Annotated in this window: 62 protein-coding genes, 1 tRNA gene and 1 pseudogene (1 of these 64 only partly in view); 21 read left to right on the plus strand and 43 right to left on the minus strand. The window is 62.7% G+C overall.

Translation table 11 applies throughout. The features are described 5' to 3' along the window. Positions 1-289, plus strand: a 289-nt coding sequence (locus V1261_RS07665) for an integrase core domain-containing protein (protein WP_329771099.1), incomplete at its 5' end; no start/stop codon positions are given. 244 nt (positions 290-533) lie between these two features. Here the strand turns inward: V1261_RS07665 and lon are convergent. The 36 genes from lon to V1261_RS07840 form a co-directional block, all read right to left on the minus strand. Beyond that, positions 534-3,005, minus strand: a complete 2,472-nt coding sequence (gene lon / locus V1261_RS07670) for an endopeptidase La (protein ID WP_329771101.1) — start codon at positions 3,003-3,005, stop codon at positions 534-536. A 135-nt stretch (positions 3,006-3,140) separates the two neighbouring features. Then, complete coding sequence (gene clpX, locus V1261_RS07675) at positions 3,141-4,418, minus strand: ATP-dependent Clp protease ATP-binding subunit ClpX (RefSeq protein WP_329771102.1); 1,278 nt, start codon at positions 4,416-4,418, stop codon at positions 3,141-3,143. A gap of 90 nt (positions 4,419-4,508) precedes the next feature. Continuing rightward, complete coding sequence (clpP, locus tag V1261_RS07680; RefSeq protein WP_329771103.1) at positions 4,509-5,141, minus strand: ATP-dependent Clp endopeptidase proteolytic subunit ClpP; 633 nt, start codon at positions 5,139-5,141, stop codon at positions 4,509-4,511. Between the two features lie 164 nt (positions 5,142-5,305). Beyond that, positions 5,306-6,619 carry a trigger factor gene (gene tig / locus V1261_RS07685; protein ID WP_329771104.1) on the minus strand — a complete coding sequence of 438 codons (1,314 nt, stop codon included), beginning with the start codon at positions 6,617-6,619 and terminating at the stop codon, positions 5,306-5,308. Between the two features lie 211 nt (positions 6,620-6,830). Beyond that, complete coding sequence (lysC, locus tag V1261_RS12000) at positions 6,831-7,043, minus strand: Rz1-like lysis system protein LysC (protein WP_442877951.1); 213 nt, start codon at positions 7,041-7,043, stop codon at positions 6,831-6,833. Beyond that, on the minus strand, positions 6,973-7,350 hold the full coding sequence (locus V1261_RS07690; protein ID WP_329771105.1) for a hypothetical protein: 378 nt from the start codon (positions 7,348-7,350) through the stop codon (positions 6,973-6,975). The genes lysC and V1261_RS07690 overlap by 71 nt, the downstream gene beginning before the upstream one ends. Further along, positions 7,347-7,838, minus strand: a complete 492-nt coding sequence (locus tag V1261_RS07695; RefSeq protein ID WP_329771107.1) for a glycoside hydrolase family 108 protein — start codon at positions 7,836-7,838, stop codon at positions 7,347-7,349. Before V1261_RS07695 ends, V1261_RS07690 begins: the two co-directional genes overlap by 4 nt. Next, positions 7,835-8,095, minus strand: coding sequence for a hypothetical protein (locus V1261_RS07700; protein WP_329771109.1), 261 nt, complete (start codon positions 8,093-8,095; stop codon positions 7,835-7,837). Before V1261_RS07700 ends, V1261_RS07695 begins: the two co-directional genes overlap by 4 nt. A 3-nt stretch (positions 8,096-8,098) precedes the next feature. After that, positions 8,099-8,461, minus strand: coding sequence for a hypothetical protein (locus tag V1261_RS07705; protein ID WP_329771110.1), 363 nt, complete (start codon positions 8,459-8,461; stop codon positions 8,099-8,101). A gap of 80 nt (positions 8,462-8,541) precedes the next feature. Beyond that, the gene (locus tag V1261_RS07710) at positions 8,542-11,187 is read right to left on the minus strand and encodes a glycosyl hydrolase family 28-related protein (protein WP_329771111.1); all 2,646 of its coding nucleotides are present in this window, start codon (positions 11,185-11,187) and stop codon (positions 8,542-8,544) included. A gap of 60 nt (positions 11,188-11,247) precedes the next feature. Continuing rightward, entirely contained in the window at positions 11,248-18,759 is a 7,512-nt protein-coding gene (locus V1261_RS07715; RefSeq protein ID WP_329771113.1) for an ADP-ribosyltransferase-containing protein, read from the minus strand. Further along, positions 18,756-20,771, minus strand: coding sequence for a glycosyl hydrolase 108 family protein (locus V1261_RS07720; RefSeq protein WP_329771114.1), 2,016 nt, complete (start codon positions 20,769-20,771; stop codon positions 18,756-18,758). Before V1261_RS07720 ends, V1261_RS07715 begins: the two co-directional genes overlap by 4 nt. 79 nt (positions 20,772-20,850) lie before the next feature. Beyond that, positions 20,851-21,456: a virion core protein, T7 gp14 family gene (locus V1261_RS07725; protein WP_329771115.1), complete on the minus strand. Its 606-nt coding sequence runs from the start codon at positions 21,454-21,456 to the stop codon at positions 20,851-20,853. Between the two features lie 57 nt (positions 21,457-21,513). Further along, positions 21,514-23,565, minus strand: a complete 2,052-nt coding sequence (locus V1261_RS07730; RefSeq protein ID WP_329771116.1) for a phage tail protein — start codon at positions 23,563-23,565, stop codon at positions 21,514-21,516. A gap of 2 nt (positions 23,566-23,567) precedes the next feature. Beyond that, positions 23,568-24,176 (minus strand): phage connector family protein, encoded by a 609-nt coding sequence (locus V1261_RS07735; RefSeq protein ID WP_329771117.1) that lies wholly within the window; start codon positions 24,174-24,176, stop codon positions 23,568-23,570. 68 nt (positions 24,177-24,244) lie between these two features. Next, positions 24,245-24,421 carry a hypothetical protein gene (locus V1261_RS07740; RefSeq protein WP_329771118.1) on the minus strand — a complete coding sequence of 59 codons (177 nt, stop codon included), beginning with the start codon at positions 24,419-24,421 and terminating at the stop codon, positions 24,245-24,247. Between the two features lie 12 nt (positions 24,422-24,433). Next, positions 24,434-24,847 carry a Bbp16 family capsid cement protein gene (locus V1261_RS07745; RefSeq protein ID WP_329771120.1) on the minus strand — a complete coding sequence of 138 codons (414 nt, stop codon included), beginning with the start codon at positions 24,845-24,847 and terminating at the stop codon, positions 24,434-24,436. A gap of 48 nt (positions 24,848-24,895) precedes the next feature. Continuing rightward, the gene (locus V1261_RS07750) at positions 24,896-25,882 is read right to left on the minus strand and encodes a major capsid protein (protein WP_329771122.1); all 987 of its coding nucleotides are present in this window, start codon (positions 25,880-25,882) and stop codon (positions 24,896-24,898) included. 16 nt (positions 25,883-25,898) lie between these two features. Beyond that, a complete protein-coding gene (locus V1261_RS07755; RefSeq protein WP_329771123.1) occupies positions 25,899-26,510 on the minus strand; it encodes a protease in 612 nt (203 codons plus the stop codon). Beyond that, positions 26,503-26,838, minus strand: coding sequence for a Bbp19 family protein (locus tag V1261_RS07760; protein ID WP_329771125.1), 336 nt, complete (start codon positions 26,836-26,838; stop codon positions 26,503-26,505). Before V1261_RS07760 ends, V1261_RS07755 begins: the two co-directional genes overlap by 8 nt. Before the next feature lie 41 nt (positions 26,839-26,879). After that, a complete protein-coding gene (locus V1261_RS07765) occupies positions 26,880-28,559 on the minus strand; it encodes a portal protein (protein ID WP_329771126.1) in 1,680 nt (559 codons plus the stop codon). A gap of 2 nt (positions 28,560-28,561) precedes the next feature. Next, positions 28,562-28,879, minus strand: a complete 318-nt coding sequence (locus tag V1261_RS07770; RefSeq protein ID WP_329771127.1) for a hypothetical protein — start codon at positions 28,877-28,879, stop codon at positions 28,562-28,564. Positions 28,880-28,881: 2 nt separating this feature from the next. After that, entirely contained in the window at positions 28,882-29,334 is a 453-nt protein-coding gene (locus V1261_RS07775; RefSeq protein WP_329771129.1) for a hypothetical protein, read from the minus strand. Then, positions 29,331-29,786 (minus strand): GNAT family N-acetyltransferase, encoded by a 456-nt coding sequence (locus V1261_RS07780; RefSeq protein WP_329771130.1) that lies wholly within the window; start codon positions 29,784-29,786, stop codon positions 29,331-29,333. The genes V1261_RS07775 and V1261_RS07780 overlap by 4 nt, the downstream gene beginning before the upstream one ends. A 44-nt stretch (positions 29,787-29,830) precedes the next feature. Further along, positions 29,831-31,156: a terminase large subunit domain-containing protein gene (locus V1261_RS07785; protein ID WP_329771131.1), complete on the minus strand. Its 1,326-nt coding sequence runs from the start codon at positions 31,154-31,156 to the stop codon at positions 29,831-29,833. Next, positions 31,143-31,619, minus strand: coding sequence for a terminase small subunit-like protein (locus tag V1261_RS07790; protein ID WP_329771132.1), 477 nt, complete (start codon positions 31,617-31,619; stop codon positions 31,143-31,145). Before V1261_RS07790 ends, V1261_RS07785 begins: the two co-directional genes overlap by 14 nt. 8 nt (positions 31,620-31,627) lie before the next feature. Next, entirely contained in the window at positions 31,628-31,888 is a 261-nt protein-coding gene (locus tag V1261_RS07795; protein ID WP_329771134.1) for a hypothetical protein, read from the minus strand. A 13-nt stretch (positions 31,889-31,901) separates the two neighbouring features. Further along, positions 31,902-32,090, minus strand: a complete 189-nt coding sequence (locus V1261_RS07800; RefSeq protein ID WP_329771136.1) for a hypothetical protein — start codon at positions 32,088-32,090, stop codon at positions 31,902-31,904. Beyond that, positions 32,087-32,236, minus strand: coding sequence for a hypothetical protein (locus V1261_RS07805; RefSeq protein WP_329771137.1), 150 nt, complete (start codon positions 32,234-32,236; stop codon positions 32,087-32,089). Before V1261_RS07805 ends, V1261_RS07800 begins: the two co-directional genes overlap by 4 nt. Next, positions 32,230-32,583: a RusA family crossover junction endodeoxyribonuclease gene (locus V1261_RS07810; protein ID WP_329771139.1), complete on the minus strand. Its 354-nt coding sequence runs from the start codon at positions 32,581-32,583 to the stop codon at positions 32,230-32,232. The genes V1261_RS07805 and V1261_RS07810 overlap by 7 nt, the downstream gene beginning before the upstream one ends. A gap of 284 nt (positions 32,584-32,867) precedes the next feature. Next, positions 32,868-33,533, minus strand: a complete 666-nt coding sequence (locus tag V1261_RS07815; protein ID WP_329771140.1) for a DUF6475 domain-containing protein — start codon at positions 33,531-33,533, stop codon at positions 32,868-32,870. Beyond that, positions 33,530-34,396, minus strand: coding sequence for a helix-turn-helix domain-containing protein (locus tag V1261_RS07820; RefSeq protein ID WP_329771142.1), 867 nt, complete (start codon positions 34,394-34,396; stop codon positions 33,530-33,532). Before V1261_RS07820 ends, V1261_RS07815 begins: the two co-directional genes overlap by 4 nt. 19 nt (positions 34,397-34,415) lie before the next feature. Further along, positions 34,416-34,820, minus strand: coding sequence for a hypothetical protein (locus tag V1261_RS07825; RefSeq protein WP_329771144.1), 405 nt, complete (start codon positions 34,818-34,820; stop codon positions 34,416-34,418). Then, complete coding sequence (locus V1261_RS07830; RefSeq protein WP_329771146.1) at positions 34,817-35,020, minus strand: hypothetical protein; 204 nt, start codon at positions 35,018-35,020, stop codon at positions 34,817-34,819. Before V1261_RS07830 ends, V1261_RS07825 begins: the two co-directional genes overlap by 4 nt. A 3-nt stretch (positions 35,021-35,023) precedes the next feature. Further along, on the minus strand, positions 35,024-35,359 hold the full coding sequence (locus V1261_RS07835) for a hypothetical protein (RefSeq protein ID WP_329771147.1): 336 nt from the start codon (positions 35,357-35,359) through the stop codon (positions 35,024-35,026). Between the two features lie 165 nt (positions 35,360-35,524). Continuing rightward, complete coding sequence (locus tag V1261_RS07840) at positions 35,525-36,289, minus strand: hypothetical protein (RefSeq protein WP_329771148.1); 765 nt, start codon at positions 36,287-36,289, stop codon at positions 35,525-35,527. An 86-nt stretch (positions 36,290-36,375) separates the two neighbouring features. On the opposite strand from V1261_RS07840, the gene V1261_RS07845 reads away from it, so the two are divergent. Beyond that, positions 36,376-36,582, plus strand: coding sequence for a hypothetical protein (locus V1261_RS07845; protein WP_329771149.1), 207 nt, complete (start codon positions 36,376-36,378; stop codon positions 36,580-36,582). 155 nt (positions 36,583-36,737) lie between these two features. Here V1261_RS07845 and V1261_RS07850 read toward each other — a convergent pair whose 3' ends face one another. After that, positions 36,738-37,004 (minus strand): transcriptional regulator, encoded by a 267-nt coding sequence (locus V1261_RS07850; protein ID WP_329771151.1) that lies wholly within the window; start codon positions 37,002-37,004, stop codon positions 36,738-36,740. Between the two features lie 77 nt (positions 37,005-37,081). Between V1261_RS07850 and V1261_RS07855 the strand changes: the two genes are divergently transcribed. The 16 genes and pseudogenes from V1261_RS07855 (at position 37,082) to V1261_RS07925 (ending at position 45,664) form a co-directional block, all read left to right on the plus strand. Beyond that, the gene (locus V1261_RS07855; RefSeq protein ID WP_329771152.1) at positions 37,082-37,453 is read left to right on the plus strand and encodes a hypothetical protein; all 372 of its coding nucleotides are present in this window, start codon (positions 37,082-37,084) and stop codon (positions 37,451-37,453) included. A gap of 424 nt (positions 37,454-37,877) precedes the next feature. Next, positions 37,878-38,438: a helix-turn-helix domain-containing protein gene (locus V1261_RS07860; RefSeq protein ID WP_329771153.1), complete on the plus strand. Its 561-nt coding sequence runs from the start codon at positions 37,878-37,880 to the stop codon at positions 38,436-38,438. Continuing rightward, positions 38,419-38,904, plus strand: coding sequence for a hypothetical protein (locus V1261_RS07865; RefSeq protein WP_329771155.1), 486 nt, complete (start codon positions 38,419-38,421; stop codon positions 38,902-38,904). The genes V1261_RS07860 and V1261_RS07865 overlap by 20 nt, the downstream gene beginning before the upstream one ends. Positions 38,905-39,057: 153 nt before the next feature. Beyond that, on the plus strand, positions 39,058-39,489 hold the full coding sequence (locus tag V1261_RS07870; protein WP_329771156.1) for a hypothetical protein: 432 nt from the start codon (positions 39,058-39,060) through the stop codon (positions 39,487-39,489). Then, complete coding sequence (locus tag V1261_RS07875; RefSeq protein ID WP_329771158.1) at positions 39,486-39,674, plus strand: hypothetical protein; 189 nt, start codon at positions 39,486-39,488, stop codon at positions 39,672-39,674. Before V1261_RS07870 ends, V1261_RS07875 begins: the two co-directional genes overlap by 4 nt. Beyond that, positions 39,671-39,934: pseudogene (locus V1261_RS12005) on the plus strand (DUF7666 domain-containing protein); the annotation flags it as partial. The gene V1261_RS07875 and the pseudogene V1261_RS12005, both read left to right, overlap by 4 nt. 15 nt (positions 39,935-39,949) lie before the next feature. Then, complete coding sequence (locus V1261_RS07880; protein ID WP_329771159.1) at positions 39,950-40,603, plus strand: hypothetical protein; 654 nt, start codon at positions 39,950-39,952, stop codon at positions 40,601-40,603. Then, positions 40,600-40,893, plus strand: coding sequence for a hypothetical protein (locus V1261_RS07885; protein ID WP_329771161.1), 294 nt, complete (start codon positions 40,600-40,602; stop codon positions 40,891-40,893). The genes V1261_RS07880 and V1261_RS07885 overlap by 4 nt, the downstream gene beginning before the upstream one ends. 65 nt (positions 40,894-40,958) lie before the next feature. Further along, positions 40,959-41,906 carry a phage recombination protein Bet gene (gene bet, locus V1261_RS07890; RefSeq protein ID WP_329771162.1) on the plus strand — a complete coding sequence of 316 codons (948 nt, stop codon included), beginning with the start codon at positions 40,959-40,961 and terminating at the stop codon, positions 41,904-41,906. A 4-nt stretch (positions 41,907-41,910) separates the two neighbouring features. Beyond that, positions 41,911-43,641 (plus strand): YqaJ viral recombinase family protein, encoded by a 1,731-nt coding sequence (locus V1261_RS07895; protein WP_329771164.1) that lies wholly within the window; start codon positions 41,911-41,913, stop codon positions 43,639-43,641. Beyond that, positions 43,638-43,826, plus strand: coding sequence for a hypothetical protein (locus V1261_RS07900; RefSeq protein WP_329771166.1), 189 nt, complete (start codon positions 43,638-43,640; stop codon positions 43,824-43,826). Before V1261_RS07895 ends, V1261_RS07900 begins: the two co-directional genes overlap by 4 nt. Next, positions 43,823-44,269, plus strand: a complete 447-nt coding sequence (locus tag V1261_RS07905; RefSeq protein WP_329771168.1) for an ead/Ea22-like family protein — start codon at positions 43,823-43,825, stop codon at positions 44,267-44,269. The genes V1261_RS07900 and V1261_RS07905 overlap by 4 nt, the downstream gene beginning before the upstream one ends. Continuing rightward, positions 44,266-44,616, plus strand: a complete 351-nt coding sequence (locus V1261_RS07910; RefSeq protein WP_329771169.1) for a hypothetical protein — start codon at positions 44,266-44,268, stop codon at positions 44,614-44,616. Before V1261_RS07905 ends, V1261_RS07910 begins: the two co-directional genes overlap by 4 nt. After that, on the plus strand, positions 44,609-44,938 hold the full coding sequence (locus tag V1261_RS07915) for a hypothetical protein (RefSeq protein WP_329771170.1): 330 nt from the start codon (positions 44,609-44,611) through the stop codon (positions 44,936-44,938). Before V1261_RS07910 ends, V1261_RS07915 begins: the two co-directional genes overlap by 8 nt. Before the next feature lie 25 nt (positions 44,939-44,963). Then, positions 44,964-45,176: a DNA cytosine methyltransferase gene (locus V1261_RS07920; protein WP_329771171.1), complete on the plus strand. Its 213-nt coding sequence runs from the start codon at positions 44,964-44,966 to the stop codon at positions 45,174-45,176. Beyond that, entirely contained in the window at positions 45,173-45,664 is a 492-nt protein-coding gene (locus V1261_RS07925) for a hypothetical protein (protein ID WP_329771173.1), read from the plus strand. Before V1261_RS07920 ends, V1261_RS07925 begins: the two co-directional genes overlap by 4 nt. A gap of 162 nt (positions 45,665-45,826) precedes the next feature. Here the strand turns inward: V1261_RS07925 and V1261_RS07930 are convergent, their stop codons facing one another. Further along, entirely contained in the window at positions 45,827-46,840 is a 1,014-nt protein-coding gene (locus tag V1261_RS07930; RefSeq protein WP_329771175.1) for a tyrosine-type recombinase/integrase, read from the minus strand. A 197-nt stretch (positions 46,841-47,037) separates the two neighbouring features. Beyond that, positions 47,038-47,124 (minus strand) — tRNA-Leu (locus tag V1261_RS07935). 119 nt (positions 47,125-47,243) lie between these two features. Here V1261_RS07935 and hpnC point away from each other — a divergent pair. From hpnC to hpnE, 3 genes are read left to right on the plus strand one after another with little or no spacing between them, the layout of a single operon-like run. Further along, entirely contained in the window at positions 47,244-48,122 is an 879-nt protein-coding gene (gene hpnC / locus V1261_RS07940) for a squalene synthase HpnC (RefSeq protein WP_329771176.1), read from the plus strand. 39 nt (positions 48,123-48,161) lie between these two features. After that, on the plus strand, positions 48,162-49,025 hold the full coding sequence (gene hpnD / locus V1261_RS07945; protein WP_329771177.1) for a presqualene diphosphate synthase HpnD: 864 nt from the start codon (positions 48,162-48,164) through the stop codon (positions 49,023-49,025). A 5-nt stretch (positions 49,026-49,030) separates the two neighbouring features. Then, on the plus strand, positions 49,031-50,368 hold the full coding sequence (hpnE, locus tag V1261_RS07950) for a hydroxysqualene dehydroxylase HpnE (protein ID WP_329771178.1): 1,338 nt from the start codon (positions 49,031-49,033) through the stop codon (positions 50,366-50,368). On the opposite strand, the gene der is transcribed toward hpnE, so the two are convergent. The 4 genes in view from der to hisS are tightly spaced (at most 39 nt apart) and all read right to left on the minus strand, a layout consistent with a single transcriptional unit that may run on beyond the window. Then, on the minus strand, positions 50,350-51,693 hold the full coding sequence (gene der, locus V1261_RS07955; RefSeq protein ID WP_329771180.1) for a ribosome biogenesis GTPase Der: 1,344 nt from the start codon (positions 51,691-51,693) through the stop codon (positions 50,350-50,352). The genes hpnE and der overlap by 19 nt on opposite strands. 34 nt (positions 51,694-51,727) lie before the next feature. After that, positions 51,728-52,876 (minus strand): outer membrane protein assembly factor BamB, encoded by a 1,149-nt coding sequence (bamB, locus tag V1261_RS07960; RefSeq protein WP_329771182.1) that lies wholly within the window; start codon positions 52,874-52,876, stop codon positions 51,728-51,730. A gap of 36 nt (positions 52,877-52,912) precedes the next feature. Further along, positions 52,913-53,659, minus strand: coding sequence for a YfgM family protein (locus V1261_RS07965; protein WP_329771183.1), 747 nt, complete (start codon positions 53,657-53,659; stop codon positions 52,913-52,915). Between the two features lie 39 nt (positions 53,660-53,698). Then, positions 53,699-54,438, minus strand: the 3' portion of a protein-coding gene (gene hisS, locus V1261_RS07970; protein WP_329771184.1) for a histidine--tRNA ligase. Its footprint extends 550 nt past the window's final position; 740 of the gene's 1,290 nt are visible here — the last part of the coding sequence; its start codon lies off the right edge, out of view; it ends in the stop codon at positions 53,699-53,701.

The following is a 54,438-nucleotide window of genomic DNA, read 5'->3' on the forward strand; positions in this document are numbered from 1 at the left end:
CTATCAGGAGCTGCACCAGCGACATGGAGTCACGTGCTCGATGACAGATGGCTATGATTGCTATCAGAATGCGCTGGCCGAGCGGGTCAACGGCATTCTAAAGACAGAGCTTCTGCTGCATCGTCCGGCTGACTTGGCTCAGGCACGGCGCATGGTGGCTGAATCTGTGCAGATCTATAACCACGAGCGGGTTCATACTTCGCTGAAAATGCAAACGCCCGATGCGATGCATCGGGCATCATTGGCCGCAACTGCAGGAGCAGCCTGCCAATTTGTGGTGTCAACCTAATTCAGGACGGGTCACTGCACAGTGGCATTGCAAGTCAATCCATCACCCACGGCCCCACCCAGCTCCCCGCCGCTCCACCATGCCGTGCAGCAAGTTCCTGTACCGCGAGCGATTCGATTTCCGAATCACCTGCAATTCCGCACCCAACGGCTGACAGGCAGTGTTGAATCATTGACGGCACCAACCATAACGGGACTCCGATGGAGTCCCGTTATGGTTCAGGGCTTGCGCGCCTGGCCTTGGCTTAGTGCTTGGTCGCCTGGCGCTTGCTGCGCACCGGCTTCTTCGCCTTGGCCACCGGCACATCCGGCAGCTCCTCGTCGGCATCCGGGCCTTCTGCCGGCTCGGCACCAGGCAGCGGCTCCGGCTGGCGCTCCAGCGCAATCGCCAGCACCTGGTCGATCCACTTGACCGGCGTGATCTCCAGGCCTTGCTTCACGTTGTCCGGAATTTCCTGCAGGTCCTTCATGTTCTCTTCAGGGATGATGACCTGGCGGATACCGCCACGCAGGGCCGCCAGCAGCTTTTCCTTCAAGCCGCCGATGATGGTGACCTCGCCACGCAGCGTGATCTCGCCGGTCATGGCCACATCGCTGCGCACCGGGATGCCGGTCAGCGCCGAAATCAGCGCAGTCGTCATCGCCGCACCGGCGCTCGGACCGTCCTTGGGCGTAGCGCCATCGGGCACGTGGATGTGGATGTCCTTCTTCTCGAAGGCCTCGTCGGCAATGCCAAGCTGGCCGGCACGGCTGCGCACCACGGTACGCGCCGCTTCCACCGATTCCTTCATCACGTCGCCAAGCGAACCGGTACGCTGGATCACGCCCTTGCCCGGCATGATGGCGGTCTCGATCGTCAGCAGTTCGCCACCGACCTCGGTCCAGGCCAGGCCCACCACTTCACCCACCTTGTTGGCTTCGGACGCGCGACCAAAGCGGTGACGGCGCACGCCCAGGTAGTCGTTCAGCTTCTCGCCATCGACCGTGACCTTGCCCTCGACCTGCTTGAGCTGCACCTGCATCACCACCTTGCGGCAGATCTTGGCCAGTTCGCGTTCCAGGCCGCGCACGCCGGCTTCACGCGTGTAGTAGCGCACGATGTCGCGGATGGCCTCGTCAGCCACTTCCAGCTCACTGTCCTTGACGCCGTTGTTCTCCATCTGCTTGGGCAGCAGGTAGCGGCGCGCGATATTGACCTTCTCGTCCTCGGTATAGCCGGACAGGCGGATCACTTCCATGCGGTCCAGCAGCGCAGCCGGGATCTTCATGGAGTTGGAAGTCGCCACGAACATCACGTCGCTCAGGTCAAAATCCAGCTCGACATAGTGGTCGTTGAAGGTGTGGTTCTGCTCCGGATCCAGCACTTCCAGCAGCGCGCTCGACGGATCACCACGGAAATCCGCGCCGAGCTTGTCGATTTCGTCCAGCAGGAACAGCGGGTTGCGCGTGCCGGCCTTGGTCAGGTTCTGCAGGATCTTGCCCGGCAGCGCGCCGATATAGGTACGGCGGTGGCCACGGATCTCGGCCTCGTCGCGCATGCCGCCCAGCGCCATGCGCACATACTTGCGGCCGGTCGCCTTGGCAATCGATTGTCCGAGCGAGGTCTTGCCCACGCCCGGCGGGCCCACCAGGCACAGGATCGGTGCCTTGATCTTGTCCACGCGCTGCTGCACCGCCAGGTATTCGACGATGCGTTCCTTGACGCGCTCCAGGCCGTAGTGGTCTTCGTCCAGGATGCGCTGCGCCTCGGCCAGGCTGGTCTTGATGCGGGTCTTCTTGCTCCAGGGCAGGTTGACCAGCACATCCAGGTAGTTGCGCGCCACGCCGGCCTCGGCCGACATCGGCGACACCAGCTTGAGCTTGCGCAGTTCGGATTCGGCCTTGGTCAGCGCAGCCTTGGGCATGCGTGCGGCACGGATCTTCTTTTCCAGCTCTTCCAGGTCGGCGCCCTCTTCGCCATCGCCCAGTTCCTTCTGGATCGCCTTGACCTGTTCGTTCAGGTAAAAGTCGCGCTGGCTCTTTTCCATCTGGCGCTTGACGCGGCCGCGGATGCGCTTGTCCATGTTCAGGATATCGAGCTCGTGCTCGATGCGCGCAAACAGGAACTCCAGGCGCTGCTGCACCGGGCCCTGATCCAGCACCTGCTGCTTGTTTTCCAGGCTCAGCGGCAAATGGGCGGCAATCGTATCGGCCAGGCGGCCCACTTCGTCGATGCCGGTGATGGAGGTCAGGATCTCCTGCGGCACCTTCTTGTTGAGCTTCACGAACTGGTCAAAGGACTGCATCAGCGCGCGACGCAGCGCCTCCTGTTCACGGCCAGCCTCCTCGGTGGCCGGCTTTTGCGTTTCATCGGCAGCCACCGGCAGCACCTTGGCGGTGAAATACTCGTCGCCTTCGGTCACGGATTCGATGCGTGCGCGCTGGCGGCCTTCCACCAGCACCTTGACGGTGCCGTCGGGCAGCTTCAGCAACTGCAGGATGGAGGCCACGCAGCCGGTCTCGAACATGTCCTCGATGGTCGGTTCATCGTCGGCGGCCGACTTCTGGGCCACCAGCATCACGGTGCGATCCGCTTCCATCGCGGTTTCCAGCGCCGCAATGCTCTTGGGGCGGCCCACGAACAGCGGGATCACCATATGCGGAAACACCACCACATCGCGCAGCGGCAGCATGGGCAGCTCAACGCTTTCGGGGGGCAGATAGGCAAAATCGGTCATGTAGGCGTACTCTCGTATTCTAGGTTCAGCTACCAGTTATGGGCGCTGTGCACGGATATTCAAGCATGGAATCCATGCAGCCTGCGTCTGGCGCAAAAAAAGCCCGCCGGCTGGCGGGCATCTGGCCTGAAAGCCTCAGGAGGCCTTCTTCTCGGCCTTGCGGTACACCAGCATCGGAGGCTTGCCTTCGGCCACCACCGAGTCGTCCACCACCACCTTCTCGACGTTGTCGAGGTCGGGCAGTTCGAACATGGTGTCCAGCAGCGCCTGCTCCATGATGGAGCGCAGGCCACGGGCGCCGGTCTTGCGCTCCATCGCCTTCTGCGCAATCGCCTTCAGCGCCGATTCGCTCACCTCCAGCTCCACGCCTTCCATCTGGAACAGCTGGCTGTACTGCTTCACGATCGCGTTCTTCGGCTGCGTCAGGATCTGCACCAGCGCGGCTTCATCCAGTTCGGCCAGCGCCGTCACCACCGGCAGGCGGCCGATCAGCTCGGGAATCAGGCCGTACTTGATCAGGTCTTCCGGCTCGATGCTCTGGAACATCTCGGTCAGGCTGCGGTTTTCCTTGCTGCGCACCTCGGCACCAAAACCGATGCCGGAGCCTTCGGTACGGCGCTCGATCACCTTTTCCAGGCCGGCAAAGGCACCGCCGCAGATGAACAGCATGTTGGTGGTATCGACCTGCAGGAAATCCTGGTTCGGGTGCTTGCGGCCGCCCTGCGGTGGAATGCTGGCACGCGTGCCTTCGATCAGCTTCAGCAGCGCCTGCTGCACGCCTTCGCCCGACACGTCGCGCGTGATGGACGGGTTGTCGGACTTGCGCGAAATCTTGTCGATCTCGTCGATGTAGATGATGCCGCGCTGGGCACGCTCGACATCGTAATCGCAGCTCTGCAGCAGCTTGGTGATGATGTTCTCGACGTCCTCGCCCACGTAGCCGGCTTCGGTCAGCGTGGTGGCATCGGCCATGACGAAAGGCACGTCCAGCATGCGCGCCATGGTCTGCGCCAGCAGCGTCTTGCCGGAACCGGTCGGGCCAATCAGCAGGATGTTGCTCTTGCTCAGTTCGACCTGGTCCGTCGTGCCCTGCTTTTCCTGGTAGCGCAGGCGCTTGTAGTGGTTGTAGACCGCCACTGACAGCGTGCGCTTGGCCGCTTCCTGGCCAATCACGTAGTTGTCGAGGTTGTCCTTGAGTTCGGCCGGCGTCGGCAGGCGATCCGCCACCGGAGCGGCGTCGTCCGGGCTCGCGCTCTCGTGCAGGATTTCGGTGCACTGTTCGATGCACTCGTTGCAGATGAAGACGGAGCGGCCACCATGGCTGCCCGACACCATCTGCTTGACCTCGTCCTGGCTCTTGCCGCAGAACGAGCAGTGCGTGGTCGTACCGGGCTTGTCTTTTTGGGTTGTCATGCAATCAGGCCATGCGATCAAGGTCGCAGGCAAATATCAGGGAAAAACAGGAAACCGCCAGACCTGCAGGCCCGGCGGTCATCATGGGACTCAGACCGCTTCGCCGCGCTGGCGGATCACCTGGTCCACCAGGCCGTAATCACGCGCTTCTTGCGCGGCCATGAAGTAGTCACGCTCGGTATCACGTTCGATCTTGTCCAGCGGCTGGCCGGTGTTGGTGGCCAGGATCTGGTTCAGCTCCTTGCGCAGGCGCAGGATCTCGCGCGCATGGATCTCGATGTCCGTGGCCTGGCCCTGGGCACCACCCAGCGGCTGGTGGATCATGACGCGCGAGTTGGGCAGGCAGAAGCGCTTGCCCTTGGCGCCGGACGACAGCAGGAAGGCGCCCATGCTGGCCGCCATGCCCATGCACAGCGTGGACACATCGGGCTTGATGAAGTTCATCGTGTCGTAGATCGCCATGCCGGCGCTGACCGAGCCACCGGGCGAGTTGATGTAGAAGGAAATATCCTTGTCCGGGTTTTCGCTTTCCAGGAACAGCAACTGGGCTACCACCAGGTTGGCGGTCTGGTCGTTCACCGGGCCGACCAGGAACACCACACGCTCCTTCAGCAGGCGGGAATAGATGTCATAGGAGCGCTCGCCACGGCCGGATTGCTCCACCACCATGGGGATCAGGCCCAGGGCCTGGGCGTCGAGTGCACTGTTGCGCGAAGTTTGCATGCGTAGGGCTCCAAAGGTTTCCGGCCGGCTTGGCACCAGCCTGACTGTCATACATTATGACGGGAATGATGCTGAATAAATAAGGCCTGGGCGGCAGACTGCAAGAGTCTGACCACACAGGCCTGTCGGTACGGCCGGAACTGCCGGCCGTTACGGCATCAGTCTCAGACCGGCTGGTCCATCAGCTCCTGGAAGCTGACCTTCTTGTCGCTGACCTTGGCCTTGCCCAGCACGAAGTCGGTCACGTTGGCTTCCGTCACCACGGCTTCGATCTCGGACATGCGCTGCTGGTCGTTCAGGTACCAGCGGGCCACTTCTTCCGGCTTCTCGTAGCTGGCAGACAGGTCGTCGATGTAGGCCTTGATCTGCTCGGGCGTGGCCATCAGGTTCTCGGCACGCACCAGTTCGGCCACGATCAGGCCCAGACGCACGCGGCGCTCGGCTTGCGGCTGGAACAGCTCGGCCGGCAGTTCGGCGTTGGCGGCATCCTTCATGCCACGCTGCACCAGGTCCTGGCGCGCAGCCTGGGCCATGGCGTTGACTTCGGCCTGGATGCTGGCCTTGGGCAGGTCCAGCTCGGCGCTGTTGATCAGCGCGTCCATCACGGCGTTCTTGTTGCGGGCCAGCAGGCGGTACTTGACTTCGCGCTCCAGGTTCTTGCGGATGTCGGCGCGCAGGCCTTCCACGGTCGCATCACCCACGCCCAGCTGCTTGGCAAACTCTTCGTTCACTTCGGGCATGTTGGCAGCTTCCAGCTTCTGCACCGTCACCAGGAAGTCGGCGGTCTTGCCAGCCACTTCCTTGCCATGGTAGTCCTCGGGGAAGGCCAGCGGGAACGTCTTGCTTTCGCCGATCTTCATGCCGCGCACGGCGTCTTCAAATTCAGCCAGCATCTGGCCTTCGCCGACCAGGTACTGGAAGCCTTCGGCCTTGCCGCCGGCAAAGGGTTCGCCGTCGATCTTGCCTTCGAAGTCCACGGTCACGCGGTCACCGTCCACCGCCGGCTCGTCCTTGCCACGCTGGGCAAAGGTGCGACGCTGCTTGCGCAGGATGTCGATGGTGCGGTCGATAGCTTCGTCGTCCACTTCGGCAGCGATCTTCTCGACTTCGGTAGCCGTCAGGTCGTTGATCTTGACTTCGGGGAACACTTCGAACACGGCCTCGAACAGCATCTCGCCTTCGGCAGCGCCATCCTTCTCGCTGATGGCCGGCTGGCCAGCCACGCGCAGTTCGGCTTCATTGGCGGCCTGGTAGAACGCCTGGCCGACCTTGTCGTTGATCACTTCATACTGCACGGCCGGGCCGTACTGGTTGGCCACCACGCTGACCGGCACCTTGCCCGGACGGAAGCCGTCCATCTTCACGGTGCGAGCCAGGCGCTGCAGGCGCTTGGTGACTTCGTCCTGCACGTCTTTCACGGGCAGGGACAGGGTGATCTTGCGCTCGAGCTTCTCGAGGGTTTCGACATTCACGGACATGGATATTTCCTTTGCTGGATAGAAGGCAGGCAGCGGCAGCGGAGGCCGGCCTGCAAACTTGAAAACTCTGGTGCGCGGGGGGAGGGTCGTGAATCGTTATAGATCAACAATCTGCGAGAGACGCGCGTAACTGGCGCGTAGCCAGATTGCTGAAGTCGCAGAATTCCCCGTTGCACACGAACCGTAGATTATATGCTCTCCGTGCAGCGCCCTACTTCGACCACGCATCTACCAGCGCCTGGTGCCGCGCAGCACAGTCACGATGTGCGGCAATCTCATCCACAACCCACAGCGCCACACCCGCCCTGCTGCCGTCCGTGATTGGCTGCGGCCCAGGGCATGGGACAGCAAGATCAGCGGGTGGTGCCGGCATCTGCTGCACCACCGGCGATGGCTGCGTTGATGTTGTCGAGCAGCCCATCATCAAGGCACTGGCGATCACGATAGACAGGCCGATCAACGTACTGGACCACGGTTTCGCGCACGATGCGCGTTTGCTGCTTGTCATGGGCTTGCTCCTGCTGATATTGAGATGATGCAGCGCGGGCCTGCTCGGCCTGCTGCTGTTGCTGTTTGATGGCGGCACGCTCGGCGGCGGCCTTGGCCATGTCCCATTGCGTCTGCACGCGATCCGCACCGTGCGTGTCACCGCGCCAGTAGCCCAGGCCGGCAGCGATAGCCAGGGCCAGCAGAGCCGCCAGCCATACGCGCGGATCCAGCACGCTGATCATGCGTCCTCCGCTGCATAGCGCAGATTGCCGGCCACGCGTCGCGACCAGCCCTTGCCGAACGTGGGCCACGTTGTCAGCTTGGTGTAGAAGTCCAGCCGCTCAGCATTGAAGCGTGACAGCACATCGGTCACAGTCATCCTTCGCACAGCCGCAAGCGTCACAGGCCCGACCGCGCCATCATCAGCCACACCAACAGCACGCTGCAGGAAGCGCACTGCGTTGCCGATGCCGTGGTTCACGGCCGCATCGAACACCTGGAAGCCGATGGCCGAGTCGTACTGGTCAGCGCGCGCACGACCCCAATACGCCGTTCGGTAAATCTCGCGCGCCTGGTCCCGCGTCATGGCGCGCATGGGGCCGCTGTAGCCCTCGGCGCGCGCAGTACGCAATGTCACGCCCCAGTTGGTTTCTCCGCCTGGGTCGCGTGGATGGTTCACGTAGCCACCTTCATGGCCGATCAGTCGCTCAAACGCTTCGTCAAAATTCATCGCCCTGCCCTCCATACTTTCCAGGCCACACGGCCGCACAGAATTGCCACCGCCGCCGCCAGCATCGCATGCGGCAGTGGCGGCTGTTGCATCAGACCGGCCACACCCGACCATAGGCTGCCACCCACCAGCAGCACCCAGCACCACAGCGAAATATCGCTGGCCCGGTGCTGAACACGCGCAGCCTGGCAGACCGCATGCACGAAGATCACGCCGCAGCAGACGGCGTAGATCAGGCCCACAAGAGTCGGATCCATACATCAGCCCTCCACGCCCAGGACGCGGCGAATCTTTGTCATGATCGCAGCGCCGGCGTCTTTCAGTAACGTACCGGCCACCGGTGCCAGCCATGGCCAGGCTGCGCCCAGCAGCACAGCAATAGCTGTCTCGACCACGCCGCGCTCGATGCCCGGCGCATACTCTGCAGCTGCCGCGTGCGCCAGGACCGGCGCAAGGCCTGCAGCCAGCAGCATGCTGACCATGACGCTGCCCAGGGCGCGGATGCGGCCGACCGCTTTCTGCAGAGCAACTGCGGCCACGCCGGCCATTGCGCCGACTGCCATGAGCTCGATGCTCAGACCATGGAAAGAGCCGACGAAGCCGATAGCGCCGATGTTGATCACGTATGTTGCTGTTGTTGTTTGTGCTGGCATTATGTTGCCCAGTTAATGCGTCGATTGATCTCGTACCATGCAGAGCCAAATCACGTGTTTGTCATATACGTCCCAGATACATAAATTGTCTTTCCAGACATATCCGAATTTTTTGCCGGAACGAACGACCCAGCGGGAAACAAATTGATGCCAGAGCTATCTACAAATGCTTGCAGATTTGTTCCGGTGTTGCCCACAACAGAGGCTGCGCATCCCTCAATATTCTGGTACGGTGGTTTTGAAACAATTGCCGACTTATCGTCCGTCGTCGATGGGTACGTAATAGACAAGTTGAATGAAACCACTCCTCCAATTTTTGTGACCGTCGCTCTCGGATTAGTAAAAACCAGTCCCGCCCCCGAAGAATCTGATGGAACGTATGTTTCCTCAGAGTAGTCGTCAAGCGTATTCGGGTCTGTGCTCAATGCCTGCGCAGCAGGGAACTTAACAACAGTAGTCGCGATACCATTGTCATATTTCGCCGGTGAATTGTAGTTCAGTTCGGTCGCATCGCCGCCAGTTGCTACCGTTACGTTGTTTCCGAATGAATTTACAAACTTCGCCGTGCTATTACCTCCTACGATAATAGAAGATTTGAGTGTGATGACAAAATTCTTGCTGAACTGAATGTGTTTTCTCGGACTGTCTCCGAAGTTAATGAGCCCATCTGGAACTGTATTGTATGTATGGAACAGGCAATTATCTACCGTAATAGTATGAGCGAAATTCCCGTTATTGTCTTGCCGCGTCCAAATGGCGGATTTTCCCACAGTGGTCGTTCCCTGCGCGTTTTCAAACCAACACCCCTCAAACACAGGGAATGTAATGCCTGACAGCATGACGACAGTTGCCGTTGGAGTCAGTTGTTCAAAAATGCAGTCTCGGAAAACAACTTTGAAGCCAGTCTGAAACTCAACAATGGATTCCGGTGATCCGCAATTTGCAAATTCACACTGCTCGATAACGTTGATATTCGTAGTTGCCACTGTTGTGCTGCCGTCGCCGACGGTTCCAATTGACTCAATGGCCTTCATGTTGTTGCCGCCCCCGGCAAAATAAACGCCAAAGAAACATCTATAAATGTGGCACGCGATCATGTTGGCATTTATGCCATATGTCAATCTTGCATTAAAATTGCAATCAGCGATTTTCCAGTGTGATATGTATACGGTTGATGGAGAGTAGATCGCCCAACGTGTTTTTTTAGAATCATCGGAATCAAATGTAAGGTTCGTGATCGCTCCGAAGTCGGCATAAAATTGCTGCATCACACAGAAATAGCCGAAGATGCTTCCGCCGCCGGAGCCCATGATGATCGACCTCCCCTTAACACCCGTAATCTCGAAAATTTGTTGAGACAACGTGATGGAGCCGGTAATCCTGTATGTCCCAGCCGGGAAGAAAATAGATTTTGCAACATCGATTGCGGCCTGGATCGCCGCCGTATCGTCTGTTTTCCCATCGCCTTTTGCGCCGAACCACTGCGGGATGACGTGTCCGAATAACACTCGTTTCCAGCGACGACCGGCAGCGTCAACGATTACTGTGCCGCCGTTGTCCGTGCTCGTTGTATCTTCTGTGTCCAGCTGGAACGTGCCTGCAATGCCGTCCCGCGTCAGGATCAGGGTACGCGCCGTGCCACCATAGGAACGCAGATCGGCGTAGCCTGACATTGTCATGGCAGCTTCCGCACGCAGCGGATAGTCCAGCAGCAGCAGCGGCACCAGCACGCCACCAATGAATTTGCGCCGGCTGCGCACCCCGTCTTGGCCTTCATCTTTCGAGATTTCCACGATGTCACCCTCAGTCAGCGTCGATGCTGCTGATTGTGCCTGTGCGAGCGTGTCGAAGAAGCGAAGCGGGCCGATCGCTGACGCTGCAGCTTGGGCGTCATCTCGTGCCTGCGTGACCTGAGCCGCGATATCGAGCTGGCCGATGGTTTCGAGGTAACCGACTGCGGTGTTGATGGGCCCGATATTCTGCGCCACTTGCGTCATGGGACCGACATTGCCGGCCACCAGCTGCAGCTCGCTGATATTGCCAGCCACAGCAGCAACATCCGGCATCACCCGCGCAACTTCTGCGACATCCGCCATGCCGGAGGCCACCGCCTTGACAGGCTCGATGTCCGCAGCCAGAGCCTGCACGGTGCCGATATTGCCGGCCACGGTGTCGATGTTGCTTTCTTGTGACGCAACGTAATTGGCGCTCTCAGCCGCACGCTCTGCCGCAGCGGTTGCCACGTTCGCCCCGGTCAGCAGCTCATTGACAAGCGCTTCAGGCGTGGAGCCACTGGATACCGGCGTCTTGACCGAACGATTTACCTGCTCAGCCAGTTGCTGGATCTGGATCGTTGCGCGGTCCAGCGCCTGGTTGATCGTGGCCGGATAGAAGCCGCCCTGGTTCGTCAGGTCCAGATGCTGCAGGTACGGCACGTGGCTGGTGATGGTCAGCAGGTCGCCGGTCGCCAGCGGCGCAGGGATCTGCACCAGGCCGCCCGGCGACGTGTTCTGGTCCGGGTTCAGCGTCACGGTGTACTCGGTGCCCTGCACTGCATAGCGCTCGTTGCCGGAATCGTTGGTCAGCACAACGCCGACCTGATCGGCCGTGAACACCTTGAACGTGAACGGAAAAACCGTGGTCGTGTCGTTGCCGGTAAACGGCCCGGCTTTGCGGACCTCGCTGTTGATCGTCATGGACTCCCCCTGTGGATAGGGGGAAGTCTCAACGGTCAGCGGTCAGGTATGTGCACCGCGTCAATCTCTCGCCGGCGGACCCACAAGCAAGGACGTGATCGGCGCATCGCCCTCGTCCCATGCCTTCCAGCCGCGATAGCTACGGATCGCCTGCGTGGCCGGCAAGCCCAGCAGAGTACCCGTCAGGCGCGCCGATGACATCGCCAGGCCTTCGTCCAGCTCACCCTGCTGCGCCTGCTTCATCAGGCCACCGGCATCAGCGAAGGCGCGCGTCACGGCCGGACCGGTGTAGTCGTAGCCAGCCACCAGGCCGCTGGCTTCGCGCAAGCCTACCACTGCGCTCATCAGGTAGCCGGCCTGCCAGCCCAGCAGCCGCTTGCCCCAGGTCGCCAGGTCGTCATCATCGCCGCCCTCGCCCTTCAGCAGCATCAGCAGCAAGGACGGACCCATGGCCGGGATGACCGCCAGCATGGCCATGTCGCCCATCCAGCCGGCAATGCTGGCAGGACTGCGCCAGTTGGTGCTGGCCGTGCTTTCCGCCATCAGGTTGTAGGTCACGCTGAAGTAGCTGTAGAACATCGTCAGGAACGGATGGTTGCGCTGCACTGCAGCCAGGTCCTTGGTCTGGCCGCCGCCCTGCGACTCGATCACCGCCTGGTCGGCCATGCGCACAGCCTGCTCTTCGCTCAACCCCTGGTCGATGGCCTTGTCGTAAGCGCCCCACCAGGTCGGCACGTCAGCGATCAGCTGCATCTTCTGCATCAGGTAGAACAGACTGGCATCCGCCACCTGCCGCGCCTTGCCCTTCCCCTTGGACACCGTGGCATTGATCTGCGCCAGTTCCCGGTTGAAGGTCTTGTCGCGCAGCCGCATGAAGTCCGACTTCTCGCTGATCTCACGCATGCTGTTCTGGAAGCGTGCAGCATCGCCCAGCCAGTGGCGCATGCCGCTGATGACGTAGCGCGGGCCGATGCGGTACATGGATTGCGTCAGGCCGAAGGGCTGCATCAGCGCAGTCGTCATGCTCAGGCCCATGGTGCTACGTGCTACTGCGCCCTTCAGGTAGGCGGCCACCATGTCCATGGCATCCATCGTCTGCAGGTTGTCCGTGGCAATGCTCTTCACATGATCCTTCAGCGTGTCCAGGATCTCGTGGCCGTAATGGTCCCGGATGGCACCGGTAATGCGCTTGTCGCTCAGCATGCGGTTGGCATCGATCAGCCACTCATGCCAGGCCAGGTCATGCGTCACCTGCTGTACGTGCTGGGTGATGACGTTCAGGTCAAAAGCCAGCTTCTGGTTGACGTTCTCCTGGCGCGCCTTCGTGTGGCCACGGCGCGTGGTGGCACGGGTGTAAGCACCGGCCATCATCTCCTTGGCCTGCTGCGCCGCGTCGTTCGATGCCGCCCGATCGCTGGCCGCGGCATCGTACTTGATCGGGTAGTAGCCGCCGCGCATCTGCCGCTGGCTACCATCGGCCAGCGTGATCTCGAATGGCGCGGCCTCGACCTTGCCCGGCTCCTTGCCAGTCAGGCGTTTTTCCTTGGCAGCGACATCCGGCCAGTAGCTGTCCAGGAATTCCCACACGTCGCTCACGAACTGCGCTTCGACCTCGGTTGTCTGCGCCACGATGGCGCGCAACTGCGCCGGCGTGAAGGTGGTCTGCAGGCGCTGCATGTTGTCCTGGTTGCCCATATTCAGCAGCACCGACATGCGGCCGGCGCGCGACAGGCTGATGTTGGTGCCAGGCACCAGCTTCTTCTTGTTCAAATCGCCCAGCTCCAGCAGCGGCGCGTAGATCTCGCCCAGGCGCATCGTGGCCTTTTCCTGCTGCACCGCCTCCCAGGTGCCGCGGTCGTTCATGGTGCGGGTCAGCGTCTCCTGCATGATGCCGGCATCCTTGCCGCCGTCCATCTGGCGCATCAGGCTGCTGAACTTGCGATGCGATGCCAGAAAGCCACGCGCCCAGGACAGCAGGCCACGGTCCGGCTCCAGCGGCACGTTCTTGGCTTTGCCGCCGTTATCGATGATCGTGGCGGCCGCCTCTTCCGCGATGGCGTTGAATTCGCGCTGGTCCTTGGCCGTCAGCAGCTTCTTCTTCAACCGACCCAGGTGCTCGATCTGCTCGACCGCATCCTTCAGGCCGCGGAATTCCTCGACCGTCATCTCCAGGTAGCTGGTCTTGAAGGCTTCTGCCGCGATCAGCGGGTCCAGGTTCGGCACCATGCCCAGATCTTCTTGCGCCTTGATCCACTCCGCCAGACCCTTGCGCTTGTCCGCCGCCTTGCGCGTCTGGCCCTTGCGCAGATCGAAGCGCTCCAGCAGCTGGTGGATCTGGTCCTGGTATTCGAAGTCGATGCCCTTGACCACCTTGTCGAACTTCTTGAAGTAGCGCAGGCCCTTGTCCACCTCTTCACGCGCCAGGTGCGCCTCGCGCGCCAGCTGGTTGTTCAGCAGCTGGTTGCGCTTCTCAGAAGCAGCCAGCTCGTTGTCGCCGGCCTTCATGGCCTTGTCAGCCGCCCTGGCCGCGCGCGCCTCCGCGTTGGAGTATTGCAGCGGCTTCACGTTGCGCACCTTCAGCCGGCCAACTGCCGCGCTGGCGTATTGCTTGGCAGCCTGCAGCATGATCTTCGGCTTGCCGGTGGCACGGTTGATCGCGTTGGCCTCGGTCGTGATCATGCGCGCGCGAGCATCGTTGTGGATGGCCGCATCAGCAGCACGCTCCAGCGCCTCGGGCGTGGCGATATCGCCGTACTGCTCCAGCATGCGCTGGTCGGTCAGCGCATCGATCTCAGCCTGCATGTCGTTGGCCGTGGCCAGGTAGTGCACCAGCGCGTCACCGCTCTCAAACATCGGTTCCTGCATCTCGGGATCGATAAACAGCTCGGCCACCAGATCAGGATGCAGACCGTTCTTGGCCGTCATCTTGCGCGCCACCAGCACGTTGACCACTTCGTCAGCCAGGCCCATGTCCTTGAGCGCAGCCAGATCCAGTCGGCCAGCGCCCAGCTGCTCCAGGTTCGTCGCCTGCTCGCCGGCGCGCTGCTCCTGCTGCGCGGCGATATCGTGGTGGATCGAATACTGGCTGTTGCCGGCCAGCTCTTCGTGGAACTTCTCTTCGAACACGGCCGGGTCAACTTGACCGTCAGCGTCCGGAATCAGGTAGCCCGCCTCGACCAGTTTCTCGGTCATGGCTTCGATGCTGTGGCCTTCCTTGCGCAGCACGTACAGACCGAAGCCCGCTTGCGGGCTGCGCTCTTTCTTGCCGAAGCCCCACAGGGATTCCACATCGGCACGGTGCAGGCCGCCCAATTTGGCGATGGCCTGGAACAGGTTATCTACCTCGGGATTCAGCGTGCGGGTCTGCTTCGGCGGCTCGACCACCGGCACCTTGTCCTCAGCGGTCATCTTGTTGGTCAGGAACTGCCAGACCCGGTACACGGAGCGCTGCGACACCTCCTTGCGCACCTGCATCTCGATCTCGGCGCGGCGCTCCTTGGCTTCGGCTTGCAGCGCCTTCAGCCGCTTGCTGCGTGCGTTGCGCAGCCACTGCATGTCGCGGATGCCGCGCGCCTGCAGGTCTGCAGCGGCGTCAGCCGTGGCCTCTGCGCCCAACAGCTGGTAGGCGGCGAATTCCTCCGTGGTCATGCCAGCCTGCTCTGCGGATGCGAACAGTGGCAGCATGCTGCGCCCCTGCTCGGCCAGCTCGATCTGCTCGTCGGTGGCCAGCATGCGGTCGAACGTGCCGCGCACCTCGTCGGTCAGCTCGACGTTCAGCGCCTCCAGCTCCTTGTAGACGTTCAGCAGCCATGCGCGGAAGCGCTGGAACAGGCTGTGCATCTCGATGTTCGGAGCCTTGCCCTCGAACAGGTAGGCCTCGAAGCCGCGCGCAAACTGCTCGTGGTAGCTGCGGCGCTCTTCAAAGTCCAGGTTGTTCCACTCGTTCAGGTCGCGCAAGCCAAACCACTGCATCACGGTCTGCATGTCGCGCATGATGCGCTGCTCGCCAGGCGTCAGCTGCTGGCCGGCATTCACCTTTGCCTGAAGCTGGTTGGCCACGTCCAGGCGCATCTCCAGGAAGAAGTGGCCGGATTCGTGCAGGAAGGTGCTCAGGTCGGCATTCTTGAAGAGCTCAATGTTCCAGTTGGCGGGGGTGAAGGCTCCGCGTGCAGCCGGGCCTTGCTCCAAGACTTCCAGATTGACATCACCAGGCACCTGCTCTATATTCTGGTTGTAAGCCCCGCCTTCATTGGTTCCGGCACCCGCTTTGTGAGCGGTGCTCCCGAGTCCTGATGTCTGCGGGGTTTCGTTTTGCAGCGGATTGTGGTTGTAATAGAGGTTGCCTCGGTTGTCTTCGCGCAAGGTGACACCAACACGGTGCAGCTCGTCGCCAACTTGCACCACACCCTCCAGCCAGTGGTAGGCGCGCACGTTGCTTTCCCGCGCAGCATCAGCAGGCGGATGGCTGTTAAGGATCTGACCATTACGTAGCAAGTCAGGCAAGGCAGCAAACAGCTTGGTCTTCAAAGGGGACGCGCTCGCACTGAAAGCCTTGCCGCCACGGCCAAATCGGATCTGCTTGCCACTGGCCGCATTCTCTACCGTGGTGCCACGCAGCGTCTCGTCATACCAGGTCTTGGCCGCTTTACGCAGGTCGCTCGTGCTGCCTGAGCCAAATTCGTTTCCAGAAATGCGCGAGACAGGATTTTGTTCGGACTGGTACAGGATATTTGCATCACTGCCATCGAACGTGCCTTGATTGCCGATGGCGGATTTGATCTGCTCTGGCTTGGCGGCCACAACAACCTTGCTCGGGTTTTGATCCCCGTATGGCCCTCCGCCGTCACGGATTTGGTCGGCTATCACACCGTCATAACCGGCAGCGAGTGCCCCGCGAATCACATTCGTGAAGCCGATACGCGGAACCTGTCCAGTGCGACCGCGCAGAATATTGCGCTCATCGAAATGCTGCGAGATTTCAGCCGGGAATAAATCGAGCGGCAGCGATCCCCACTGTTCGCCGCCAGCGTCAAACGTGAACGGCTTTTGCAGCGACACGTAGACAGGCATTACGTTCGGGTCGCCGTATTGCGTGCTTCCCGCATACTCGCTCGCCACCGCCGGGTCGGCGCTAAAGTAGTGAAGACGATCACGCCCATTACGTCCTTCGCGCTCAAAAGCGTCGAAGCTGTGGCGCGTGCCGTGATACACCACCAGCGGCTCGCCGTTCTCATCGACCACCCTGCTGTCCCCAAACCAACGCCAGAAGTTGCGCACACCTTCCTCGGTCGGATGGATCGGCTGACCGTTGCTGTTGGTCGTGGAGCGCTGCACGCCATCCACCTCGATCTCGGCCAGATCGCCCAGCGGCGTGTTGCCGATCTCGGGGCCGTCGAAGGCAGGCTGCTGATACAGCGCCTTACCAGCATCAAACGTGGTCAGGTCCAAAATCTCGCTGGTGCCGTACTGGTCCACCGTCACCACGCCGTCGTAGCCGTCAGCGATCAGCGCAGCGCTCAGATGCTTGCCACGCTGCTGGTAGTGGTTGAACAGGTCTTGCTTCCAGGTTTCCTGATTCAGCACCAGCGGATTGTTGAAGGTCAGCGTGCCACCAGTCAGGTTCGCCGGCGCGCCAGCTGCAAGGTCGCCAGCTGACACGTAGCGGCCAGACGGCTCAATGTCGCGCTGGTACGGGTCGCCCTCCTGCGGCAGCCCGAAGCGCTCGGTGGCGCTGTCCGTGTTGTGCACGTAATTGAACGTCACCGGCTTGCCGGTCTGGAAATCTCCCAGGGTCGCCAGGTTCTCGGCAGCGAATGTGCGGCCACTGCCCTGCCCATACGCCTGCTGACCCTTCTGGCGGCCCATGCGCAGACCAAACTGCTGCCACAGCGACTGCACACTCTGCCCGGTGTCCTGCGCCAGCGTGGCGAAGTGGTTGCCCCACAGCGTGGAAAGCACCGGATTGGCCTGCGGCGACGTCTTGCCGTAAGCTGTCAGCACCTCGTTCACGCGATCGCGGATATAGGCGGAGTCGCTGCGGAACACATCCTGCGCCTCGACCTGGCTGGCGCGGCGCTCCATGTCGGCCTCCATCTCCTGCACCTGGCTTTGCAGGTACTGCTGCGCCTCGGCTCGCGTGTAGCCGTCCGGGTCGTCCAGTTTGATGTTGTCCAGCAGCGCGTTGCTCTCGTCCAGCGGCGCGATGCGTGCTGCGTACTCGCCCACCGGGATGGCGGCCTGGCCACCCGTTTCCACTGCCGTGCGGATCTGCTGGGCCGTGTCCGGTGTGACTGCGCTGATAACCTGCTCGGCCAGGCCGGACTGCATCAGGCTGGGGCCATCCACAAACACGGTCGTGGCACCGCCTGCGTCCTCCACGAATCGCTCGAAGGTCGCCGGGTCGCGCTGCAGCACCTTGCTGACTGCCACCAGCTCCTTGAACTGCTCCATGGCCTTGGCGTTGCGCTCGGCCTCCTCGGCCTTCTTCTGCGAGTTGGCGAAGCGGTTGTAGCCTGCACCGAAGCCGCCGGTCAGCAGCGTGGTCGTCATCACCGCCACCAGCGTCTGCGCCTGAGCCGGACCCTGCTCCTTGATGTAGTCGCCAAAGGACTTGTCCGGGTTCAGGTTCATCCACTCGTTCGCACCCTGCCAGGCCGTGGCCACGGCTTCGGTCGGAGCTTCGCGCACCATCTGGTTGCCGATGATCTTCCAGAAGCTGGCTCCCGCCTTCAAGTCCCCCAGGAATTTGGCCACCGGAATGGCCTCGGTCGCCATCTCAGCCACCGCATCCTCTGCGCCATACATCAGCGCTTGCCCAGCCGGCAAACCGTGGTCCAGGCCCTTGCCGACCGACTGGCCGCCAGCGTTCACGCCCATGGTGATCAGTGCAGGCGCGGACACGCCACCGGACATGATCGACAGGACCATGCCGGGCAGCATCATGCCGGTGCTGCGGAAACCGCTGTAGACGCCGCCCTCGATCAGTCCGTCCTGACTGCCGTCGCCCGCCAGCTTGTTGCCGATGCCCTCGGACGTCTTGCGCATCTTGCCAAACCAGTCGGCAGCATGGCCTACCGTGTCGCTGCCGGTCATCTCCTGCAGCATCTGCGCACCGCCTTGCGCCCAACCCCACACGGCCGCGTTAGGGTCAATCGCCAGGCCTGCCGCGAAGTTTCCACCAGCGCGGCGCACGGAATGCGCTGCCCCACCGATCGCGCCGCGCCCCGTGCGTATGTCCCGGATCGTGCGCTCCAGCAGCGACAGGTTTTCCACGTCATCGTGCGCCACACCGGCAACATCTGGATCGGTCAGCGCCTGCGCCGTGGTCGGCGCGTCCTCCCACAGCTTGCCGATGTTCATGCCTTGCAGGTAGGCCGCCTCCTGCGCCTCGGCTCGGAAGTCGCCGCCGGTGATCAGGTCCATGCTGATGCCACTGGCCTCGGACCACTTCTTCATCCGGGCATACTCGTCCGGGTTGTTCTTGATGGCGTCACCCAGGCTGTAGGTCAGGGCATTCTGGCGCGCGTCGTATTCAGCGCGCATGTCGCTGGCGATCTTCTGATAGTCAGTCATTTGCTGTTCTCCGCGCGCAGATAGGCGGCGACGATGTTCTCGGTGGTGGGCGGGATGCCATTGGCGCGCAGCGCGGCCACAATGGCGTCTGCGGCCTGCTTGGGGATGAGGATGTTTCCGGGGTTCTCGACCTGCCAGGCACGCTTTTCCATGCTGGTGCTGCCATCGAACAAGCCGAACAGCGAGCCGGTGCGGCTGGCCTGCACGCGCACAGGCTTGATCAGCTGATGTGTCAAAACCCGCTTTTCCTCCAGCGTCAGCTTGCGGCCGCGCGCCTGCTGCTGAGCGTTGATCTCACGCTGCAGCGCGGACAGCAGGCTGTTCTTGGCCTCCTTGTCGCCGTCCTTCTTGGGGCTGACCAGGTGGAACAGGCCAGCACTTTGTAGCTGCTCGTTGAGCTGGTTGTTGTCGATGGTGGCTTCGAAGATCCGTTCGCTGGCCCCCTCTCCACGACCCTTTGCCTGGAACTGCCGGTAGGTGGATTCCGTCACCAAGTGGCGGAATTGCTCGATCTTTCCAGGAGCCCACAGCGACGGATTCGACAGCAGCTGCTGCATGGCCTCTGGCTCGTCCACCTTGGGAGCGCCAGCCATCAGGCGCGCCTGGTCCTCCGGCTTGATCTGCGACCACTCGCTGGACGGAATGTCAGCCCAGCCGCCGGGGCGTGAAAACGCGGTCGTCTGCGCCTGCGTGTACCGGTTTTCGTAATCTTCCTTGCGCGCAAACTCGTCTTCTGCCGCCCGCTCGCGTACGGTTTTTTTCGCATAGTCACGCTGCTTCGGGTTCTGAATCTGATCGGCTTGCGCCAGCATGGTTGCCGTACTACGTGGGCCAGCTCCACCCTCAAGCGACTTGAGGCGGCTCTCCCAGGACTTGGCATACTTCCCATACTTGCCCGGATTGGAGCGGACCAGGCGCGCGTATTCGGCGCGACGCAAGGCGATCATCTTGGCCGGGTCGCCGTCAGCCTGCGCGATGATCTTGTTGGCAAAGCTGGGGCCGTGGTTGACTGCCGCGTCGAAGGCGATGGCACGCACCTGCGGCGGCAGACTGTCGCCGCCAATGGCATTCCAATATCGCTGGCGGTACACCTCGCGCGCCTTGCTGACGGTCATACCCTTGATGTTCAGATCTGGGTTCGCCGTCTTGTTGATACCAAGATTGGTTTCGCCCTTGCCGGCGTCATCCGCAACATACCCCCCTTCAATCTTCAGCGTGTGCTGGAAGATCGATTCGAAGTCAGTGTTTACAGGACCGCCACCTTTGACGATGGCCTCACCAGCAGCGATGCCGTCTGCTCTATCGATTGCTTCCGTCAACTGCCCGCGTAGCGCCACCACATCCGGATAGTCCATCTTGTCCAGATGCTTCTCCAGGAATGCCGTGGCCTTGTGCGGGTCGTCGTCCATCAGCTGCGTCACGGCACCGCGCAGTGCGCTGCTGATCTGTGCGCGGCGCACCTGCTCCTTTTGCTCGGGAGCCATGCCGTTGATCGATGCGATACGGTCAATGCCGGCATCGATGCGCCCCGTTGCAGCCGCCAGCACCTTCTCGTCGCCGGGGTTCAGCGCAATCTCACGCGCAGCCGTGGCGATGATGGCCTCGTTCTGCTTGACCGTGTAGGTCACAAACTCGCCGTTGCGGTGAACCATGGCGCGCTCACGCAAGCCGTTCACCATATTGCCGGTCTGTTCGCGGTACCGGGACAACACAGCCGGAGCCAGTCCTTCGCCCTGCTGGTCGATGAACTTCTGCAGCGCGCCGCTGTACTCATCTTCCAGTGTTTGGTTGTCCGGACGGGTCAGCGCCTGGTCACCCTTCAGCATCCGAAAGCCTGTCTGCTGGTTGTGCTCCAGCTCGATGGCATGCTCTTTGATAAGGTTCAGCCGACCCATCAGCATGGTGTCGTTGACCTCTTGCTGCAGCTCCAGCACGTGCTTGGTCAGATCCTGGCCAGCGCGCTGTAACCCCTGGCCGGCGGCTGTGATCTGCCGGCTGGCCGTGTCCTGCACTTCGCCGGAGCGCATGGTCGGCGTCGGCAACTGATTCAGCCCGACGCGCAGGTCGTCGTATGCGGGGATTCTCATGTCATCAACTCCAGCTAACAGGTTTCCAGACAGGGCTGTAATCGCTGCGGTCCTCGACCGGAGCGGGCTTGTTGTTGCCCCACGCCCCGGCCTGCTTCATCTGGTACCAGCTGGCCGCCACTTGCGACGCGCCGCCCAGCAGCGACGTACCGGCCTGCATCAGCGGGTTGATACCCTTGGCATTGGCACGCGCGTAGATGGCCTCGTTCTGGTAGTTCACGCCCTGCATGCGATGGCCCCAGGCCTGGCTCACGGCATTGGCCAGCAGCGCGTTCTTGTCGATGTCCTTCATGACATCCGTGGACGCCTGCACCTCGCGCGCACTGCCCTCGCCCATGACCACGCCACTGCCGGCCAGCGCGGCGCGCTGGCGACCCTTCAGCTGGCCGGCCTGCAACGTCAGGCGGCCGACTTCGTACTGGCCGGAGCGCAGAGCCGATTGCGCGCCCATCTCGGCAATGCGCGCGTTGACCTCGGCCATGGCGGCCTGCGCTCGCAGGTTTTCCTTTTGCGTGGCCGCGCTGAAATACGTGCCGATGCCCTGCATGGCCACACCGGCACCCTGCCCGATCAGCGATGCAGTCGCCATCTGTCCAGCGTTAAATCCCATATGCACCTCTCTTGATGCTGGGAAGGTATCGCTCCCGGCATCAGGTATGTGCACAGGTCAGCCGCCCAGCGCCACCTCGCTGGTAATGTTGACCACCGTCAACGGCAGCGGGTCAGACTGACGCAGGCAGACCTGGCCACTGTCAGCCCATGTCGGTGTCAGCACGATCTGGATTTCCTCGGTCTTCAGCGCCGGCGGCGTGCCGTAGGGCTCGGTCGTGCGCCGCTTGGATTCCACCAGTTCGTCCATGCTCGGCCCCGTCCAGATGCCGCTTGAGCGGTGCACGCGCAGCCAGACCTTGTTCACGTTCTTGAACCGGCCCTGGGCAAACGATCCGTCACGCAGCTGCGCCGCCAGCGGCAGCGTCTGCATGTCAGCCTGGTACGGCAGGCCTATCTGCACGGTGCTGGCTTCCACGTCCAATGTGATCTGGCCACCGGTCACCACGCGCTGCGGATGCACGGCGCCATCGGCCAGGATGCTGACCGTCTTGCCTTCCAGGTGGCCCAGTCCGGTAAACGTATCTGCCGGCACGCCCTCGTAGCGCAGGCCGCTATCCACGAAGAAGGCATCTGCCTGGTCCACGAACTGCCGCGTCTCCTGGCGCTCGATGTAGCGCACGTCCTGACCGTTGATGTGGCGACGTACCACGACATACAGCACGTCCTCCCTGCCCTCAGCCACCACGGCGCAGGACTCGAACACACCATCGGTGTCGTGCTGGTGCCAGGCTCCGACCTGCTGCTCCGGCACGTAGGTCAGGCCCAGCAGCTTGCCGGATGACGACACGAACCACACGACCGGCAGCGGAGCCTTGCTGTAGGCCATGTCCAGAACGTCCAAGTTGTCGAACAGGTGGTGCGTGCGCAGGGACAGATCGCCCGTCAGGTGGCCGCCAGCCTGCCAGTTGTAGGCCAGCTCGCGCACGTGGCCACCACGCGCAGCGCCGTAGATCAGCGTGTTGTTGATGATGACCGGCTGCACGTTGGATGCACCAACATAGCTCTGCGGCTTCACGTTGATCGTGCTGGGCGACAGCACATCGCTGTTGCTGGTGCCAACCTGCCACTCTGCCGATGACGTCAGCAGCATCAGTTGGGTCAGCGGCACGATGTGGCGGATGGTGTTCGCCTCGCGCGCTGCCACGCGGAACGCGATGCGGTCATCGTCACGGACCGGGATCGAATACGCCATGTTCGTCTCGGTGCCGGCCTTGGTCATCCATACCGCCTGCGGCTTGTTGCGCGTACCGGCAAACACGCGGCGCTGCTCGTAGTAGCTGACGGCCGCCGGGTAGTTGCCGACACCGCTGAACGGGTCGTCATACCGCGGCGGCGTGGCGCTCAGGTCCGGCGCGATGTTGTCATCGATCAGGCTGGTGGTGTCCGTCTCGCCCAGGTAACCGTACAGGCCGGCTTGCAGCTTGTAGACCTGGTAACGCGATGCACCGGCCACCGGCGACCAGCTGATGGTGACAGTAGCGCCCGTCTCGAACAGGTTGCCCGTCACGGTGCTGACGGCAGATGCAACAGATTCCCCGGTGCCATCGGCGTCGATGGCCGTAACCACGTATTTGTAGGTGTACTTGGCTCCCGTGTGGCCGGCAGCCACAGCCGTGACGCCGGTTGGCGCGGCGATGGCCACAGCAAATGGGATCGGCGTCAACTGCCAGTTGGTGGCACCAAGGCGGCGCAGCTCGCGCGGCTCATAGTTCGGGTGCACCAGCGTCAGCACGTCACCGCTTTGCACATAATGAATATCGAACAGGTCGGCTTCGTTGTAGGGCGTGTCCACCTCGTAGGGCATGCCACCGCTCATCAGGGTGGATCCGTTGGTATGGAAGCGGAAATAGCCTGCGCCCATTTCCAGCACCATCGTCTGGTCGGTGCTGAACGTGAACGGGATCAGGCGCACGCGCTTGCTGCTGTCCTTGGCGGCGCGTACGAAGCTGAAGCCCGCGCGGTTCTCAACTGGTCCATGCGGTTTGACCACGAAGTTGCGGCAGATGGCCAGGCCGTTCTGGAACTTGACGTCATCGATGCGGCCAAACATTTCCGGCGAAATCTCGCCGCCGGTGAAGCTGGTTTTCAGCGTACGGATGTTTGCCATACTCAACCCCGCGCCTGAATCCAGTCAGGCACATGATCGCGCGCCGGTCGTTGCTGGTTGCTGTCAGATACCGTGGCCGCGGCGTAGACCGACTGGAATGCCTTCAAGCACACGCTGGCCATCTGCGCGCCAGCATCGCCCTTGATTACCGGACCGGCCAGATAGGACGCCAGCAGCCAGACCAGTGCATCCGTGAAGGCTGGGGGGAAAACCGTGGTGTCCTCGATGCGCGCCGTGTAGCGCAGCGTGGCATCGTCCATATCGACACGGATCACCTCGGCACCATCGGCGCGCGCTTCGGTCGCGTACGGCACGGCAGCGCCCATGCGCCCGGCTGGCGGCAGCACATCGTGGATGCGGATGCAGTCCTGCGGCTTCGCGTAGGCGAAACTCCAGCCACTCAGGCCGTCGTCCACCAGCTGCGCCAGTTGCACGCGGCGCGTGGCGAACTTCCAGGGGTGCATTTCCAGCAGCGTGTCGCGCGCCATCGGGTAGAAGCGTGCGCAGTGTTCAGCCTGGGCGGAACCTTCAGGCGGGTCGATGCTGGCCAGCGTGGCGTTGTCGCCCAGGCGTGCCAGCGCCAGATTGCAGATGTCGATGACGGATGCCATGGTCTTTTGCTCCTATGAAAAACGGGGGCACGATGGCCCCCGCTCTTGTTGCGTGTCGCAGGCCGTGGTCAGGCCTGGTCGTCAGCGGCAGCCTGCGGCTTGCGAGCAGTTGCCTTCTTCGGCGCAGCTTCGACAGACTCCACCGGCTCGAACCACGAACCGGCCTCGCCTTCCTTCACGTCGAACACCTCGCCAGCTTCGCGCAGCTTCTCATAGAAACCCTGCTTGGTTGCCTTCACCTTCATGTCGGCCACCTATCAGATCGCATCAGGGTGCGCGGTGTTCTGCTGGATGCCAGCCACCACCTGGGCGTCGAACTTGCCAGCAGTCAGCGGACCAGTGCCCACGGTGTAGTTCAGGCGCACGTAGCGGCGATGCTTGGTCGGCATCGGGATCACTACCTGCTGACCAGCCGCCAGCGCGGTGATGGCGATGGCACCGGTAGCCACCACGTCCGCCCAGGAGCTGTTGTCGGCAGAGTCCTGCACGGCGAACGTGACGGTGGCAGCGCCGGCAGCAGTCGGCGTGACGCCCACGGTGACGACCATGACGGCACGGTCGCTCAGGCCGGTGTTCGGGTTGACCTGGCCGAAGTCGATCACGTCGGTGGACGGAGCGGTCGTGGTCACGGCCTGGTCGTTGGAGATCTTGAGCAGTTTATCGATGATCATGATGTGTTCCTCGTTCAAGCGGGGCCGGTCATTCCGGCCCCTTGGGGGTTAGACGACGCGGGCCTCGGTGTTGAGCAGAGCGTCCACGGTGCGGATCGGCACGCCGCGGAAGGTCTGCCAGAACTTGCCTTCCAGCTCCTGCGTCTTCAGCGCCAGGCCGTTCTTGCCCATGGACTGGATATCCAGCGCCTCATGGACAGCGCGGTTGGCGTAGAACACGGCACGACCCATCTGCAGGTTCGGCACGCGGTGCAGCGCCTTGGCCATCAGGGTCAGCAGATCCGGGCCGGTGCCGGCCGCCAGGTCGGATGCATCGATGTTGGCAATGCGAACCACGAAGCGCCAATCACGCAGCACGGCACCGATATCCCACTTGTAGTGGGTGCGGTAGCCCTGGTAACGGCCGCCAGCAGCATCGGTCAGGGTGTCTTCGCCCAGGTCGCGCGACTGCAGACCAGCCTTGCTGCCCTTGGGGTAGATGGTGTGCACCGTGTTCGGGGACCACACCACCAGCCAGATGCTGGTGTTATCGCTGCCGGTACCGCCAGCGTCGATGATGTTCTGGCCGTTCTCGGCCGCCTTTTCGCTGTAGCGCGGAGCCAGGCCCATGAACTTCTCGGGTTCCAGCGAGCTGTTGCCGTAGAACAGGGTGTTGGCCATGGTCTGGTTCAGGCCTTCGATGAAGGCGCGATCCTCGGACAGACGCCAGGCGGCGCTGTTGCCGTTCAGGTCGGCCAGTGCCTTGTCCACCTCGGCGTAGGTTTCCAGCATGCCCATGCTGTCCTTCACCGGCACAGTGCGGGACTTCTCGGGCTGCACGCCGTAGTTCAGCATGCGCCAGGTGCCTTGCGGCAGGCCGCTGCGAACGGTGGTCTTGTGCTCGGTGAAACCATTGGCCTCAAGGACAGTCATGTCCTCCAGGATTTCGTTGGTCTCTGCCAGCAGCTCGACGATCTGCGGATCGATCTTGCCATCGGCGGTCATGCGGCTGGTAACGTCAGCCAGCGTGGGGTTGGTGGTGCTCAAAGTAGCCATGGGTTTTACTCCTGGTTTACGGGTTCATGTTGGATGCGCGGTACAGGCTGCGCGGATCTGCAGCCTTGTTGGTGCCGCCCTGGCCGGTCACCAGACGGTCCTCGCTCATGTCCTTGCCAACGCGGTAGAACAGGCGGATGACCTCGGGGTTGTTGCCCAGGGTGGATTCGTTCAGCAGCTGGCGCAGCTCGGGCGATGCGTAGGCCTCCATGGCCTTCTTGGCCATGCCCAGGTTCTCCTGGAAGCGCTCGCCGCCAATTTCCTGGTCGGTGCGCGCGGCATTGGCCCATTCGATGCTGGCCGCCTGCAGCTGCTCCATCTGGCGGGTAGCCAGCACCGGCTGCATCTTGTCCAGCATCATCTGCGCCTTGTCTTGCGGCAGGTTCAGCTCCTTCGCCACTTCGCTGAAGTTGGCGATGACGGCATCGTCAAAGGTGAAGCCATCCGGTGCGGTGAAGTCGTACTTCTCCGGCGCACCTTCCGGCTGCTTGACCTCGGCCTGCTGCTGGCCCTGCGCCTGTTCGCCGGCAGGCTGCTGCGGTTGACCGCCCTGCTGCGTCTCAGTGACGCCCGGGTCGGCGGATTGTGCTGCGGCTTCGCCTTCGCTGGTATTTGCGGCGTCAGTCATCAGCGTGGTGTTCTCGTCCATCATCGGCTTGTTGCTCCGTGATCATGGTTTGATACAGCTCCGGGCAGGTCGCGTTGATCAGGCTGAGCAGCCGAAGCCCCGCATTCCTGCCGCCCTCGTTGAATGCCATCTGCATGGCATTCGTGTTGAACGACAACCGGAACACACCAGCCTGATCCAGCAGCCGCCACACGATGCGGCGACCGCGCTTGCTCCCCATGAGCCACTTGACGTCTGCCTCTTCGGTATCGCGTGCGTTCTTTGCGTGCTGGCTGGCTTGCGCCTTGGCTCGCTCCTGCGCGCGGATATCGGTCGGGTCGTACGTCATGGCTGCAATTTATGGCGCTGTGCCTGCGGTATGTGCACCGGTCAGGTGTAGCCGCTGAAGGCAGCGGTGGCATCGGTCAGCAGGTTCGGCTGGCTGGTGTCCACCTGGCCCAGCTTGGCCGCGGCGTCTGCTGCCTGCTGCGCCATGGCGGCCTGCTGCTGTTGCTGCGCTGCTTGCGCGCGCTGCTCGCGGATCAGCGCCACCTTGTCACCCGGCACGATCAGCTCGGGATCGATGCCCAGCGCATCGGCGTAGGCGTCTGCCCAGCGGTCCGCGTCCAGTTTGTCCAGCACTTCCGGCTTGAACTGCGCCACGGCACCCAGGCTGCCGACGAAGCGGTCCACGCTGTTGGTGGCCACGGCACGCTGCGCCTGCGCCAGCATGCTGACGAATTCCACGTTCAGCTCCATGCCGGCCAGCTCTTCAGGTGGCGGCGGCACGATGCCGGCCTCCAGCATGCGGCTGAAGGTGGTGGCGATCAGCGGGTCCAGGATCTCGTTGTGCATGCGCTCCAGCACCGGGCCCAGCATCAGCAGCTTTTCCTCATGACGCTCTGCCACCTCGGTCGCCGTCATGCTGCTGTTGGTGCTGTTGGCGATCATCAGGAACAGGTCAGCGTAGAAGCTGGCTTCGATGCGCTGGCGCACGTCCTGAATGTCCATCAGCAGGTGGTTCAGGTCCAGGTTCACGTCGAATGCGCTGCGGATGCCACCGCCCGGGCCGGCCTGGTCCACGTAGCTGATGCCACCAGGCAGCGTGTCCAGGTCGCGGTTCTTGAGCGCCACCGGCACCTGCAACGGCGGGTTGCTCTTGTAGTCGATGACCTGCGCCTTGCGCAGCTGCTGGTGCTGCAGCTGCTTGATATCGCCCAGCGCCTCCATGGCCGGCGACTGGCCGTACACGTCACCGCCGGTCGTGGCCCAGCGCGGGCACAGCGCCGGGAATTCTCGGAATCCGGATTCGCGCAGCAGCTGGTCGTCATCGGCACCGTCCTCGAAGTAGACGGAGGCCCAGGCCATGTTGCGGTTGTCGCGCTTGGACTTGTCACGGTCGGCGCGCGGCTCGATGGCGTGCTTGACCGTCACCCAGGCATCCAGTTGCCCACGATCCCACAGCTGCTGCACCGTGCGGCTGCAGGCCTCGTAGCCGAATTCCCGCACCATCTGGCTGACGGTCATCTGGAATTCGCGGTACAGCGTATCCACCAGGCCGCGGTGATCGGTCGCCAGGCAATACTCGCCGGCCGTGCGCGGGTAGTGGTGGATGATGCCGTCGTAGTCTGCCAGCACGATGTTGCTGGCCGTGCCGAAGGTGGCCAGCTCCTCGTACATGCTGTGCAGTGCGCGGTACGTGTTGGACCGCGAGAACACCTGCTGCATCAGCGTGGTGGTATCTGCCAGCCACGCCTTCACGGCTGCGCTCTCGTCCAGCTCGGCCACGCTGGTGGTCAGCCGGAACCACGGACGCGCCGGGCTGGTCATGCCGCTCATCATGCCGGCAGCCAGCACGCGCATGGCGCGGGTGCCGGTGTTGTCCAGGATCTTGTTGTGCCGAACGTCGCCCAGGTTGCGGTCGGCCACAAAATACCGGCCAGCACGCGGCAGGACGTACTCACTGATGTCCTGCCAGTGCGACATCCAGCTGGCGCGCTCGTTCTGCAGCTGCGTCCAGCGGCGCTGCAAGTCCTTGCGCTTGGCCTTGCCTTTGCGCTCGCCCTGCATGGTCAGCCGCCCAGCAGCGTATTTTTGCCGAGCGTGAGCGCGTCCTGAGCCACGCCCTGCGGGCCGGTCAGCATGGTGCTGCCGATGCCGGCGTTGTTGGCTGCACCTGCAGCGCCCAGCGCGCCGGCAATGTCTGCCTGGCGCTGGTTGGCGCGGTTCATGTCCTGCTCTGCCTGCTTCGCCTGCTTGTTGGCATTGGCCTGCGCCTCATTGGCTGCGCGGCGTGCGTCCTTGCGCTGCTGCTGGCCCTGGATGACAGACATGGCCGTGCCTGCTACTGCAGCGCCGGCCAGCACGCCCATTGCGGTGACTCCTGACATGTTTACTCTCCTGTGATGGTGGTGTCGTTGCGCTGCTGGTGGCTCAGCAGCTTGTCGAATTCGTCGGTAAATTCCCGCTCGGCCTCTTCCACGGTCGTGGCGGTCGTGGCAAACAGCATGGTCATGCTGGTGGCCTCGATCGCGTGGAAAGCCTGCTTGCGCCCTGCGCTGGCCGGCAGGACGTGGTAGCCCTGCAGGATGCGCGCGCCGTCAGCGCCGAACATGTGGCAGTGGCCAGCCACGATCAGCAGTGTGCTGCGTTTGATCAGCGCGCCAGTCAGCACGGCACCGGGCGGCATCGTGATGGTGCGGCCGTACAGGCCGGCGTGGAACACATGCTGCGTCTGCACCTCGACCTGCGGCAGGTCCAGCAGCGCAGCCTCCAGTGCTTCCACCTGCGCGATCTGCTCGGCGCGCATGGCGCCAATCGGACGGATAGTGGCCAGCTCGGTCATGCGCCCAGCCCCTTGAAGAAGACGGTATTGCTGTGGCGGTAGCCAGCGGTGCGGCCCATGATCTTTTCCAGCCGACCGCCAGCTGGCGCGCTGACGAAGAAGCCCACGGCACCCTGGTCTTGCGCCACAGCTTCCGCCACCTGCAGCAGGCCGGCACCCAGCCCGCCCTTGCGGTAGTCCGGATGCACGTAGTAGCTTTCCGTGGTGCCGACCAGCTTGCCGAAATGCGGCAGCATGGACGTCAGCACGGTCACGAAGCCGACCAGCTGGTCATCGGCGTAGGCGGCCACGGCACGTAGCAGGCCGCTCGACTCCAGGTGCTTGTAGGTGGCCGTCTGCACGATGCAGTCACCCAGACCGGCAGTGGCACATTCGGCCTCGTAGCCGGCCACCAGTTCGGCAAAGCGCGGATCTTCGATCAGCTCGTCAACGGTGCAGGGATGGATGTTCATGCCGTGCAGGGTATGGCCGTGCCCTGCCGGTATGTGCACCGCTATCAGCGGCCGGCGTAGGGGTCGTATTCGCGCCGGCTGGTCTTGGCGCGGTGTTGGTCCAGCGGGTTCTTTGGGGATACCGGGTAAGCGAAGGTCAGCGCCAGCGCGTCAGCCAGGTCAGGCGATCCCCCGCCCTGCAGCCGCTTCTTGATGTCGTCCTTGGATTCCAGCACGCGCTTGCCGGCGGCGTCGTACCAGTAGACCGGCGTGGCCAGCTCCTGCTTCAGGTCCTTGTCGTTCGGGATCGCGCCACCTGCACGGATCCAGTCGGCCAGCTCCGACCACATTTCCACGCGGCGATTCACGAACAGATTGGCCTTGGTGGCCTTGCCGCCGAACGGGACTTCGATCACGTCATGGCCCAGCTGGCGAAGCCGGTCGATCACGCCAGACCCTGCGCCGGCATCGATGAACACCGCATCCGGCTGCCAGGATTCGATGGCGGCAGCCACGCGCGCAGCCAGCTCCATGTTGTCAATGCCGCGATACACGGACGGACTGAAGGCCTGCAAGCCCTGCCGCTTGAAGATGACGCTGCGGTCGTCGCCAAAACGCGCCGGGTCCACACCGATGATGCGTGGCAAGCCATCGGTATCCCGCGCCGTGTAAACGCGCCTGGCAGCCTCTTCTGCCTCAGACAGCGATATCAGCTGGTCGTCGCCTGCCGCGCTGAAGTCGCACAGGTATTCCCGGCTAAACGATGTTTCGCCCATGTCCCGGCGCAGGCGCGCCACCTCTTCCTCGTCGATGGCGTTGGTGTCGTAGACCGTGTACCGGCCAGCATGCCAGTCCGGCAGGCCATCGGCGCGGTAGTAGATCTCGGAGAACAAGTTGATGCCGGACGGCGTGCCGATGAACACGGCCCAGCCCTTGCGGTCGGACAGCGCCGGCTGGATGATGTCGTTCCAGACCTCGGGCTTGATCTGCGCCACCTCGTCAATCACCACGCCGTCCAAGCGCACGCCGCGCATGGCGTCCGGGTTGTCGCCGCCGAAGATCCGGATGACCGCGCCATTGTGCTGGAAGGTGGCTGACAGTTCACCCTCGTTGATTTCCACGGCGCTGACCTGGCGCAGCGGTTCCAGCTTTTGCTTCAGGCGCGCCCAGGCAATGGCCTTGGCCTGCTTCAGGAACGGTGCGATGTAGAAGAACTGGCCCAGGTCCAGGCGGAACTTCATGGCCTTGTCGATCAGCTCCATGATGGCCAGCTCGGTCTTGCCGGCACGCCGGTGCAGGGCCAGCACCGTGAAGCGCTTGCGGCTCTTGTGGCACTCCTGCTGCCACTCCCGCGGCCGGTAATCCAGCCGGACCTGCTTACTCGTCGCCATCGGGCACGCCCGTCACGACGTTGATGCTCACGCCACCCTGGTGCTCGACTTGGCGCTTGTCACCGTACAGGCGCGGCGCAGTCTTCTGCAGCAGCCACTGGCGGGTTTCCACGCGCAGCTTGGAGCGTGCAATCCACTCCTTGTCCGCCTTCAGGCCGTGAGCGGTTTCCACCGTGTCGAATGCAGTTTCGTCAGCGATCTGCAGCAGCTCAGCCTCCAAGATGCCGGCGGCGACTTCGCGCGCGCGCGCGACCCCTCGGTCGAACACTTCGTGTGCCTCCATCCAGTCGTAAACCGTTGACCAATGCGGCATGTCCGGATCACGACAAACATCGGCCACCGTGCGACCGGCAGCCACCCGCTCACAGAATTCCAGCGCCAGCTCGTCGGAGTAGCGCACAGGCTGCGCACGCGGCTTCTTTGCTGCAGCGGTCGTCTTGGATGTTGCCTTCTTCGTTGCCATGCCCCGATTCAACCCCGCCCCTTCCCGTCTATGTGCACTCTCTTGAATCCTGCCGGTGTCTGCGCCCTGCGCTCGTAGCGGCAGATGCGGCCAACCGTCCACTTGCTGACGCCGAACTTGCGCGCAAGCTCACGGTACGGCACACCATCTTCGGCAAGCTGACGCATGACCTCGACCTCTGAATCAGACAGGACCGCACGCTGGTGATCCTGCCCGATGCGGATGCCGGCATCGTTGACTGCAACCAGAACGGAACGGGCGAAGTACATGCGTGCAGCTCCGTCACCAGCGGAAAAACTCGGGCCAGGATTCCTTGACCCGCTTGATGGCCAGGTCTACCGATTCCCGGTACTGGTACAGGTCATGCTGCTCAGGCGGCACGCCCTTGCGGCGCCTCTTGTCGTCCCTGGCGGCAGCCATCAGGATCTTCTGCGCTTCAGGTGGCAATACGCCGTGCGTCGTCTTGGTCATGCAATCATCCTCATGTGTGTAATTCGAAACGGCCCGGTGTACCCGTTGTCGCGCATGCGCTCGATGAAGTCCCAGCACTGTGCGCCATGCAGGCACAGCAGGAACGTGGGCATGCCTGGCTCGTCATCCCATTCCAGCATCAGCATGTCCTGTCCTCCACGCGGATCTTCAGTGCACCGCCCTTGACGACGGGCGCGCGGGTGATGCGCAGGTCGTGGATCTGGCTGTCGTCATCCCACAGGCCGGCATGGGTCAGAGCATCCAATGGAGCCTTCAAGGCGTTGTCCAGGTCACGCTTGCGTCGGTCTGGCATCCACGCCTCGATGTGCACGGCCAGCGGGGCATCCGGCAGCTTGCCGTGACCGGATTTACGCACCAGATCCGCCACGGCTTCCCGGTACTGCCTGCCCTCATGGCTGATGCGTGGCCGGCCCTGCCAGGTGCGCCAGTAGTGGTTCACGGACGGCGGCCACGGCAATACGATCTCAACCATTCGTCACCTCCCATGCCTGTGCTGTTCGTTTCCGGATGGAGCCCACGCGGTCCCCGATGCCTTCACCAGCGCGCGGATCGCGCTCTCGCTGTGGCCCCAGGCCAGAAACTCGCGCAGCGCCCTGCCAGCTCGTTCCGATCGCGCCTTCCGGTCGAGGCGCGGATGCGCCAGCAGCAGCTGGATGTACCTGGCGCAGCAGTGGATGCAGCGCGGGTCGTGGAGCCTGCCGCGCGGCATGTTGCTCGGGCGATTGGCGGCTCGGTCGTTGTCGCAGTCGCTGCATGTCACGCCGCCTCCGTGCCGCGCTGATCCAGCAGGCGTGCAAACGCCATCTGCGCCAGCCCGTCAAGGGATGTGGTTCTGCCGATGCTGCCGCCGTTGCTGCCGCCCTGGTACACCAGGCGCGCACGCGCCGTATCGCCCACCGGTGTCGGAGTAGGTGCCGGCAGGCCGCGGCGGTGGTACATGTCGTCGCTGCTACGGTCGCCACGCAGCGCACGCGGATAGTCGAACGTGCCACGGCCAGCGTATGCCCGGTGCGCCTCGCAGAAGCGGTGCTGCAGGTAGCCCAGGTCCTTGGTCTCGCTGCGGCAGAACTTCGGCCAACCGCCCAGATCCTCGATGACGGCATGGATGGCGGCATCATCGAACACCACGTCCGTGTACGCCCCGATTCGGCTGGCGGCTTCCAGTGCCTTGCCCCAGGCCAGCATGGCGCGGTCAGTGTGCGTGCCGGACAGCTGGCGCACGATATCGGCCGGCTTCGGCGCGAAGTGCCCACGATCCGGATCCATGGCGTGCGCTGTCAACGCCTTGCGCACCTGCTCCAGGTCGTACGACTGGCAGGCCTGCCACCAGACGGAAATCACGAAAGTGGTCACACCCTGCCCGTAAAACGCCAGCGCGTCGGTGAGCAGGTTGACGAAATCCTGTTGGTCTTCAGCTCTCACGTTTTTGCTCCTTGCTGGGCCAGCCACTGCGCAGCCACAGCCCGGTTGTTGTCCTCGATCGCCTGCTGCCGGCTGGGTCGGGCGGACGCCCCATGTCCCTGCGCAGCGGCGCTGTCCTTCGTCACCCACGATGCCCGGAACCCCTGCCAACCGTTGGCGCAGGAAATCGCCAGCGCCTCCTGCAAGCCGATGCCGGCCTTCACCGCCTCGCCGCGAACCATGTCCACCACGGTCTGCGTGACCGGCGACTTGCGAGCCTTGCGCAGCGCAATCCAGTCGGTCCAGATCTGCTCGTCAACGTCGTCCGGCTTTTTGAGGGTCACGCGCGAACGCGCGGTATTACTGGTGGATCTATGGTGGTTAATTGATGGTTCTATGGTGGATTGGGTGACATGGGTGTCACCCCTTTTTGCTTCATTTGTCACCCGTCTGGGGACATGGGTGTCACCCGTCCCTGCTTCATCTGTCACCCGTCCTGATTTGTCACCCGTGACACTGGTGTCACCCGTAGGGGTGACGCTCATGTCACCCGTTGACGCTGTTTTTCTGGCCTTAGGGGTGTCGTCCATGTCACCCGTAGGGGTGACTTCAGCGTCACCCGTCAGCAGCTTGTTTTTGTTGATCTGGTAGTGCCTGGTCTGGCCCGGCGCGCCACCGTTTTTGTTGCCGACCACGGAAATCCAGCCGGCTTCGATCAGATCGCGCAGGATGCGTTTGGCGTGACGGTCGGTGCAGCCAACGCGAACGGCGATGGCTGCGATGGAGGGGTGCAGGCTACCGCCGGCGTCATTGGCCCAGTCACACATGGCCAGCAGCGCCAGCTTCTGGGCTGGCTGCAGCTCCACCTTCCAGGCGAGCGACATCAAGAGAATGCTCACGGCGTCACACACCCTTCGTCAGCGCGACGACTTCGACGTTCAGCCAGCCGAAGCGCTCGGCCAGTTCCTTGCACAGCAAGGCTGATTCGTGCAGCTCGAATGGCTTTGCACGCACTGGGCTTCCCTTGTGCTTTTTCAGGAACGTATCGAGGTTGAATGGGGGGGGGATATCAGCGCTGCCGGATTTGAGCGCCAGCGCCCGCGTACGCTCGCGGCCTTCGCGGGCCGCCTGCACTCGCTCTGGCGAGAAACCGATAACGCGCCAGCCCTTGTGGTACCCGGCAGGCTTGTCCGAGTCAGGCTGCTTGCGGCGCGCAGCGGCCTGCTGCTTGCCGATGCTGGCCATGGTTGTCATGGCGGCTTGCGTGATCGGTTGGCCGTGGATGTTGACGCACTGAAGTTCCATCATGCGCTCCCTGCTTTGCTGAATGCGCCCTTGTGCGGCTGCAGCTTCGGCGTGCCCTTCAGGTGCAGGTTGAATCCAACGGCACGGGCCTTGGCGGCATTGCAGGTGGCCTTGTGGGCGCCGGTAAATGCCTTGTCCGTGGCGAAGATCGATGGCCGGCGACTGCCATCCATGCGGGTGTAGGGTTCTCTTTCCGTCGTCATCCGTCAGTCTCCAAAAACATCCGTCCCACGCCCGTCGACATCCGCCGGGTGCGGATTGCCTCGCGTGACACGCTGAATAGCATTGGATTCACGGGCCTGCTGCACGGCCCAATCGAACAGCACCTTGTCGGCAAGGGAGGTACGAGCAATGCCACGCGCACCAGAAACCGCATCGAGCATGTCGACCGTGAAGCGCTCAGCCATCCAGCGCAGCTCTTCCTTGTCACCGCGTCCCATGGCCAGCTCCTTGTTGAATGTGGGTGCCACCCGCTGGCCGATGGCGGTGCAGATCAGAATCTGTGCCGCTCGCTGCTTGACCGAGGCGGTGCGCAGCTGCACCGAAGGGCTTACCCGGCGCTTTCCCCCGCCGGGCCGCGTCGGCTTTCGCGGCAATGAGGGGTTGAGGGGTGCACGCCCTCTTTCGCTGGACAATGGGGGTTCTCACACCAACCCATCGACCTTTGAAAGGGGCGAACAAAAATGGATTTCTCAACTGCACTTTCATCAGCGAACGTCCTTTTCGGCTTCGCCAAGGCTGCTATCGGGGAGCGCGACCGCGAGAAACTTCTTACCCTCGAACTTGACCTCAAGGAGCGACTCATCGAGCTTGCCAATGAGGCTCTCAGCGTCCAGTCCACTCTTCAGGAGCGAGAGCGGCGTATCCGAGAACTTGAGGATCAGGTGCGCGACCTGCATGCTGAACAGTCCGAGCGAGACAGGTACGTTCTTCAGAACCTTGGTAGCGGGGGTATCCAGTTCTTTGCTTACGCCCTGCGTGACAGCAGTGAACTGGCGGAGCGCGCCGATGAGCCGCCACATTTCCTCTGTCAGCCGTGCTTCAACGCCGGCAAAAAGAGCGTCCTGCGAAACAACGGCGATGGCTTCTGGACTTGCAGCCTGTGTGGGACAGGGGTGCGAGCCAGCGACCGCGAGCCCGGCGTCCAGTTCACGGGGCGGGACTACAGCCCCTACGGTTGATTGCCCAGCGTCGCGCTGGACATTGGCCTCCCCCATGCCGGACAGTCCTGTCTGCGCAGATAGATCCGGTTGCGATCCGCAACGACATTCTTCAGGCGATAGACAGCAGCAAAAACCGCTGACCTCGGTAGCAGTCATCGGCAGAACACCCCAGGTGCCGTGCTCCTTGCGGCACTTCGCCCGGGCTTGCGCCGCCCGGATTTCTGCCACGTGCTGGCGGTACTGCCTGCGGTTGCGAATCGCCCTCACCGCCTCCGGCGCAGGCTGCTGCCATCTGTATCCGTCACGCATGGCGCTCTCCTTGGAAATGGGCGGCCGTGGACACCTTTCGTGCAGAATGGAAGTTCCCCAACAACCATTCAGAAAGGGCCACGGCCATGAAAACTTCAGCCACAAAGTTCTTCGCCGAGAACGTCAACCTGTTCTCCGATCCGAAGCAGAACCCGAAGGAATACAACTTGTTCATGGGGCTGCATGCCTTGTCTCAGCAAGTAGACGCAATGCAGCAGCAACTTGCGGCTCAAGCTCACGAGATCCAGCAGTTGCGGCAAGCTCTGCAATCCATGCGATATCCCGCGCCGTAAGGTATGCGCAGCGGGATGGCTCGGTAGCATATTCCGGGCCAGTACCACGCGCCCCACGGCGCACAGCCTCAACATCACGCCCGAACTGCTCCGGCTTGCCTGCGTACATGCCGGCGTGTTGTTGCGCCCATATCAGAGCGGCCTCTTCTGTGAAGTCACGCATGGCCGCCCTCCTGCTGCGCGTTGGCCGGGGCTTCCAGATCCGGCCAGATGCGCCAGTAATCGTCCGGGCGCAGGTCCTGGCGCGTTACGGCGCCGGCGGTGGCGCGCTCGATAGGAAGACAGTGCTCAATCGGTACCGGCCGTACCCCATGCGCCCACTGGCTCACAGTGGGAGGCTTGACCCCCAGCAATCGGGCAAGCGCAGCCTGCGACGACACGGCTTCGCAGGCGCGGTTGATGGATTCGGTGATTTTGTTCATGACGCCACTATAAGGCATTGCCTACATTCAATCAAGCGGCATTGCCTAATGAGGCACAACTAGGATGAAATTAGGCGATGCTTAAGGGAAAAGAACTTGGTGACGCCATCCGTCAGGCGCTTGCAGACAACGGCAAGACACCGGCCGATGCCGCACGATACTTCAACGTGAAGCCACCGTCTGTCAGCGGCTGGCTAAGCACCGGCAGGATCTCGAAAGAGAATTTCGACAAACTGCGTGTGTGGCTCAGCGATACGCCAGATTCGCACTGGGGCGTATCCGCGCGCCCTGTGACGGCAGAGATCGCCAAGCAGTGGCCCTTCTCCCCCGACCTGCTGGACCAGGTACTGGCGCTGGATGCCCGGGATCGGCTGCAGCTGGAGGGAGCGCTGCGACTGGCGCTGGCGCAGATCAGGTCCGTTGACGGGCAGAAGAAAACGGCAGCGTGATTTCGCAGCCGGGCAAGTTGCGGAACAGCAGCCTCAGAAGAGTGAAGTGAAGTGTGACCACCCCATGATCATCAAGGGAACTAGTAGAAGCACTATGAATCATACTTTTTAAGGTATAGAATGCCCTTTCTAGAGATAGACATTGATGCAGAGGCTGAGCTAGAGGCGCTGTGGAAGACGGATCCGCGTGACGCTGCCTTGATCATGCAATTGCTGCATCTTCTTGCCGATGATGAAAGCGAGCTGGACAAGTTGGTTAGGCCAGGCTACCGAAGCCACACTACCCCTAACTTTGACATCACCCTGTTCCAGGAGGCGCAGGATCTTGGGTACAACCTTTACCGAATAAAGTACCTGAACGCCCGTAAAAACTACGCGCGATTCCGTGTATTTCTCGCCTACGATCACATAGAGGATGGCTACTATGTCCTTGCAATTTCAGCCAGATCAGACACCACGTACAGTACAGATTCAGAAGGATTCCGAAACCTGGCACATCGATATCAGCAGTGCGGAATTCCAAAGCTCCATGGACATGGGTAGCGTGCAAGTCGGGCATGCCTCCATGCGCGTTACCGTTGTCAGTACTGACCTAATCAATGATGAAAGCGGACGTCCTGCCAAGGCAGAGCGCTCCCGCCGCTTGAGTGACTACTTGCGCAGTTCAGCCTCCAAGCCGGGTAGAGCTGAACACTTGAGCGCAGCAGCGCGTGAGCTTGCAACTTCAGATCAGGTGACGCTGAGGCCACTAACCCGCTTGCGACTGAATGCAGACATGACCCAGGCCAAGCTGGCAGGGCTGATGGGCGTCTCACAGCCCAACATTGCGAAATGGGAGCGAGACCCAGGCAACATGACCTGCGACACCCAGAGACGACTGGCTAAAGCCTTGGGCATCACCTTCATGGAAGTCGCTGCTGCCATTGATAGCCAGCACCAGAATTGTCTGCAATCAGCAAATCGAGATGACCATGCCACTGCCTGAATCTTGTAGCCTGATCAACGTCTTTTGCGAGGACATTCGCAAGGAAGAGAACGGAAAAATATCTCTGATAGGCGTGCTTCCTGCAAAGGGAGTGGTGCTACCGCAAGACGGCTCCCCGCTTGAGCAGCCGCTATCCATTGTCTGCTACCTGCGACTCCCCCGAGCCCTCGAGATGGAGCCTCTGTCTCTTTTGGTACGAAACTCAGCAGTGGATCCCTCAACACTTCAGGTTGGCGTTAATGGGATCCATGAAACCCATAACTCGAAAAGAGCTGAGGCGGGCGCAAACTTAGACGGCACTGCTCTGTATCGTGTGGTGATCCAAACTGGAGGATTCACGACGGCTGAACCAGGAAGAGTCAGCGTGCATGCCAAAATTGGTGATGAGGTCATCAAAGGAAACGGCTTCCGAATCCAATCCACACCTGATCCAAAAGACACGGATCCAGGTCTTGATGCAGGATAGGCAACCTACAAATCTCACAACCAACCCACCCCCGAGGTGGGTTTTTTGCGTCCGCTGAAGATACATTCTGTATCACCTAGTTAGGCATTGGCTATTGACTTTGTTTAAGGCATTGCCTAACATACATCCATCCCAACCCACACGGAGCACAAGATGGATGCAACCACCAAACCCACCCTTCATGGCGTAACCGAAACCTGCAGCCCGCTGGGCCGCAGCATGCCGGCAGATGCCGACCTGCCCGCCGTAGTGACGGCCTGGGAGCATGCGCGCTATTTCCAAACCTTCCAGAACGCCGACGTCTGGACGCCTGACGGCTGGCTGGTGACGGCCAGCTTCAGCGGCGGCGAAGTACAGCTGCGCAAGGCGGACAAGGTGTGCAACGCCATCCTGCCGGCCGGCATGCTGCTGCGCTACAAGCCGAACAAGAGCACGGCCGAGTGGGTGGATTTCATGGCCTCGGTCGATGAACGCGCCCGCGTGTACGAGCGCATGGCGCAGAGCGCCAGCGACGACATGGCCCCCATACATCTGGAGAAGGCCCGCCAGATCCGCGCCGAGTACTGCATGGGGGTGCCAGCATGACCTACGCAGAAGCCCTGATGCACGCGATCAAGGAAAGTCAGCACATGGCCGCCGTATATCACAAGGATGCGGTGCGCTGCCGTGAGGAAGGCCGTCATGAAATGGCCTGCCTGTACCAGCGTTGGTCGGCCAAGTATGCCGACATGCACCTGGCCCTGCGCGGCGTAACCATGGAGGCAGCATGAACAAGAAAACCTCCCTCGTCCTACGCGTCTGCCGTCCCGATGGAACCAGCCATGGCGGCTTTCAGTGGCCGCTGACAGTCGGAGCAGAAGTTGTCGCCCCTGACTGGGAAGCCAACGACGAATGCGGTAATGGTCTGCACGGCTGGCTGTACGGTCAAGGCCATTACGACTGTGCCTCGTACTGGGAAAAGTCAGACGCCAAGTGGTTGGTGCTGGAAGTCGAATCCGAACGCATCCAGATGCTCGAAGGAAAATGCAAGTTTGAGCGATGCATCGTGCGATTCGTCGGAGACAGGGCGGAAGCTTCGGCCCATCTAATCGAGCACGAGCCGAAATCGGCCGATGTGGCCGTGATCGGAGCAAGCCTGCAGGTCGGCGCTAAACAAAGTGGTTTGGTTGGAGCGCTGGGAACCCTGACCGGTGGCGATTACTCCACCCTGACCGGTGGCGATTACTCCACCCTGACCGGTGGCGACCGCTCCACCCTGACCGGTGGCTATCGCTCCACCCTGACCGGTGGCGATTACTCCACCCTGACCGGTGGCGATGAATCCACCCTGACCGGTGGCGATGAATCCACCCTGACCGGTGGCGATTACTCCACCCTGACCGGTGGCGATTACTCCACCCTGACCGGTGGCGACCGCTCCACCCTGACCGGTGGCTATCGCTCCACCCTGACCGGTGGCGACCGCTCCACCCTGACCGGTGGCTATCGCTCCACCCTGACCGGTGGCTATCGCTCCACCCTGACCGGTGGCGCTCGCTCCACCCTGACCGGTGGCGCTCGCTCTGAGCTTCGCATCCGCTACTGGGATGACAAAGCTGATCGCTATCGCACCGCCATCGCCTACGTCGGAGAAAACGGCATTAAGCCCTATGTAGCCTACCGTCTAGATGACAACCATCAGTTCGTGGAGGCAGCATGAAACGCCTGAATTTGTTTGCCGCCGCCCTGATCACCGCCGCCGTGGGCGCATGCGCAGCCCTGGACAACGGCCCGACCGAGCACGACACAGCCGTGGCCATCGAGCAGGACGCCGAAACCGCAGCCATGCAGGCCGCCATCGACCGCAACTGCGCCGGCCTGGATCAGCGCTCCGAGCTGCAGTGCGCCCTGGACACCCTGCAGGAGCTCCAGCCCGACCGCTGGATTCCAGAAGACGCCGCACGCGCCGCGCTGGCCGTGCCGTTTGCTGCCACCAAGACAAAGGAGTAACCACCATGAGCACCGAAATCACCACTGCAACAAATTCGGCAATAACCCTCTCTGAGGACGATTTGATGAATGTGCTGGAAAGCAGCCTCTATCCGGGCGCTGCGCGCGACTCAATCAAGATGGTCATCGGGTATTGCAAGGCCGCAGGCCTTGACCCCATGCAGAAGCCGGTACACATCGTACCGATGTGGGACAGCAAGGCAAAGCGCATGCGAGACGTGATCATGCCGGGTGTTGGCCTTTACCGCACCCAGGCATCGCGCGCTGGCTGCATTGGCGTCAGCGAGCCGGAGTTTGGCCCTGAGATAAAAGAGTCAGTCGGTGGCGTGGAAATCACGTACCCGAAGTGGTGCCGCGTCACGGCAAAGCGCCGCCTGCCATCCGGTGAAATAGCCGAATTCACGGCCAAGGAATTCTGGTTGGAAAACTACGCTACTGCTGGCAAGGACAGCATGGCACCGAATGCCATGTGGAAGCGCCGAGTGTACGCCCAGCTTGCAAAGTGCGCCGAGGCGCAGGCCCTGCGGAAGGCATTCCCCGAGGTTGGCAGCATGCCAACAGCCGATGAGATGGAGGGCAAGACGATTGACATGGGTGCTGCAGATGTGGTGCACCAGCAGCCCGCAACCGGTCGCCCCGCTCTGCCGGCCAGCTACCCCGAGGATGCATTCAAGGTCAACCTGCCCAAGTGGCGCGAGGCCATCGCTGCCAACAAGGTGACGGCTGAGCGCGTGATCGCGCTGGCCGGCTCCAAGGGCCAGCTCACCGATGAGCAGCAAGCAGCCATCCGCGCCCCCATCGAGGCCGCGCCCGCCCAGCAGCAGCCGGACGCCGACGGCGTGATCGATCAGCCCACCATGACCTATGCCCAGGTGGCAACGCGCCTGCACGCTGCCCAGACGATGGACCAGCTGGCCGACGTCGGTAGTTGCATCTCGCTGGTCCAGGATGCGGCCCACCGCCAGGAGCTCGCCGATATCTACGACCAGCGCGCCGCGCAACTGGAGGGCTGACACCATGACCATGATCGAACACAACTTTGTCCAGGGTAGCCCTGAGTGGCACCAGCACCGGGCCACGCACTACAACGCCAGCGACGCCCCGGCCATGCTGGGCATGAGCAAGTACAAGACGCGCCCAGAGCTGATGCACGAGATGCACACCGGCTTCACACCCGAGGTGGACCCGGCCACCCAGGCCCGCTTCGATGCCGGCCACCGCTTCGAGGCACTCGCCCGCCCGCTGGCCGAGCAGATCATCGGCGAGGAGCTGTTTCCTGTTGTCGTGTCCGCCGGCAAGCTGTCCGCCAGCCTGGATGGCATCACGATGCTGGGCGATGCCATCTGGGAGCACAAGACGCTGAATGCCACGCTGCGCGACTTCTTCGCCGATGCGGACACCATGCACCCGAACGTCCGCGCATCCGCAGAGGTCGGCAAACTCCTGCCGATCACGTACCAGGCGCAGATGGAACAGCAGCTGATGATCTCGGATGCCCAGCGCTGCCTGTTCATGGCTTCCCGCTGGTCAGGTGATGGCGAACTGCTTGAGGAGCGCCACTGCTGGTACGAGAGCGACCCGGATCTGCGCCGCCAGATCGTGGCCGGCTGGCAGCAGTTCGAACACGATCTGGCCCAGTACCAGCCGTCGGCCGCGCCGGACGTGGTTGAGCGTGACCGCAAGCCGGACAACCTGCCGGCCCTCATGATCGAGGTCAGCGGTCGCGTGGTCAGCTCCAACCTGAAGCCGTTCCGCCAGCACGCGCTGGCCGTGATCGACGATATCAGCACCGACCTGCAGACCGACCAGGACTTCGCAGATGCCGAAGCCGCCGTCAAATGGCTGCGCGATGACGTGGCCGCTCAGCTCAAGGCTGCGAAGCAGCACGCCATGGCGCAGGCCTCCGATATCGATGCCCTGTTTCGCATCGTCGATTCCGTCATCAGCGCCGCCGACAGCAAGCGCCTGCAGCTGGAGAAGCTGGTCAAGCAGCGCAAGGACGAGATTCGTGGCGAGCTGATCGGCTCTGCGCAGGTCGCGCTGGATGAGCACGTGGCCGGCCTGAACAAGCGCATGCCCCAGCCATGGCTGAACCGCATCATGGGCGGCTTCATCGACGTGATCCGCGGCAAGCGCAGCCTCACCAGCATGCAGGACGCCATCGACGCCGAGCTGGCCCGCTGCAAGATCGAGGCCAACGAGCTGGCCGGCCGCCTGCAGGATAACGCCGCCGCGCTGCGCGACGACGAGGGCCGCGACTGGATGTTCCTGTTTGCTGATTTCAAGGTTGCCGGCCTGAAGCCGACCGAGGATTTCCGCGCCATTGCCGCCCAGCGTATCCAGCTGCACAAAGACGCCGAAGCCAAACGCCGGCAGGCAGAGGAAGATGCCGCTGCAGCTGCGGAGCAGGCTGCGCTGTTCGCCGCCGCGAAACCGGAGCCTGCGCCCGAGCCGGCACCGCCAGCACCAGCACCAGCACCAGCACCAGCACCAGCAGCCGTCCGCAAGACGGTACGCTCAGACGACGACGGCCAGCGCCTGAAGCTGGGCGAGATAAGCGCCCTGCTGGGACTCGCAGTGACCGCTGAATTTCTGGCGACTCTGGGCTTTAACCCCGTGGCCACAGACCGATCGGCCAAGATGTACCGCACCAGCGACTTCCCGGCAATCTGCGATGCGATCGCAGACCTGGCGGTGTCGGCTCGGATCGCATTTGAACAAGCGCAGCAGCGCAAGGAGGCAGCATGACACACGAACAAGCCTGCCGCAAGGCTGCTGCGTTTTATCAGAGCCTGGCAGCCGACAGGCACGAAAAATACCGTCGATTTGTCGATGAGGGCGAGAACGCTTTGGCTGCCCTCCACTCTGAGATGGCGGCTGAGAATGCGGCAATCGCCCGCGCACTGATGAAGATCGAGGGGGGTGAAGCATGACTACCGACCACAACGAACTGCGCGCCCTGGCGCTGGCTGCTACGCCGGGTCCGTGGCGCGTGGGGCGCGGCAGCAAGAGCCGCATCTACGCGCCCTATCACGTCCAGCCAGATGGGCACGCTATTGCCCGCACATATGGCTCTGAGCTGAACGGAATAGGCGTGGCCGACCTAACCGGCCCAGTGAATATTGCAGATGCCGCCTATATCGCCGCCGCCAACCCGGCCACCGTGCTGGTGCTGCTGGAGGCGCTGGAGGCGCTGGAAGGTCTGACTGGAGACATTCAGGCGCTGATAGGAGAAAGCAGCGGAGTGGCCGGATTGCACATGAACGGCGACGTTGCGCCATGGGGCGATCTTGAAGCAGGTGGAAGGTTTGAACGCCTAACGCATCTCCCGGCTGCACATGCCGCCATCACAAAGGTGAAAGGCGGTGCAGCATGACGACTGATCTCAAACTGACGAAAGAGCAGGAGGCGATGTTCCAGCCGGGTTGCTTCGTGGCCCTGCATCCTGACAGCAAACACCCGGATGCCGGCCGTGTCGGCAAGATAGTTAGCCGCAATGGCAGCGAGATGCTGGTCGAGTTCTTCTCGGACGAGTTGATCGGAAAAAGCGAGTTCAGCACGATCCCGCTCGGGCACTGGGGGCCGGTTCCGGAATTCTTCGTTGAGGAGTACGAGCCTCGTGCCAAGAAACGCGGCTGGCGAGTCACCGAGCGCGGCATGAAGATGTTCCGCGATCTTGGATGGGGCTATACGGCAGCGACAGAGGGGAAAGACCATGCTTGATGTGCGCATCGTGCTGGATGATGTTCCAGAGTACGTTTTCAAGGCTTGCGGAGCCACGACACAAGACGAACGCGACACCATCAGCGCGTGCGTTCGCACCTACGCCAGAGATTGCATTGCGGCGACGCTTTTGACCATCGAGGACGGCCCGGTATTCAAGGATGCGTGGCGCTACCGTGCCATGGTTGAAAACGGGGTTGTGCCGTCTGAATGGCACGAGATCATCAGCCAAGGACGCGATGGCTACCGCGTCCGCGCTGATGCTGCCTTTGACCAATTCGTTACCGACGAGCTTTCCGATTACGAATATGGCGAGGCATAACGATGCCTTCCAAGGAGGAGTGGAAATGAATATCTCGATCATTCCGGCAGTCGTCGCCGGGTATGACATGGACGACAGCATGCGCATGCTGACGGCACAGGAGTGCCGCGCCGCCATGGGCTTCCCTGTCGACTACAAGCTGCCCGCACAGCACCGCGAGGCCGTGCACCTGCTGGGCAACGCCGTCTGCCCGCCAGTGGCGGCGACGATCATCCGCGAAATGATGGAGGTGGCATGAGCAAGAAGCACCGCAGCGCAGCACGCGGCAAGCAGCGCCGCAAGTACGAGGCCAGCAACGCCAGCGTCTACATCGTCATGGCCCGCACCCAGACATACACGCCGGAAGAGCAGCGCAAGCTGCAGCTACCCGTGTACCTGGCGCTGGATGCCATGACGGCAGGCACGGCAGACGCCAACGACATGGGCACGCTGTGCCGGGTCTGCAATGTCTGCCTGATCCTGGGCGAACAGATTGGTCCGGTCGCCGTGGACGTGGCCAACGAAGCGCTGGAGGCCCTGGTCCGGGCTGAGCAGCGCCTGTACCAGCACGGCCGCTACGGCCTGGACGGCAAGGGCCGCAACGCCCTGACCACCTGCCTGGACTACCACGACCAGCTGATCGCCGAATGCACTCCGGCCCAGCTGATGGAGGCGCAAGCCGAAATGCACCGCCGCGCTGCCCGTGGGCATGCCGTGCGGGTTACTGAAGAAGGAGTTGCAGCATGAGCGCCCTACTCGACACCCAAGGCATTGCCGAAATGTTCGACCTGTCGCGCCGGCACGTCACGAACGTCATCATCAAGCGGCCAGACTTTCCGGCTCCGGTCGTGAACATCAGCCGCCGTACCCGGTACTGGTCAGAGGCCGATGTGCGCAAGTTCGCCCTGGCTACAGGCGGGCGGAAATCTGCTCAGGCGTCTCGCGGTAGTAGTGTTCGATGAGCATGCGCAGATCCTTGTGGCCGCTGATCTTCGCCAGGGTCAGCACGTCAATCCGCCGACTCATCCACGTCAGCGCCGCTGCGCGGCTGTCACGGAACTGCAGCCCCTCGATCAGCACGCTATCCCGGTAATGCCGGAAGCGCTGGTCGAGGCTGTGGGCCGACAGGGTGAAGTACTTGTCCCGACCTGCAGCCCTGGCCGCATCGTCCAGCACCTGCAGAAGCGGCAGCACCCTGGGGAAGAACGGAATCAGCCGCTCCCCCACATCCTCAACGGTCTTGTGCTCTTCCAGGAAGATCGTGCGCTTCTCAAGGTTCACAGTTGACCGGCTCAGCGACAGCACTTCACTGGCCCGCAGCGCCGTATAGTGCGCAATCAGCCAGGCATAGGCCACCTCTTCCTTTGGCTTCGTCGGAGCCACGCCACGCCGGTAGTTGAGCCGGCGCAAGATCCGGCGCATCTGCTTCCATCGCGCAATCGTCTTGCGTGGCTTACCCTTTGGCGGTAAGGTCAGCGCCGTCCAGGGAGAATCCCCACACCAGAGCCACTCCTTTCGCGCCACCGTCCACACATTGCGCAGCTGGGCGAGCTCGCGCAGCACGGATGACCCGCCCACATGCTTGAGCCGCTCGTCACGCCACATCGCCAGATCAGCGGTCGTGACCTCATGGAAGATCTTGCCGGCCAGCAGCGGGAAGTCACGGATAAAGGCCTCAAACCGCAGCGCCTCCGCCTTGCCGCCGCGCTTCTTCTTGGACACCTCCAGCTCATAGCGCCGGAAGGCTTCGGCCACCGTCTTGGCCGGGTACTGGCCCAGCTTGCCGGCAGCAATGTCCGCTTCCTGCTGTGCCGCCCAAGCCTGCGCCTGCGCTTTTGTCGGCAGCGTGATCGAGCGGCCAGGCAAACCCTTGCGCCTGATCTCCGCCCGCCACCCGTTTTTCACCTTCCTGAAGTACGCCATGATCGCCTCTGCTGCGCTACGCGCGTAGCAGTGCGCGTATTCTGCGCGTAATTCTCGCACGACATTGGCAGGCATTGGAGGCCATTACATGACATAGCACGACATAGAAAAAGCCAGCAACTCGTTGGAATTGCTGGCTTTATTGCCATTTTCATGACATTGGATGATATTCAACGACTTAATACGTTTTTCATCGCTGGTGCGCGGGGGGGGACTCGAACCCCCACACCATTGCTGGCGTCAGGACCTAAACCTGGTGCGTCTACCAATTTCGCCACCCGCGCAGGTTCCGATGACGCAGCCATGACAACTGCACCACGTGAAACAGGTAATCAGTGATTTTAGCTTGCAATGACGGACAATTCACGCTCAAAGCCAGAATTCACGCAAAACACGATCGCACATGACCGCCCCACCCGCCCAGGCCCAGCCCGTCACCCACTACGAGAACTTTCCGGTGGCCAGCTGGCTGTGCCCGCCGGCGATCCGGCCGGCGGTGGCAGCGCTCTACCATTTTGCGCGAACAGCCGACGACATCGCCGACGAAGGCACGCAAACGGCCTCGCAGCGGTTGCAGGAGCTGGATCGCTATGGAAACGCACTGACGCTGGCGGCCGGCAGCACGCCCTACCCAGCCGATGCGTCATGGAGCGGCATCATGCAGCCGCTGCAAGGCGTGATCCGGCAATACCAGCTGCCAGTACCGCTGCTGCAGGACCTGCTGACGGCCTTCCGCCGCGATATCCACCACAGCGAACAGGCTGCCGTCTACGCCCGCCACGATGACTTGCTCGACTACGCACGCTATTCGGCCAACCCGGTCGGGCGCCTGATGCTGCACCTGTACGGTGTGCACGATGCCGAATCCCTGCAGCAGAGCGATGCCATCTGCACGGCGCTGCAACTCTACAACTTCTGGCAGGACATCTCGCTCGATGTGGCGCGTGGTCGCTACTACCTGCCGCAGGACCTGTGCCAGGCGCATGGCGTGGATCCGCGTCTGCCAGCGGCCAGTCCTGAACCCGCCATCCAGGTGCTGGCGGCAGACTTGCTGGATCGCGCCGATGCCCTGATGTGCGCCGGCCTGCCCTTGCCGGCGGCGGTCAGCCAACAGGCCGGCCGTTTGTCGGGCTGGGAGCTGCGCTTGGTGATGCAGGGCGGCTGGCGCATTGGCCGCAAGACGCGCGCGCTCGGCGGCCGCATTGCCCACCAGCGTCCGCGTATCAGCAAGGCCGATGCGCCGGCATTGCTCTGGGGCAGTCTGCGCCATCGGCTGGCCTGAACCGGATTGGCGCAGGAACATGGGACAATAGCGGCCACCATGTCTGACACCACGCCCGCCTCTCCGCAAGAGTACGTCCAGCTGAAGGCTGCCTCCTCCGGCAGCAGCTTCTACTATGCCTTCCTGTTCCTGCCGGCCGACCGGCGCGCCGCCATCGTGGCCTTCTACGCCTTCTGCCGCGAAATCGACGATGTGGTGGACGAGGTGCAGGATCCTGGCGTGGCCCAGGCCAAGCTGGCCTGGTGGCAAAACGAGGTGCGTCAGGCCTATGCTGGCCAGCCCACGCACCCGGTGATGCAGGCGCTGATGCCCTGGACCCAGCCTTTCGGTATCGAACAGCGCCAGCTGCTGGCGGTGATCGAGGGCTGCCAGATGGACCTGCAGCAGACACGCTATCTGGATTTTCCCGGCCTGCAGCGCTACTGCCATCTGGTCGCGGGCATCGTCGGTGAAGTGTCGGCACGCATCTTCGGTCAGAAAGACGAGCAGACCACGCAATATGCGCATGAGCTCGGCCTGGCGCTGCAGCTTACCAACATCATCCGCGACGTTGGCGAAGACGCCATGCGCGGCCGCATCTACCTGCCGATCAGCGAGCTGCAGCAGTTTGGCGTCAAAGCCAACACCATCCTCAAGCGCGAGTATTCGGAAGACTTCCAGCGCCTGATGCAATACCAGGCACAGCGCGCGCACCAGCACTACGACCGTGCGCTCGCCCTGCTGCCCACGGTGGACCGCCGCAGCCAGAAGCCCGGCCTGATGATGGCCAGCATCTACCGCACCTTGCTGCGCGAAATCGAACGTTCCAACTTCCAGGTGCTGCACCAGCGCATCAGCCTGACGCCACTGCGCAAGTTCTGGCTGGCCTGGAAAATACAGGCGCTCGGCGTGCGCAAGCTCTGAGCGGCATGCCTTCCGCGCCTGGCCATGTGGCCATTGTTGGTGCCGGCTGGGCCGGTTGCACGGCGGCGCTAGCAGCGCAGCAACTCGGCTGGCGTGTCAGCCTGCTCGAAGCCGCGCGTGACCCGGGCGGCCGCGCGCGCAGCGTGGCCCTGAGCGATACCCTGACCATGGACAACGGTCAGCATATCCTGATCGGCGCCTATGCCAGCTGCCTGCAAATGATGCTGCAAGTCGGAGTCGATCCCAGCCAGGTGCTGCATCGTGAACCGCTGGATCTGCGCACGCCGGATGGTCGTGGCCTGCGCATGCCGCCCGCCTCTGCCCTGCCCACCTGGGATGTGCTGCGTGCCATCTGGCAGGCGCAGGGCTGGAGCCTGGCAGCCAAACTCTCCCTGCTGCGCGTGGCGGCGCGCTGGCAACACCAGGGCTACCGTTGTGACAACAGCGCCAGCGTGCTGCAGGTCTGCCGTGGCCTGCATGCCGATATCCTGCAAGATCTGGTCACGCCGCTGTGCGTGTCGGCCTTCAATAGTCAGCCGGAACATACCAGCGGCCGGGTATTCCTGCGTGTGATCCACGACGCGCTGATGGCACAACGCGGAGGCTCGGACGCGTTGGTGGCACGCGTGCCGCTGGGCCAGGTGCTGCCGGAGCCCGCCGTGCGCTGGCTGCAAACCCAAGGCGCCGAGGTGCGGCTCGGCTGCCGGGTACAAGGACTGGAGCCGCTACAGGCCAATTCTCCCAATGCCGGCTGGCAGCTGCAACTCGACGATGGCAGCCAGTTGCAGGCTGATCGCGTCATCCTGGCGACACCGGCACCGGAAGCGGCGCGCCTGCTGCAACAGATACAGACAATTTTTTGCGAGGTGCAGCACAGCCGTTACCAGCGCTGGATCGAGATGGCGAATCGGCTGCAGTGGATGCCGATTGCCACCACTTACGCCTGGTGCCCGCTAGACGATGCCGCACGCCTGCCGCGCATGCAAGCGCTGGCCGGCAGTCCGGCCCAGTTCGTGTTCAGCCATCCGGAACAGGATGGGATAGAAAACGGGCAGCGCCTGCTGGCCTTTGTCGCCAGCTGCAGCAAGCTGCCACGGGACGCCCATGAGCAGGCAATCCTGCAGCAGGCGCAGGCCGAACTCGGCCTGTCACGGCTGACGCTGATCCGCACGCTGGTGGACAAGCGCGCCACCTTTGTCTGCAGCGCCGACGTGCAGCGCCCGCCGATGCAGATCCTGCCCGGCTTGCGTGCCTGTGGTGATTATGTCGAGGGCGATTACCCGGCCACGCTCGAAGGCGCGGTACGCAGCGGCCTGCAGGCCGCTCAGTCCTTGTCGGCGTAGGGGTTGTGCGAGGTCTTCATCTCGATACGCAGCGGCGTACCAGTCAAGTTGAAGATCTTGCGCAGACGGCCTTCCAGATAGCGCTTGTAGGCATCGGTGACGTGCTCGAGCGAGTTGCCGTGCACCACCACCACTGGCGGGTTCATACCGCCCTGGTGCGCATAGCGCAGCTTGGGACGGTACATGCCGGAACGCTTGGGTGCCTGGAACTGCACGGCCTCGTGAAGTGCACGCGTCAGCGCCGGCGTCGGCATCTTGCAGTTGGCTGCAGCATAGGCCTGGCCAATCGACTTCCACAGCGGGGCGATGCCCTGACGCTTGATCGCAGAAATATAGTGCAGTGCCGCGAACTTGAGGAAACCCAGACGGGTTTCGACCGAGCGCAGCACCAGCTCGCGCTGGTAGTCGTCGACCGCATCCCACTTGTTGATGGCGATCACCACGGCGCGGCCGGATTCCAGGATGTAGCCGGCAATGTGCGCGTCCTGGTCGGTCACGCCCTGCGTCGCATCCAGCAGCAAGAGCACCACGTTGGCCGATTCGATCGCCTGCAGCGTCTTCACCACCGAGAATTTCTCGATCGCCTCGAACACCTTGCCCTTGCGGCGCAGGCCAGCGGTATCGATCAGCTCGTAGGTCTGGCCATCACGCTCGAACGGCACGCTGATGGCATCACGCGTGGTACCCGGCAGGTCGAACGCCACCAGGCGCTCCTCACCGAGCCAGGTGTTGATCAGCGTGGACTTGCCGACGTTGGGACGGCCGGCCACGGCCAGCTTGATCGTCTTGTTCTCTTCGCCGGCCTCATCGTCGTCATCCGGCTCCGGAATGCCGATGCTGTCCAGCGCCAGATCGACCAGGCCACGAATACCCTGACCATGGGCGGCGGACACCGCGTGCACCTCACCCAGGCCGAGCTCATAGAAATCGGTCAGCTGCTGGCCTTCCTTCATGCCCTCGGCCTTGTTGGCCGCGAGGATGGTGCTCTTGCCGAGGCGTCGCAGGTAGTTGGCAATGTCATGGTCCTGCGCTGACAGGCCTTCACGCGCGTCAACGACGAACACCACCACATCCGCTTCGGCCACGGCCTGCTGCGTCTGGCGTGCCATTTCGCGGAAGATACTGCCGGTGCCGGCATCCGGCTCGAAACCGCCGGTATCGATGACGATGAACTCGCGACGGCCCTGGCGACCATTGCCGTAGTGGCGGTCACGCGTCAGGCCGGCAAAGTCGGCCACGATCGCATCACGCGACTTGGTCATGCGGTTGAACAGGGTGGACTTGCCCACATTGGGCCGCCCCACCAGGGCGATCACGGGTTTCATGTACGCCGTTTCCTTTTCTCAGAGTCCGCCTGAATCAGTTCAGGCGGATGCCGGTGACCGTGCCCTTCGAGGTCACGACCACCACAGTATGGCCAGCCAGTACCGGAGCGGCCTGGATGGCAGAACCATCGGTCGCAATGCGGTTGCGCAGGAGGCCGGTATTGCGGTCCAGGATGTGCACCATGCCGTCACCGTCACCCACCACCACCAGGTTGCCCACCAGCAGCGGCGCACTCAGGTTGCGGTAGCGCAGATTGCGGTTCTGCCAGAGCTGCTCGCCATTCTGGCGGTTCCAGGCTACGACGTCGCCGGTGCGATCGGTACCGATCACGATGCCGGCATCACCGGTCACGCCGGTGGAGCCATCGCTGGGCTGGGTCCAGACGGTGCTGCCATTGGTCATGTCCACGCAGCCCACAGCCGCCTGGAAGCTGCGTGCGCACAGGCTGGCATCGGCACGCGTCGCCGGCGCGATCACGTCGGCAATCGAGGCCACCTGGTGGATGCCGCGCGGGCTGGCCAGCACCATTTCCAGCATGCCGGTACCGTTATCGGGGTTGAACACCACCACGCGACCAGACACGCCAGCCAGTAGCATGCCGCCAGCCGGCATCAGCAGCGAGGATTGCTCCAGCACCATGCGATCGGCCGTATTGCCACGTGCGGTCTGCTGCCACAGGCGGTAGCCGTTGGCGGCATCGTAGGTGGTGATGCCACGGTCGGCCGTGAGCACGAACACGCGGCCACCTGCCACCAGCGGTGCGGTATAGGCCTGCGACGCCAGTCGCGTGCGCCAGACTTCCTGGCCATTGCGCAGCGCCACCAGCATGTTGTTGTCGACCACCACGGCGCTGGTCGTGCCGTCGGTACCGACACCGGCGCTCAGCGACTTGCCGGCCTGTGCCTGCCACAGGCTGGCACCAGTGCTGGCCTGCAGTGCCTGCACCTGGCCGTTGGAGCTGCCCAGCACCACCTGGTCGCCATCAGCGGCTACCAGCAGCGGGAACTGGACATTGCCGGCGAGCTTCTGCGTCCAGCTGGTCGCAGCCGCGACGCTGGCCGGGTTTTGCTGCAGCGGTGTCGGCTTGGGCGGCTTGTAGCTGGAACAGGCGCTCAGGGCTGCGCCCATCAACAGGGTGACCAGCCAGGTGGCCGTCTTGCGGGAAACCGTTGCTTGCATCATCCGTACTCCTTGTTGCGCGATTCTGAACCGGGAAAATCAGCTGGCACTGGCAGCGCTGGCTACAGCCGATGCGGCTGCAGGCGTGGCAGCAGCCGATGCCGCCGCACTGGCTGGCGCTGCCGCTATTGCCGGCGCCAGCGTGGCCAGATCCACGCCCAGCGAAGTCAGCTTGATGCCAACCATCTGCTGGTAGGCCGGGTCACCGTCGAGCGCACGATAGGCCTTGGTATAGGCCTCGATCGCCTGCGGCGGCTGGTTCTGCAGCGCATGGATATCGCCCGTCAGGTCGTCCACCAGGGCGGCGTAGCTGGCATCGACCTGCTGCAGCTGCTGCTGTGCCTGGTCAAACTGCTTCTGTTCCACCATCTGCTGTGCCAGCTGCAGGCGCGCCAAGCCTTGCAGGCCCTTGTCTGCGCCCTTTTCGGCCGCCACGGTCAGGGCGGCGCGGCTCTGGTCGGCCTGCCCTTTCTCGTGGAACACGCGTGCCGCCAGCAGCGCAGCATGTTGCGCATAGGTGGTGGACGCAAAGTCGTCCTGCATCAGTTTCAGGCTGTTGGCCAGCTTGGCCACATCGCCAGCGTCGGCATCAGCCTGCACCTGGTCGTACAAAGCGGAGGCCTTCACGGCCTGGTTGGATTCGTACCACTGGTAGCCGCGCCAGCTGGCAAAGCCCAGCAGCCCCACCACCACCACGGTGGTGATCAGCGTGCCCCACTTCTCCCAGAAGTGCTTGAGCTTGTCGAGTTGTTCCTGTTCTTCGAGGTCGAGATTCTGAATCGCCATGCTTGTTCCGTTGCTGTCCTGCGCGCTGGCAGGCTCGATTTAATCTTGTGATTGTAGGCTGTTCGCCCAGTCTGCCAGCTCTGCCAGCGGTTTTTTGACCTGCTCGCCGGCGCCATCGCGCAGCTGCTTGATCGTCACACAGCCCTCGGCCACTTCGTCGGCACCAAACACCAGGGCAAAGCGGGCACCGCTGGCATCGGCCTTCTTGAACTGCGACTTGAAGCTGCCCATGTCACCACCAGGCGTGGCGTGCATCTGCACCCGGACGCCAGCCTGGCGCAGCTGCTGCAGCGCATGCATGGCCACCGGCAGCGACTGCATGTCGGGAATGACGGCATAGGCGTCGGGCACCGGCAGCTCGGGCAGCAGCTCCTGCTCCTTCAGCAGTTCCAGCACGCGCTCCACGCCCATGGCCCAACCGACGCCCGGTGCCGGCTTGCCGCCCACCTGTTCGATCAGGCCATCATAACGGCCGCCGGCACAGATGGTGCCCTGCGCGCCCAGGCTCTCGGTGATGAACTCGAACACGGTCAGGTTGTAGTAATCGAGGCCGCGCACCAGTCGCGGGTTGATGGTGAACGCCACGTCATGCGCACGCAGGATCTGCTGCAGCGTCTCGAAGGCCTGCAGCGAGGCTTCGCCGAGGAAGTCGAGCAGCTTCGGCGCGCTTTCCACCACCTCTTTCATGGCCGAGTTCTTGGTATCCAGGATGCGCAGCGGGTTGCTGTACAGGCGGCGCTTGCCGTCGTCGTCCAGCAGCTCCTGGTGTGCCTCGAAGT

Source organism: Brachymonas sp. J145, from assembly GCF_036312245.1.
In the GTDB taxonomy this organism is placed as follows: Bacteria; Pseudomonadota; Gammaproteobacteria; order Burkholderiales; family Burkholderiaceae_C; genus Brachymonas; species Brachymonas wangyanguii.

What these genes read in the sequence shown, in the direction of transcription:
- lon (WP_329771101.1), bottom strand. Translation starts at nt 3,005, where the DNA reads ATGACCGATTTTGCCTATCTGCCCCCCGAAAGCGTTGAGCTGCCCATG.
- clpX (WP_329771102.1), bottom strand. Translation starts at nt 4,418, where the DNA reads ATGACAACCCAAAAAGACAAGCCCGGTACGACCACGCACTGCTCGTTC.
- clpP (WP_329771103.1), bottom strand. Translation starts at nt 5,141, where the DNA reads ATGCAAACTTCGCGCAACAGTGCACTCGACGCCCAGGCCCTGGGCCTG.
- tig (WP_329771104.1), bottom strand. Translation starts at nt 6,619, where the DNA reads ATGTCCGTGAATGTCGAAACCCTCGAGAAGCTCGAGCGCAAGATCACC.
- lysC (WP_442877951.1), bottom strand. Translation starts at nt 7,043, where the DNA reads ATGATGGGCTGCTCGACAACATCAACGCAGCCATCGCCGGTGGTGCAG.
- V1261_RS07690 (WP_329771105.1), bottom strand. Translation starts at nt 7,350, where the DNA reads ATGATCAGCGTGCTGGATCCGCGCGTATGGCTGGCGGCTCTGCTGGCC.
- V1261_RS07695 (WP_329771107.1), bottom strand. Translation starts at nt 7,838, where the DNA reads ATGAATTTTGACGAAGCGTTTGAGCGACTGATCGGCCATGAAGGTGGC.
- V1261_RS07700 (WP_329771109.1), bottom strand. Translation starts at nt 8,095, where the DNA reads ATGGATCCGACTCTTGTGGGCCTGATCTACGCCGTCTGCTGCGGCGTG.
- V1261_RS07710 (WP_329771111.1), bottom strand. Translation starts at nt 11,187, where the DNA reads ATGACGATCAACAGCGAGGTCCGCAAAGCCGGGCCGTTTACCGGCAAC.
- V1261_RS07715 (WP_329771113.1), bottom strand. Translation starts at nt 18,759, where the DNA reads ATGACTGACTATCAGAAGATCGCCAGCGACATGCGCGCTGAATACGAC.
- V1261_RS07725 (WP_329771115.1), bottom strand. Translation starts at nt 21,456, where the DNA reads ATGGGATTTAACGCTGGACAGATGGCGACTGCATCGCTGATCGGGCAG.
- V1261_RS07730 (WP_329771116.1), bottom strand. Translation starts at nt 23,565, where the DNA reads ATGGCAAACATCCGTACGCTGAAAACCAGCTTCACCGGCGGCGAGATT.
- V1261_RS07735 (WP_329771117.1), bottom strand. Translation starts at nt 24,176, where the DNA reads ATGGCATCCGTCATCGACATCTGCAATCTGGCGCTGGCACGCCTGGGC.
- V1261_RS07740 (WP_329771118.1), bottom strand. Translation starts at nt 24,421, where the DNA reads ATGAAGGTGAAGGCAACCAAGCAGGGTTTCTATGAGAAGCTGCGCGAA.
- V1261_RS07745 (WP_329771120.1), bottom strand. Translation starts at nt 24,847, where the DNA reads ATGATCATCGATAAACTGCTCAAGATCTCCAACGACCAGGCCGTGACC.
- V1261_RS07750 (WP_329771122.1), bottom strand. Translation starts at nt 25,882, where the DNA reads ATGGCTACTTTGAGCACCACCAACCCCACGCTGGCTGACGTTACCAGC.
- V1261_RS07755 (WP_329771123.1), bottom strand. Translation starts at nt 26,510, where the DNA reads ATGACTGACGCCGCAAATACCAGCGAAGGCGAAGCCGCAGCACAATCC.
- V1261_RS07760 (WP_329771125.1), bottom strand. Translation starts at nt 26,838, where the DNA reads ATGACGTACGACCCGACCGATATCCGCGCGCAGGAGCGAGCCAAGGCG.
- V1261_RS07765 (WP_329771126.1), bottom strand. Translation starts at nt 28,559, where the DNA reads ATGCAGGGCGAGCGCAAAGGCAAGGCCAAGCGCAAGGACTTGCAGCGC.
- V1261_RS07770 (WP_329771127.1), bottom strand. Translation starts at nt 28,879, where the DNA reads ATGTCAGGAGTCACCGCAATGGGCGTGCTGGCCGGCGCTGCAGTAGCA.
- V1261_RS07775 (WP_329771129.1), bottom strand. Translation starts at nt 29,334, where the DNA reads ATGACCGAGCTGGCCACTATCCGTCCGATTGGCGCCATGCGCGCCGAG.
- V1261_RS07780 (WP_329771130.1), bottom strand. Translation starts at nt 29,786, where the DNA reads ATGAACATCCATCCCTGCACCGTTGACGAGCTGATCGAAGATCCGCGC.
- V1261_RS07785 (WP_329771131.1), bottom strand. Translation starts at nt 31,156, where the DNA reads ATGGCGACGAGTAAGCAGGTCCGGCTGGATTACCGGCCGCGGGAGTGG.
- V1261_RS07790 (WP_329771132.1), bottom strand. Translation starts at nt 31,619, where the DNA reads ATGGCAACGAAGAAGGCAACATCCAAGACGACCGCTGCAGCAAAGAAG.
- V1261_RS07795 (WP_329771134.1), bottom strand. Translation starts at nt 31,888, where the DNA reads ATGTACTTCGCCCGTTCCGTTCTGGTTGCAGTCAACGATGCCGGCATC.
- V1261_RS07800 (WP_329771136.1), bottom strand. Translation starts at nt 32,090, where the DNA reads ATGACCAAGACGACGCACGGCGTATTGCCACCTGAAGCGCAGAAGATC.
- V1261_RS07805 (WP_329771137.1), bottom strand. Translation starts at nt 32,236, where the DNA reads ATGCTGATGCTGGAATGGGATGACGAGCCAGGCATGCCCACGTTCCTG.
- V1261_RS07810 (WP_329771139.1), bottom strand. Translation starts at nt 32,583, where the DNA reads ATGGTTGAGATCGTATTGCCGTGGCCGCCGTCCGTGAACCACTACTGG.
- V1261_RS07820 (WP_329771142.1), bottom strand. Translation starts at nt 34,396, where the DNA reads ATGTCGCTCGCCTGGAAGGTGGAGCTGCAGCCAGCCCAGAAGCTGGCG.
- V1261_RS07825 (WP_329771144.1), bottom strand. Translation starts at nt 34,820, where the DNA reads ATGATGGAACTTCAGTGCGTCAACATCCACGGCCAACCGATCACGCAA.
- V1261_RS07830 (WP_329771146.1), bottom strand. Translation starts at nt 35,020, where the DNA reads ATGACGACGGAAAGAGAACCCTACACCCGCATGGATGGCAGTCGCCGG.
- V1261_RS07840 (WP_329771148.1), bottom strand. Translation starts at nt 36,289, where the DNA reads ATGCGTGACGGATACAGATGGCAGCAGCCTGCGCCGGAGGCGGTGAGG.
- V1261_RS07845 (WP_329771149.1), top strand. Translation starts at nt 36,376, where the DNA reads ATGAAAACTTCAGCCACAAAGTTCTTCGCCGAGAACGTCAACCTGTTC.
- V1261_RS07850 (WP_329771151.1), bottom strand. Translation starts at nt 37,004, where the DNA reads ATGAACAAAATCACCGAATCCATCAACCGCGCCTGCGAAGCCGTGTCG.
- V1261_RS07855 (WP_329771152.1), top strand. Translation starts at nt 37,082, where the DNA reads ATGCTTAAGGGAAAAGAACTTGGTGACGCCATCCGTCAGGCGCTTGCA.
- V1261_RS07860 (WP_329771153.1), top strand. Translation starts at nt 37,878, where the DNA reads ATGTCCTTGCAATTTCAGCCAGATCAGACACCACGTACAGTACAGATT.
- V1261_RS07865 (WP_329771155.1), top strand. Translation starts at nt 38,419, where the DNA reads ATGACCATGCCACTGCCTGAATCTTGTAGCCTGATCAACGTCTTTTGC.
- V1261_RS07870 (WP_329771156.1), top strand. Translation starts at nt 39,058, where the DNA reads ATGGATGCAACCACCAAACCCACCCTTCATGGCGTAACCGAAACCTGC.
- V1261_RS07875 (WP_329771158.1), top strand. Translation starts at nt 39,486, where the DNA reads ATGACCTACGCAGAAGCCCTGATGCACGCGATCAAGGAAAGTCAGCAC.
- V1261_RS07885 (WP_329771161.1), top strand. Translation starts at nt 40,600, where the DNA reads ATGAAACGCCTGAATTTGTTTGCCGCCGCCCTGATCACCGCCGCCGTG.
- bet (WP_329771162.1), top strand. Translation starts at nt 40,959, where the DNA reads ATGAATGTGCTGGAAAGCAGCCTCTATCCGGGCGCTGCGCGCGACTCA.
- V1261_RS07895 (WP_329771164.1), top strand. Translation starts at nt 41,911, where the DNA reads ATGACCATGATCGAACACAACTTTGTCCAGGGTAGCCCTGAGTGGCAC.
- V1261_RS07900 (WP_329771166.1), top strand. Translation starts at nt 43,638, where the DNA reads ATGACACACGAACAAGCCTGCCGCAAGGCTGCTGCGTTTTATCAGAGC.
- V1261_RS07905 (WP_329771168.1), top strand. Translation starts at nt 43,823, where the DNA reads ATGACTACCGACCACAACGAACTGCGCGCCCTGGCGCTGGCTGCTACG.
- V1261_RS07910 (WP_329771169.1), top strand. Translation starts at nt 44,266, where the DNA reads ATGACGACTGATCTCAAACTGACGAAAGAGCAGGAGGCGATGTTCCAG.
- V1261_RS07915 (WP_329771170.1), top strand. Translation starts at nt 44,609, where the DNA reads ATGCTTGATGTGCGCATCGTGCTGGATGATGTTCCAGAGTACGTTTTC.
- V1261_RS07920 (WP_329771171.1), top strand. Translation starts at nt 44,964, where the DNA reads ATGAATATCTCGATCATTCCGGCAGTCGTCGCCGGGTATGACATGGAC.
- V1261_RS07925 (WP_329771173.1), top strand. Translation starts at nt 45,173, where the DNA reads ATGAGCAAGAAGCACCGCAGCGCAGCACGCGGCAAGCAGCGCCGCAAG.
- V1261_RS07930 (WP_329771175.1), bottom strand. Translation starts at nt 46,840, where the DNA reads ATGGCGTACTTCAGGAAGGTGAAAAACGGGTGGCGGGCGGAGATCAGG.
- hpnC (WP_329771176.1), top strand. Translation starts at nt 47,244, where the DNA reads ATGACCGCCCCACCCGCCCAGGCCCAGCCCGTCACCCACTACGAGAAC.
- hpnD (WP_329771177.1), top strand. Translation starts at nt 48,162, where the DNA reads ATGTCTGACACCACGCCCGCCTCTCCGCAAGAGTACGTCCAGCTGAAG.
- hpnE (WP_329771178.1), top strand. Translation starts at nt 49,031, where the DNA reads ATGCCTTCCGCGCCTGGCCATGTGGCCATTGTTGGTGCCGGCTGGGCC.
- der (WP_329771180.1), bottom strand. Translation starts at nt 51,693, where the DNA reads ATGAAACCCGTGATCGCCCTGGTGGGGCGGCCCAATGTGGGCAAGTCC.
- bamB (WP_329771182.1), bottom strand. Translation starts at nt 52,876, where the DNA reads ATGATGCAAGCAACGGTTTCCCGCAAGACGGCCACCTGGCTGGTCACC.
- V1261_RS07965 (WP_329771183.1), bottom strand. Translation starts at nt 53,659, where the DNA reads ATGGCGATTCAGAATCTCGACCTCGAAGAACAGGAACAACTCGACAAG.